The following is a 56,629-nucleotide window of genomic DNA, read 5'->3' as shown; positions in this document are numbered from 1 at the left end:
TTTTCAAAATTAATAAGTAACTCAACAAAGTTTTTTGGGTTACTGTTTATCAAACTTGGAATTTCTCTCCAAAGTAAAGGATGTTTTTCGAAGATAGGTAATAGCAAAGTAGCCAAGTATCTTTCTTTTTTTCTATCATAACGTTCCAAAGTGATATTAGAGTTTATATTAAACGGTTCAACTTCAGATATACAGGTTGTCAGATAAGATTTGTATCGCAATGAATTTTGCAAATCACCAATACTTTGATGATACTCGCTCATCTTGTTTAAAAAGAATAAAGATGATACCTCGCAAATTGTTTCTTCAAACCATTTCATGATAAGTGATTTATCGCTCTCAATAAAGTAGTGACAAAGTTCATGAGATGCTTGGTAAACAAATTGTGTGTCGTTCCAGACACTAGGTTCGACAGCTAAAAAGATAACTTGAGATTCTTTAAAATACACAGGTCCAGTTTTTGTCGGATTAACAATAGATAATGTATCTTTTGAAACTACGGACATATGATTATTAAAAATGGGGTAAAAATTAGAGAACAAATGAAAAAAATGAACAAATTCAGATTGGCTATTAGTATCAAAATATAATTCGGTATTCAAAAAAGAGTAGCTTAACATGATAAACCTCCTGAAGATACTTTTTTTCATTATACCAAATAAAAAAGAAAATATTATGAAGTTTACTAACGGAAGAAATAGCGGAATAGGGGGATATTGATGAGTAAACATCATATTAGGACACAACACGAAAGTCTGGATATTTATATAGCAAACGCCGCTTTAGGAGCTATCTCAAAAATGATAGATGAATTGAAAGATATTGCAGCATGCGGTCAAACTCCATTAGTGAGAAATTTAGCTTCGGAGAATCTTGATAAAATCGCAAAATTAATGCGAGATGGGGTGAACTGATGGCTAAAAAAAAGAAAACGTTGTTCTGTGATTACTATGACGAATGGATTGAAACGTATAAAGTTGGGGCTATTGCAAAAGTAACCTTAGAAAAGTATTACAACAGTGCTAAACATCTAAGGAGCATCTGCCCAACGTTGACAATGGACGAACTAAATGACCGTAGAGAATATCAACGTATCATCAATGTCTTTTCGCAAACGCACGAAAAACAAACAACTGTTGACTTTCATCATCAGATTAAAGGGTGCATATTAGACGCTTTCCACGATGGACTTTTACAGAAAGACCCGACTTACCGGACAGTGATCAAAGGTAAAGAGCCACGAGAGAAAAAACAAAAATTCTTACAAAAAGAAGAGTTGTCCAAATTGTTGAAATCCCTAGATCTGCATCATGGCTTAAATCGCGATTGGTTCATTTTGTTATCGGCTAAGACCGGAATGCGATTTGCGGAAACGTTAGCACTAACGCCAGCTGATTTTAACTGGCAAACGAACGAATTAACTATAAACAAGACATGGGATTATAGGTATGGCAAAGGTTTCATGAAAACCAAAACACCTAGCAGCATAAGAACGATTGCGATCGATTGGCAAATAGTCGGTCAATTTAAGCCATTGATTGAACACTTGGATTCAAATGAACCAATTTTTATTGAAAAGCTTGAAAACGGCCAGTATAAAAGGCAGTTTAATTCGACGTATAACAACCTTCTGGCAGCTAAGTGTAAATCCTTGGGTATAACAGAAATAAGCCTACACGCGCTGCGGCACACACACGCAAGCGTTTTGCTGGCAGAAGGCGTATCAATCAATACTATTTCAGCGAGATTAGGGCATGCAGATGTCGGTGTTACACAAGACACCTACTCCCATATTTTAGATGAATTGAAAAAGAAAGATGATGAAAAGATGATGTCTGTACTAATGCAGATCGCATAACGAGGTGATTCTGAATGGCTGAAAAATGGACGGAAGATGATGATATCTATTTGGAGTACTTTGCCTACGATGGTGATGCGCCGATTAAAGACGCAGCCGAATTTCTAAATCGCACAAAAGCAGCTACGGTTTATAGGTTGGTTAACCTGAGAAGAAAGAATAAAGATGTGCCGTACATTAAAAAGAAGTGGACCCAGAAAGAAGATGAATTTCTAAAAAATAATTACCTGGTTATGAATAATCTTCAGCTAGCAGAAAGATTGAACCGAACGCCAGCAGCTGTAAGTCTTAGAAAATCGATGTTAGGTTTGAAAACCATAAAACCGATTGCGGCTCATAGAGCAAGGATTATTGAGATGGCCAGGCTGGGATATTATCGACCAGAAATAGCAAAAGAGCTAAACATCAATGTCGATTCGTTGAGGAAATTTTTGATTGATAATGAGATTGATTGTGATCCGGTGCCGTATGATTTGAGGAAAAAGAAGTTTAAAAATCACAGTTTATGAGAAACTGTATCGGTCAATAATCGACAGATATTACCAACTAGGAGGGATTAATGATGAATGAAGAAATAATCTATGTAGCGGTCAAAGAAGATAATGGAATTGAAAAAATTCAAGCGACTGGATCGAAGGAAACGGCTTCTAAGTGGCTTGATGACTGGGTAAAGTCTAAACGAAGTGATGGTTTTGATGCAGAGGTCAATCATGAATATCTAGATTATGGACTAAAGGCGGTAGTGATGGAGGCAGAAAGTGAAGATGAAGATACTTTCTGTGTTTATAAATTAGGTGTTGAATAGTCAGTAATCCACCAAAATAAACAACTAAGGAGTGAAGCTAGTGCTTCAAATTTTAGAACTTTTCGGAGGTATTGGCAGCCCTCGAATTGCATTGAGAAATTTAGGGATCCCGACTAAGTCAATTGATTATGTGGAGATTGATCAGAAAGCCGTTGATAGTTACAACGCTATATTTGCAAACGAGCTACCTTTTAAAACTCAATCAGTCGTCAATTGGAATCTTAAAGCGGATATTTTGATCCACGGCTCGCCTTGCCAGGATATATCCATTGCTGGTCGCCAAAAGGGCGCTGATGAAGGATCAGAAACTAAGTCTAGCTTAATGTGGGAAACAATTAAAATCATACGTGATATGGGCATATGGAAGCCAAAAATTGTGATTTGGGAAAATGTAAAAGGCGTGACATACAAACCTATGCGAAAAAATTTCAATCGTTATCTTGATGAAATGGAAAACCTAGGTTATTCGAATTCATTTGAAGTGCTTGATGCACGTGATTTTGGACTACCACAAGCACGGCAGCGTGTGTTCACGATTTCGATTCTTAACCAAGAACCTTTTAACTTCAAGATCTTGAAACAAAAACCTATGAAAGATATCAAGGAGTTTTTGTTGTCCAATGATCAAGTTGATCCAATCTACGATGTAACACAGCCTAGTGTTCTTTCTGTAATCGGAAAGACAGGCATCAAACGAGCAACAGTGATTCAAGAATATGCATACACGATCACAACTCGACAGGATCGGACACCAGCGCAAGTTGTTGACTGTGGAAAAGATCGTTTTAGATATCTTACTGAACTGGAGTGTTGGAGGCTACAAGGCTATTCAGACGATGATTTTTTTTCTGCTGCTTCAACTGTTGAGAGAAACGGAAGATTTCGAATGCCAATGTATAAGCAAGCTGGGAATAGTATTCCGGTTGGTATCTTTGAAAGTCTGTTTGAAGCACTAATTTAGTTAGCTATCCGATTTATTGATCCCTCTTCTTTATAGCATCTAATGCTCCAGTAGGAAGGTTTCCATACATTTCAGAAATACGTTTGGGCTGTGAAATTTGATTATCTACAATAATATTTATTATTGATAGTAATGACTTCGCAATTTCTTTGTCATCTGATAGATCTATTTCTCCAGGATGAACTGCATTATTTCCTACAACACGGACAATGTCTAACCCTTGTTGAATCTCTGTGAGCATTCCTGAAGCGACAATCAACCTAATTCGGTCATTCAAATTTTTTCCCTCTGGAGTAATTTTACTCGTAAGCATATCTATAGCGAGACGTGACAGAGCTGCAGATGCTCGGGGTGAGTCATTTATTATAGTCGATGCTTCAATAAACACCTTTTTTATGTCAGTCGGCATATCAACATTTGGTTCAACTGAATTTTTGTTGACTTTAGGAAATATTAGGCTCTCCGACTCATTTCTTTTGGGATTTTTAATCCAAATACTGGTGTTTTTACAAGACGGACATACTAAAGAAAAAACATAAGAATAGTCACTTGGCGTAAAATCAGTGTCTTGATCGAATACAATTCGTTTAAATTCTTCTCTTTGAAACTGATCGGGATTTTCTTGACGGAAATAAAACTCACTTGTCCAATTTTGAGCAACAAAAACATTGCAATGTGGGCAGTTCATACCGAGGGTAGTTCCTTGCTGAGAAGGATATTCTCCATATATATCATCATATTGTATGTATTCCAAAACGATCACTCCTATTTTTTTATTTATTATAACAATAGAGAGGGGGAAACTCTATGCGAAAATTCTTTCTTTACAATAAATATGCTGCACGGTTCTTAATAATGAACAGAGCAAAAGTTAAACATGAAATCTTATTTTTCATTTCATTCGTTGTAGCTTCAAGTTGGTTATCCTATACAATAGTGAATCAACAGGAACAAATTGAGCAGCTAGAACAACAGCTGAAACATGAGCAGATGAAGTACAAGATTATTATCAATGATCCGCTAGTGCGAGATGCGATGGAAAGTGGAGGATGATTATGACAGTTGCAGTTTTAGGTTTCACAGGATTCGTAATGATAATGGTCGTTGCAGTAATTGTTGGAAAAAAGATGGACGAGAGGGAAGGTAAATAAAAAAAGCCACTACCTTTTGGGTAAGTGACCTGTGACAAGACTATTTTACCATAAAGGGGTGGCGTTTGTGAGATTTCAATGGCTTAAAAACTACCAAGACTTAGAAGAACAAATACTCTTCATGAAATGGAATCTTAACAAGAGTAGGTTGGAATTAGATCGATGGATCAACGGTGATTTAGCAAACGTGCGCCTTGAAAAGAATTCAAGATCATCATCGTTGGAAGAAAACATCAGGATTATAGAGAATGAACTAGAGCTTCTTGAAAAAGAAAAAGTTGAACTGATGGAATTGATTGATTCGTTCAGCGGTGCGGACAATCAAATTGTTAAATTAAAGTATATTGATGACATGGATGTTTATGATATAGCAGATGAGACGGGTTACAGCGTATCCTATATCAGAAAGCGGCATACAGAGATTCGCAAGACATTATCATTCGTGGATGAGTATGAGGCAAGGCGAGAGGAACGCTTGAAGAAGCAAGAAGAAATGGACTACTATTCAGCGGATCAAGATCAGTTGAGCTTGTTTTGACATTGCCACAAAATGCGACCTCAAAGCCTGTGTATATTTCTTGATTTAAACGGGTTATAGTAATAGCGTAGAAGAAACGGAGAGTCGGTTGTTGGACTACTCACAATAATCCAAATACCGAAAGGAGGCTAATCCCTCGTCGCTTTACTTCTTTGACGGATACGAAAGACAGCACAATTTTTTGAAAGAGGTGGATCATCTCATTTCGAAATTCGCTAGTGCTGTCTTTTAATATTGAAAGATATTCTGTAATAGATGATACTATATATAAAAAAGGTGTTGAGTAAATATATGATAGGGAATATTTTTTATGATGTCCATGGAGATTTCATTTGGTCTAGTGTAGCTGCGATTGTAGCTGCTGTGGGCGCTGTGATATCATTTGTTTTTTCTTTGCTGAGTTTTTTAAATACAAGAAAAATGGGAATAAAGCAAAATATATTAGAACAAAAAAAGATTGATGCCGATATTATTTCTAAATCAAGAATGCATTGGATCGATAGTACAAAAGAAATTGTAACATCATTTCTAAACGCTTCTTTGAAATTATCTAGTTCGTACGTTATGTTCTCAGAGAAAATTAGGCAATACAATGAATACAATATGAGGGCAGCCAATTTTAAAGCTTTAAGTAATGATAAAAAAATATCTCATACAGATCGAAAAAAATACAAAGATATTTATGAACAATGGGAAATACAAGACAAAGTGAATTTTGATTTAGATATGAAAAGTAGAGTCGATGATTTAAATAATACTTTGGAAATTGTAAAAAAAGAATTTATGTTAATAAAATTAAACTTTAGTAACAATGAAGAAAATAACAAAATAGTAAAACTAGCCGAGGAGATACACGAGAACCTTCGTAAATATTCATTGAAAAGTAGTTGGATGCAATTTGATTCTGCTAACGTAGTTGACAGTAATATTCAACAATCTAGGAAAATGAGAGATGATGTAGCAATAGAAGTAAATAAGTTAATTGTCATGTTAAGAGATTACTACAAAAAGGAATGGGAAAAGGTTAAAGCAGGTAAATAAGAGTTGGATATTTTAATAATGTAGTCACTCCGTGCGAGTGGCTTTTTATTTTGTATAAGGAGAGATGGGTATGAAGAAACCACAGGATCACAGAAAGAAACTTATTCCAGAAAAACAAGACGATTTTATCAAGATGCTGACCCAGTTAAGAGAAGAGAAGGACATGGATGCTGTTGCTGATCTTTTCTGGAAAATTATTACGGCATACGGGCTGAAGGTAGATGAACTTGCAGCACTAAATTATTACATGATGAAGCGATCACTTGAGGCACCTGTCAACGCAACGTTTATAAAAGAACATATGAACCTCGATGTTACACAGCTAGGAGTAGATGGAATCTTACAAGTGCAAAGAGCCTTGGTAAATGTTTATGTTGAGCAGTTAGCCAAAGAACAATGATACCTGTTGTTAAAACCAAAGCGGATCGAGCTAGGTTTTATGGATCGACTAAGTGGAGAAATCTAAGGCAGGCAATACTTGAAAGGGATCATTATGAATGCCAGTGGTGTAAAGCAGAAGGCAGACTGACTACACAGTATGATTCGATACTGGAAGTCGATCACATCAAAGAGTTACAAACAAATCCAGAGCTTGCGTTTGATCCGGACAATCTAAGAACGTTATGCAAGGACTGCCACAACAAGCGACACGATCGGATGAACTATCGTGGGCAACCAAAGAAAAGAAAGTGGGACGATGAGTGGTGGTGAGTGACAAACAAAGAAAACAGAATCCCAAAAATGAATATAAAATCAAACCAAAGTGGGGACCAACACACCCCCGGTCGAATTGTTTTGGGGTCAAATCCCAATCTAGGGAACCGGTGGGAGGGGTCAATTCTGGAAATGTAGCACAAATTTTTTACCCCTCCCCCCCTCCTACCCCATCACATTGAAATTAGAAAGAAGGTGATTAGTTTGGATTCTAAGTTAGTTGGATCGAGAATGAAGCAAAAAAGACTTGAAAATAGGATGACACAGGTTGATGTAGCAACTAAAAGTGGAATTTCTAGTAAGTACTATGGAAGCATTGAAAATGGTAAAAATTCACCTAGTATTGAAAAGCTAAGTTCAATAGCGAAAGTGCTTGGATGTAGTTTACATTTCTTACTGAATGATCGCATGGACGATATGGAAAAGCGCGTGACAGAAGAAAAGAATCGTCTTCAACAAATATTCAATAAAATCCCTCGTGACAAACTTAGTTTAGTTGAAGGACTAATTACTCAAGCTGCAAGACTAAGAGTTTTGTTAGATGATAATTGGAAAGATATTATTGAAAACGGAGAATATGAGAAATTCAAGCAAAGCGAAAATCAAATGCCTTATGATAGAAAAAGACCAATTGTCGAAAATTATGACAATAGAGATAAAACATACCAAGCTATTATCAAGCAACTCACCGATTCATTACCGCAAAATATGAAAGTAGACAAAAAAAGTAAGTTACTTGGTAGGAAATAGAAATGCTTACTACCAAGCATGTTGATCAATATATTCGTAAATGGAAATCTGGTGAGTTAGTCCTTAACGAAAAAAGGATACAACTTTTAAAATTAATAGAAAAAGAGATTTTACCTCGTGACGATATTTATTACTTCGATGAGGAACAAATAAATAATTATATTGAGTTTAGTCAAGCTTGGTATTTTGATTTAGATGAATGGGAAAAGTTTATTTCCGCATTCATCTTTTTGTTTTACAAAGAAGATGATGAAGTTGTTTTTGATGAATTTGTTATTAATATGGGTCGTGGCGGTGGTAAGAATGGGTTTATTTCAACGTTAGCAAATTATTTTGTTAGTTCGCTTCATGGAATTGATTACTATGATGTTTCTATTGTGGCCAATAGTGAAAAACAGGCCAAGCGAAGTTTTCAAGAATGTTATCGAGTTATAAATAAAAAAGGCAATGAAGATCTGAAAGAAGAATTTGAAGCCTATAAAAGTAGCTTAACAGGGTTAGAAACTCAGTCCGTTTTTGAATATAAAACAAGTAATGCAAGTTCTCAAGACGGTGGACGAGAAGGTGCAGTAATCTATGACGAGTACCATGAAATGGAAAATACAGATATTGTAGATGTATTTTCTGGTGGCCTTGGAAAAGTGGACCATGGTCGTCAGTTCTTTATTGGGACAAAGGGATTTGTGCGTGAAGGTTACTTTGATATCAAGTATCGGGAATGTGAAGACATTCTGAATGGTCTATCAAAGTTTAAAGGTGTTTTCCCATATATATGTGAGCTAGATGATATTGAAGAGATGGATGATCCTGATTATTGGGCAAAAGCAAATCCGGCGTTACAGCCACCACTGAATAAACGTGGCAAGCGTCTTTTCAACGAAGTGATGAAAAAATATAAAAAGCTAGCTACTGAACCATCTGGTCGTTCAGCATTCGTCACTAAGCGAATGAATTTTCTCGAAGACAATATGGAAAACTCTGTTGCTACCCGAGAAGAAATAATGGCAACAAACCGGCCATTCTTTGAATTAGATACGGTGCCGATCGGATCTCTCGATTTCGGTAGTGTTCGAGATTTTGCTACTTGCGGTTTACTATTTAAAAATCGAAAGAAGTTGGAGTACGCATTTAAGACATTTACTTTTGCGATGAAACATTTTTGCGATGTTCACTACGGTTACTCGCTAAAAGAGCAGTTAGTTGGTAGTGAAAAAAGGGCACCAATAAAGACTTGGGAAAGAATGGGACTGATGAAAATTATTGATGAGCCATCTTTGAACCCTAAGTATATAGTTGATTGGTTTATTAAAGCTAGAGAGGAATATGGTGTGCGAGTTATCGTCATGGATAATTACAAGGCAGATATTTTGGGGCCTATGCTTGAAAAAGAAGGATTTGAAGTAGTTCGATTGAAAAGGCCGGCTAACTTACATCCGTTATTAGCGCCTCGTGTAGAAGATGGATTTGCAAACCATAAATTTATTTTTGGTGATAATCCGTTAATGCGCTGGTTTACCAATAATGTGTATGTGAAGGAAACACAAGCAGGTAAACAATTTCTGAAAAAAGAGGAAGTTAAGCGTAAAACAGATGGTTTTCAAGCGTTTATTCATGCTTTATATAAAGCAGCAGAATTGGATGATCAAGTTGACTACGATGATGCCTTTGATATGTTGGATGATATTGAATTTTAGTTGAATAAATTGTTCTACATTGATAATATTTAATTTATGAAAATCAATGGAGGAGTACTATGGAAATCTGTAATTCATACTATTTAATTCCGAACAATAAAAATCAAATTACCTGTACGAAATGGTTGGAAAATTTCTTTAATCCTGAAGCAGTTAGGGAAAAGGAAAATGCAAAAAAAGAGGGAACTGTGGTTATTGATGTTCCGATAACGATTAAATGGACTGAATTCACAGTGGAATATAAGAAAAAAATGTATAAGGCGTTTTACAAAACATATTATGGGAATGCTAAAAATAGGAAAGACTCTGGTTTCTATTTAGACATAAAAATAGATTATCAGAATAATAAAAGAAAATATGCAGACGTATTATCGGCTATAATTCAAGACTTGAAAAAACATAAAAAAAACGATTTCTATTTAGTCATTCTTAATGATGAATTATCAAGATATTTTGCTGAAATTTCCTATAAAAGTTTGTCTATGTATGAAAGAAAACTGAGACAATTATTATTAGTTATAACCACGCCAACAGAAGGTAAGAATTGGTCTGACAGTTTAGGTGATAATAGTACTCTGAATTCAAAAGAAAAAAACAATATTGAACAGGGGTTAGAAGAACTTGATTTGTCAGAGTTTGAAACGTTGTTTTTCGATAAAGTAGTAAATTTTGATGAATATAATTATGATAGTAAATTTAAAGTAGAAAATATTGATCATCTCGAAAAAGAAGAAATTATTGAAATAATTAAAAGCAACAAACCTGAGAGTTTTTGGGATAGGTACATCCAAAAATATATCCAAATTGACAACATTGCTGTGAGAATGAAGAATATCAGAAAACAAAGAAATAAAATCGCACATAATAAATATTTTTCATCTGAAGATCAAAAAAAATTTATGAGAGATGTGAGATATGTATCCAAAAAGATTGATGAAGCCATTGTTGAAATAATGAGTCATAAAGAAAAATTCAACATTGATTTTATGAATTTTGACTTGAATCAGCTGAAAAAAATTGCAGAAACAACTGAAAAAATTTCGAAACAATACTCGGAAATTTTATCAAAAACCAATCTTGCAAACTATTTAAAAACAATAGAATCGGTGGTATCAAAAATTACCTATACTTCTTTGTTCAATAAGGCTGAAGATGATTTTGAGCTCTAGAAATAGGGCTTTTTATTTTACCTTGAAAGGTGGTGAAAATATGTGAGTTTATTTGATGTCTTTAAGCAGTCCATACGTAATGAAGAACCTTCAGACTGGATTCCTGATCTCGTCTATGGTGATGATGAGTCCGCTCGAGCATATCTGAAAATTATGGCAAAGAATACAGTGCTAGATTTTGTCGCAAGGACCATGTCCACACTGGAAGTAAAGTTCAAAAACAAAGATGGTACTGCTGATTGGGAATACATTTTGAATGTTCGACCCAACAATGATATGTCAGCTGCAACGTTTTGGGAAAAGTTTTTCTACCGACTTATGGACGACAACGAAGTGCTGGTCATTTTTACTGAAGATAACCAATTGCTGATAGCTGATGATTTTTCTCGTACAGAATACGCCGTTTATGATGATGTGTTCACTGGCGTAACAGTAAAGAACTATGTATTTCAAAAAAGCTTCAATATGTCAGATGTGATCTACATTGAATACAACAATGATAAACTTGATCGTTTTACAAAGGGCTTGTTTGAGGACTATTCCGAGTTATTTGGGCGAATCATTGAAATTGCAATGCGAAATAATCAAATTCGTGGATCGGTGTCTATCGATTCGACCGGAAGTATTAACGAAGAAAAAGGAAAAGACGGCAAGACACGAAGTCAAAGATTACAAGAGTATATTGACAAGGTCTACAATGCATTCAAAACAAAATCCGTAGCAATTGTAGCAAAGATCAAAGGATTTGAGTACGAGGAATACACCAACAAACAAGGGGTTTCCAATCAATCACTTGATGAGCTGAACAAAATGAAAACATCGTTGATAGATGATGTAGCCAACGCCATAGGAGTTCCTACGGCGCTTATTTATGGTGAAAAAGCTGACCTTGATTCTAATCTAGATGCTTTTCGTAAACTTTGTATCACACCACTAATGAAGAAGCTTCAGGATGAACTAATGGCGAAAATCATTACAAAAAAAGAATACAAGAACGGCGAGAGAATCAAAGTATCGAAGGTATTACCTAGAAGTATCGTCGAAGATGCAACTCAGATCGACAAGGTGGTATCAAGCGCAAGCTTCTTCCGGGATGAAGTACGTGAAGAATATGACTATGAACCTTTGCCTAATGGAGAAGGTAAAAAGCTAGTAATGACCAAGAACTATGAAGAAACAGCGAAAGGGGGTGAGAACGAAAATGCCGAAAGTTAAAAAAGTACCGTTTCAATTTACCAACGAAATCCAAAATGGTAAGCACATTCTCACCTTAAGTGGCAATGTCCAAAAGAAATATTGGCGTGATGATGATGTTATTAATGCGAAAGATATCCGTGAATCACTGGATACAGTCACAGATGATATCGTGATCAAACTGAATAGTCCTGGCGGCGATGTGTTTGAAGGGATTGAAATTTACAACTACCTAAAAGATCACCCATCAAATGTCACTGTCGAAGTAACTGGTTTGGCAGCCAGTGCTGCAACTTTCATCATTGCTGGCGCTGACGAAGTGATCATGAATGTTGGCACTTCATTGATGATTCACGAAGCTTCAACATTCGCTTGGGGAAACAAACAGGATATCCAAAAAACTTTGAATGCTTTGGAGACCATCGATGATTCAATTCTGGCAATTTATTCTGATAAGACCGGTCAAACTACGGATCAATTACGGGAATGGATGAATGAAGAAAAATGGTTCACAGCAGATGAAGCTGTTAAGTTTGGATTTGCTGATTCTGTAAAACGTGCTGAACCTCAAGAAGAACCGCAGGATATTGCATCAATGATTCAAGATGCAGTTGCTGTTGCTATGTCTAATATAAGCCAACCTGTAACAAATCAAGTGGAACAAGAACCGAAACCAAAATCATTAATCACACGTTTGCGAAAAGGAGAATAAACTATGTTAAAAATTACAGACAAAACTGCAGATGCGAAGAAAATCTTCAACGCTATTTCTGCAAAAGAAGATGCAACACCTGAACAAGTAAACAATGCTTTAGAAGCTTACGTCACAGCCATTGCAGAAGATGCAGGTGCACAAGTACGTGCTGAGTACGAAGAATTAAAGAACGTAACTGACAACCGTGTATTAGAAGCTCGGGGAATCCCAACCTTAACTGCTGAAGAAACGAAATTTTATAATGAAGTCTCAAAAGCTGGCGGATTTGACAAAGATTTAGTATGGCCAGAAACAATCTTTGAAAAAGTATTCGAAGACTTGGAAAAAGATCACCCTTTGTTGCGCTTAATCAACTTCCAATCAACTGTTGGTAAAGTCAAGGTCATTCGTTCTCGCCGTAAAGGTGTAGCTGTGTTTGGACCGTTACACAAAGATTTAGAAGGGCAACTTGATGCGGAATTCGACTCGACAGAATACACTCAACTTGCATTGACTGCTTTTATGCTAATTTCTAATGATACATTAGACTTAGGGCCTCGTTGGATCAATCGGTATGTACAGTTATCTTTACGTGAAGCTGTTTCTGACATCTGGGAAGTGAAGATTGTCACTGGTACAGGCAATAACGAGCCGATTGGTCTTTTGAAAGATTTGGATGGAGCTGTTACTGGAGGTGTCTATCCTGATAAAGCATCGGCTGGTACTTTGACTTTCAAGGATTCTGCTACTATGGTAAAAGAATTTGCTAAGGTACTGAAAACTGCTTCAAAATACACACATCGTGTTGGTGACAACGATACTGACGGCGAGACTAAATATCGTAAGGTTTCAGGCAAAGTGTATTTGATTGTAAACCCTGTTAATTATTACGATATTGTGGCTCGAGTTACAACCCAAAATGCTAACGGCGTTTTTGTTTCGAACTTGCCATTCATTTCGCAAGATCATATCATCGAATCCTTAGATGTTCCTGAAAATAAATTGATTGCATTTATTGACGGCGAATATGATGCCACTCAATCTCGTCCTGAAAAAATTGCAGTTTACAAAGAAACCTTTGCAATGAAACGTGCAACTTTGTATGCGATTGATATGTTGGGTAACGGACAACCAACAAACAACGATGCAGCTCAAGTATATGATATTGCTATCCCTGCAGATGTTGACGGTGGCTCGGGGGAGTAATTTCCCCCACAGGAGTGACGCTGAATAAAACCACTGTCTCTCTTGTTGTCGGGGGAACCGAAACTTTGACTGCTACTGTTGACCCAGAAACGGCTACTGACAAATCAGTGACGTTTACAAGCTCAGATGCTGCAATAGCTACTGTTACGCCAAAACAAGGCAAAGTTACAGCTGTCAGCGCAGGAACTGCTACGATCACAGCAACAACAGCTAACGGATTGACTACGGAGTGTGAAGTGACTGTCACTGCAGAATAAGGAGGTGGCAGTAAATGAATGAGCAGACCTTTATTGATGAATACAAATCTCGCTTTCGTATTTTTCATTCCTCGGAAGACGTAGATATTGGCAAGCAACTGGAAAATGGGTTTGCCGATATTAAATCGATCATTGGAGAGTTCGATCCTACAAAGTATGAAAAGGGCAAAGAATTGGTTTATGAGCGTACACGTTATTTAAGAAACGAAGCACTCGAATACTTTTATGCCAATTTCCAAGTGATGATCATGGATGCTTCGATAGATTTAGTAGGTGATCAAGTTGCCGATTAAAACAAAATATGAAAGACCTGAAATTGTAGCCGGTGATTTGAATACACCGGTTACATTTTTTGAAGTAAAACCAAACGATGGGCCTGAACCGGGTGAACAAGAAAACAAGAAATTGTATTACTGCACTTGCTTAGTCTACAATCCTTCTTCTAAGGATAGGGATATTCTTAGCGGAAAAGGAACAAAGAAAGCTGTCACAATCAAGATTCGGGATCCATTCACAGATTATTTGCCAAACAATGCGCATAAAGTAGTCTTGGATGATTTCCGATACAAAGATGATGTGTGGGATATTGTAGATTTTGCGCCAGATGTTGAGAATAACGATTTTCTTAAAATCATCTTGGGGGTGACTTCATGAGCGTTTCAGTTAAAGGCGTGGATGAGATTCTAAAGAATCTCGAAGCCAAGCTAGGTCCTGCAAGAACAAACCGGATCGTGAATAAGTCGCTTAGAAACTATGGGAAAAAATTGCAACAAGATGTGCAAGAGGCGGTATCCAGTTACATGGATACTGGTGAAACGCATGACACAGTAATTGTTTCCGGAGTGAAAAAAGGACCGCCTAAAACGATCGAAGTTGGTTGGGGTCAAGGTTCAAGATGGCGCTTAGTGCATTTGAGTGAGTTTGGCTATACTCGGTTTGGTAAGTACATTAGCCCTAGAGGGATGGGAAAATTGCAAGGTGTGGTTGATAAAACAGAAGGATCTGCATTTGAGGAGATGCGGTCAGAATTGGAGGAGTTAGCACGATGAAAGATATGATGATGGAAGTCTACAACGTTTTATCTGCTGATCCTACGATTGCAAAAGAGGTTACTGCAAAGAACATTAAATTCTATGAAGTGCCTGAAAGCTTCGATTCGACCAAACCTTTTATTATCATCGATACACCACTTGGACCGCCAACTAGTGCTTACTATGCAGCCAACAAAGAGATGTCACAGACGTTCAGCTATCAAATTAATGTTGAAACTCAATCAAGGATTTTGACGAAAGAAATTGCTAAAGCAGTGAAAGCTGCGATGTGGGGATTTGGTTATGCTCAGTTAAATGGTGGACTTGACGAATATTTCCCTGAAACAAAACGCTTTGTGGATGCAAGGCGATATCGAAAAAATACACAAATTCACGACACTGATTATTAATCGGGTCTATTTTATTAGGAGGAATTAACAATGGCAGAAACATATGGTTTTAGTACATTATCTACACGGGTCTTGAAAACAGATTTAACACCCGATACATCAAAACAAATTAGAGTGCTTGAAGGTAAACAAAAAGAAGGTGGACCTACAGCGTTTGATTTGACTGGTCTATCAAAAGAAATTCAAAAAGTTTTCGCAGGGGATCGGGAGTACTGGATCGCTGCAAAAGGTACGGGAACTGTTGCCGCTAACTTCGGTTTGCTTGATGTTCCAGTTGCTATTGAACAAGAGTTGCTAGGTTTAGTTACATTTGGGGATGATGGCGGTATTGATGGATTCGGTGATAAAACGGAGCCTCCATACGTGGCAACTGTTGCTGAAGCTGAAGATCTATATGGCGAACCAGTCGCATTTGCAATGCTTGCAGGTAAATTCAATCGTGATGGCTATTCATTAGCTACTAAGAATGACGAAGATTTTACGCCTGAAGCCGGTGAATATGTATTTAATGCTATCACTCGTGATATCACAATCGGTGAAAAAACAGAGAAAATGAAAGTGTTGCGTGCATTTGGTGCAGAAAACGTTGCTTCGTTAAAAACTGCTGTTCTCGGTGGTCCAGTTACACCTCCAAGTGGCGGCGGTGAATAATGGTGGTGAATAATGAAGGGAAAGGTTAGTCTTCGGACTAGCCTTTTTATTTTTGATTAATAGGAGGAATTATACATGTCAGAAATTGGAAAAGAAATCAGATTGGATTTAATGATCAATGGAACAAGAAAGACCTTCACACAAAGCCACGTACCGTATTCAAAAGCTTTAGATTACACGGATGGTGAAGCAAAACTTTTCAAGAAGGATGATGAAGGCAATGATATTGCTCCTTCAGCCAGAGCGCTTACTGAATTCCGTGCTGAGTTTGTAGCCGGCTTGTTTGATGATAAAGATTTAACCGGAACTGTCCTTTTAGATGGTATCGATGCATGGGACAGAGATTTGATCTTGGAAATCATCATGTATCGTGTCTTAGGTTACGAAAAAGACGTGGAAGAATCAGATCCAACAGACAAGAAAGGCCCAAAAGGAAAAAAGGACGAAAAATAAGTTCGTCCGATCATCATGAGTTACAGCTAGATGTTGTGAGATCGATATTGAAGATTTATCCCAGTTGGACAATCAATGACGTTCTGAATACAGATACGCTGTACCTTTATGAAATTATGTTTAAACAAACGCCAAAAGGAAAGAAAAACAAGAAACGCAAAGAAATTAAGCCATTGTCTGATTTAGTCAAAGGGAAAGGGGGCGGATGATTTGGCTGGTGCAACTCCTTTAGGAAATATGGTCATAAAGCTAGGGTTGGATGATGCCGATTTTGGGAAAGGCATTGCTAATTCTAAAAAGCAAGTACAATACCTAGCAAAAGAAATGCAAGCAAATATGAAAGTAGCTGATTTGGCAGGGAACAAACTTGGCAAATTAGGCACTCGATACGATGGTTTAACACAGATTATCAAAGCACAAGAAAATCAAGTGACCGCCCTCAAGAAAGCCTATGATGGTTCATTTGTTGATGGTAAAGCTACTGACTCCACGAAACGGCTGGCTAACCAATTACAAGATGCTAACGGTAAACTGGCAAACTATAAACTACAGTTACAAAATACTGCAGGAGCGATTGCTGACTATCAAATCAGAAATGAAGGTTTAACTGGTTCAATCAATAAAGCAAGCGATGTTTTAATAAACAACGGCAAAAGACTAGGGGACATAGGGTCTATTTTGACAAAAGGCTTAACTGTACCTATTGCGGCTGGCGTGACTGCTGTGACTGCCGCTGCTATTAGTTGGGAATCAGCATTTGCTGGTGTAAAGAAAACATCAGACGAAGTGGTGGATAGCAATGGTAATGTTGTTTATTCATACGATGATCTTGAAGCGAGTTTAAGAAATCTTGCAAATGAACTACCGTCAACCCATAGTGAAATAGCTGCTGTTGCCGAAGCTGCAGGGCAGCTGGGGATCCAAACAGACAATGTTTCTGCATTTACTAAAGTAATGATCGATCTAGGCGAGTCAACAAACATGAGCGCTGAAACAGCTGCTACTGAGTTGGCTCGTTTTGCTAATATTACTCAAATGTCGCAAGATAAATTTAGCAACTTAGGTTCTGCATTGGTTGACTTAGGTAATAACTTTGCAACAACAGAATCTGAAATATCGGCGATGGCATTACGGTTAGCAGGTGCAGGTGCTCAAATTGGTATGTCCGAAGGCGACATTTTGGGATTTGCAGCAGCATTAAGTTCTGTTGGTATTGAAGCGGAAGCTGGTGGGTCTGCCTTCTCTAAAGTGATGGTTAATATGCAATTAGCTGTTGAAAAAGGAGCGGGCTCATTTGACGAGTTGAAAGCACATGCCGAGGATCAAGGTGTTTCTTGGGAAAGATTAGTAACAGCGGTGCGAAATGGTGGCAAAGAACTAACTGGTGTTTCCAAAGAAATGGGATTTACATCTGCAGAACTTAAAAAGATGTATAAAGAAGCTGACAATTCGAAAACTAGCTTGGAACAGTTTGCTGATGTTGCCGGAATGACTGGTGACAAATTTGCTGAAATGTTCAAATCTAATCCATCTGCAGCAATTATGAAATTTGTCGAAGGATTAGGGAAAGCCGAAGAACAAGGTTCGTCTGCAATTAGTGTGTTGGATGACATGGGTATAACTGAAGTTCGGTTAAGAGACAGTTTGCTGCGTGCAGCTAATGCCAGCGGAGTATTTGCTGGGGCGGTAGAAATGGGTAACAAAGCATTCGGAGAAAATACTGCACTTGCTGAAGAAGCTGGCAAGCGTTACGAAACAACGGAATCCAAACTAAAAATGCTTAGAAATGAGGCAGTGAATGCTGCTATTGATTTGGGAGGTCCTTTTGTTGATGCATTAAGAGATGGATTAGAATCGAGCAAACCTCTAATCAAACAAATCGGTAATCTAGCTGAGGCGTTTAGCAATGCAGATCCTAAAACCCAACAGATGATCGTAAAATTGATAGCTGCTACTGCGGCCGCTGGCCCTTTGTTATCGATTACCGGAAAATTAAGCGGCACAATTGGAGGGTTAGGAAAATCCTTTATTGATCTAAGTGCAAACATGGCCAAAAAAAAAGCTATCGATGAGGTTAAAAAATCATTTATTGATGGAGATATTTCCGCCAATGACTTTCTAAAAACTTTAGCAAGTGGGTCAGGCACCATGACACAATTTGGAGCTGCAGCCAGTGGGGCGGCAGGATCTGGAGGCATAGGAGCCATGTCGGCTGCGCTCGGTCCATTAGGTCCGCTTATTCTTGGTATCGTTGGTGTTGGTGGTGCGCTTGCAGTCGGGTATGGTGCATGGAAATTATTCGGTGAAGAAGCTTGGAATTCTAGTCAACGTGTTCAACGATGGGGAACTGATGTTGGAGAAGCAGTTGATGGTACCTTAACAAAAGTGCAGGATAATACGCAAAAAGCATCAGGGCAATTCGGTTTAATGGCAGATGGATTTGCCACTAACTCTGACTCTATGATCTCAAATTTTGAGAAAATAGGTCAGACCATTGAAGACAGCCTTGTGAAGAAAGTCGAGGGCTTGGATAAATTAATAAAAGAACTTCCTGAATCTGTTAATTCTTCTGTCAGTGAAATGGTAGAAGACGAAAAAGTTAAGGCGGAATCTGCATTACAAACAGTTCAAGAGAATACCGCAAGAATCACAGAGATAAAGAAAGCAGCTAGTAATAGCAATCGAGAGATTAGTGTATCTGAAGCAAAAATTATTCAAGATCTGGCGAAAAATACAACTCAAGCATATGTTGAAACTTTAGATGTTTCTGCAAACGAGAAGAAAAAAATACTTGCAGCCATGAACGCAGATGTAGCAAATGCAACAGAGGAAGAAGCGAAATTGTGGTTGCAATCTTTAGGTAAGCAAAGGCAGATAGCCCAGCAAAATGCAACTTTAAGTAGACAAGAAAAAGAAAAGTACCTACAAGATTTGGGATACAACTTAGATGGTGAGTTCGCTAAGAAATTTCTGGCGGCTTGGGATGAGATAAATTCAACGACTGTAAAAGGTTTTGATTCTCAAATGGAAACGATTCTTAAAAAATATCCTGAATTACAAAATGAGGTCTCTCTTGCAAACGGTCAACTAATTTCAAGTATGGGTGATTATGCTGATAGTGCAATTGCAGAAAACGAAAAAATCCTAAAGAGCGCTTCTGACTTATCAAGAGAATTGGCATCAAATGCAGAAAAGAATGCGGAAAAAATCTCTTGGACTGCATCAGAATCAAGTAAGGCTGGAAAGAAAGCAGCTCAAACTTGGAATGATTTAGTTTTTGATGAAAAGACTGGAGAAGTTAAATCCAATGTTGCAGAGGTCGTTACAGAAGCTACTAAAGATTCTATAACGTGGAATAATTTGAAGCTAGTAGTCCATGATGCCGACTTAGATAGTAATGCAAAAGACGTTATCGGTGAAGCTGCAATTGCTAATGGTTGGTGGGGCGGTATGGCTTGGTCTGATAAAAAAGCCATACTACAGGACGAATTTTCGATAACAATGTACAAAGCATTAGAAGACTCGGGAAAATGGGCAGAGATGTCATTTGATGAGAAAAAAGCATTCCTTTACTCTAATACTCCTGAAGTCATGGCAGAAACAATGCTTAATTTGGGGATGTGGGAGCAATTTCAACCCAAGATTAAAAATTTGAATGCTGAAAATTATGATCTCTTAAATGCATTAAGCTTTTCGAAAACCTCATTAAACGAGTATAACGCACTAGATCCAGAAGTTAAAAGATTGATAGCAGAAGATCCAGCAACCTTAACGGTTAGTCAATCTAAGAAAATGCTAGAAACATATAACAGTGTTTCTCCAGAGCTGAAAAGATTATTGGGAGACAATACAAATGTAAATAGCATATTGGCAAACTCTAAGAGCAAAATCAATGATTACAATGCTACTGGCGTTGGTGCGAAACATTTACATGCAACAGCAGATTATTCTGAAGTACTAAGAGCGAAGAGTGAAATTGCTCAAGTATATAGCAAAAATGTGGTAATCGATGTTGAGTATCGTGGGAGAAGAACAGGACAAACAGCTATTCCAAATGCCAAAGGAACAAATTACCACCCGGGTGGAGATATGATCGTAAATGATCAATCAGGACCATTATACAAAGAGTTGGTTCAGTTTCCTGGTCAGGCTCCATTTATACCTCAAGGTCGAAATGTGTATATTCCCAATGCTCCTGCAGGAACGAAAGTTGCTCGAGCTAGTATCACCAAATCGATCATGCGGCGCTTGGGCATTCCAAAGTATGCTGACGGCGTGGGTATTCCGGAAGATTCCTCATTGGTTCGGAACTTGAGAAGTATGAGTCCATCTGTAGAGCCAACATCAACTACGATTGTTAATACGCAAGACTATTCGGACAAACTTGATCAATTGATTGCCATAATGTCTTCCTTTGGAAAGGATCTCCGAAACGTGAAATTTGAACTGAATCGTAGAGTTTTAGGCGATGTGATTATAGAGGAGTCTAATCGAAGAGAACGAACACAAAGCAGAGGAAGGGGGATAAGAGGTTGATATCAGATGTAACTATAATCTATAGTGGATCAAATTTAACAGAAAAAATGGACTTAGATGAAGCTCCTGATTGGGGCATACTTCCGGACGTTGAGAATGTCTATGAGGATCAAACCAAAAATGATGGTAAAAAATTTAAGTACAAACGAAATCAAGGGAAATCTATCCCTCTTAGCTTCCTGATGGCTTCCGAAGATTATATTGCTGATCGTGATGCTCTATCCCTGATTCTGAATCAGGAAACACCCCAACAGTTGCAAATTTCAATTTTTAAAGATCGTTATTGGAATGCTATTATTGATGGCTCATCATCGTTTGTCAGAGAAATGGATGATAAGAATCAAGCAAGGATTAGTCTTTCATTTTATGTGCCAGAAGGAATCGCACATGCTACAAAGACTGATATCTATACCACTCAATCAGATACATTCACCGTCAATAATAAAGGGACATACAAATCATATCCAATCTTAGAAGCAACGATGCCAGGAGACAATGGCGTGGTTGCTTTTATCAACAATAGAGGTAAAATCTTGCAATTTGGTAATCCCGATGAAGCTGATGGAGTTGGTTACACTGAATCAGATCGTGTCATTTGGGATACGGTCATGATTGCTTCTGCTGAAGCAAGCCGGGGATGGAAAACAAATGGATACCAGTTTGACGGTTTGTGGAATGGAACGGAAAAACTAAATGCTAACGGCACTAGGAAGTTTGGATCAGATGGCGGCTACGGATTTGTAACGCCGGATTCTTACGGAACTGGCACACAAGGCTTCAAAGGGATCACGTATGGTCGTAAGGTGTCGCCTGATTCACAAGGACATGTCGGGGCAAAAGATTTTGAGTCTCGCCATGGTGTGTGGTTTGAAACTGGAAATATTCGGCAAACAGGTATCTACATTGTGGAACTGCGTGATGCTTCAGGAAAAGCGATCTGCTCAGTCGTATTTTACAAACTTTCTTCTTCAAATAATAATGCGAAAATCCGAATCAATGTAAAAGGCAATTGGAAAGAATGGTCCTTTCAACCGACTGCATGGAATTTCTATACAAAGAAAGGCAGAGAGTTTTCGATTGTAAAAGAAGGGAACTTATTGAGATTTCATGTTGGGGGAGTCGCCAACGGCGGCTTTATCCATTCCATTCGATTAGATGAATTGAAGGACGTTGAAGTGACTGATGTTGTTTATTATATGGGAGTTCCTGTAAATGGCACACCGTTATCACATATGAAACTCACTCATTCCACATTTCGAAAAGATAAAGTTGAGAAGGTTCGAGATGTGAAGAATCTTTTTGGGGAAGCTGATGTTCTGCGAGCAGATTGTAGTACGGGAATTGTCACACTAAACGGAATCGAGCAAAAAGGCTTGGGCAGTTTAGGGAATGACTGGGAAGAATTCTTTTTAGAACCTGGGATCAATCAAATCGAGTGTATTTATTCCTCTTGGGCACAAGCGCCAAGTTTTAAACTTTACAATCAGGAGGCTTACTTATGATTATCTTTTTTTTCGATCGTTTCTGGAACCCTCTTGGAAAAGCTTCAGCAAAACTGCCTAAAGGAGTTACTTACTATGATGATCACGAAGTCGAAGATGTCGAAACTGGCACTTCGACTTTTGAAGTCTATGTGGGATTTGACGAAGAAAATCGAAATATTGTGCGAGCATATGGTCAGGAAGCAACGTATTTTGTCACTACTGATCAAGAAGGCCATGGAAGACTATGGTCTGTCATTGATGATGAATCAGATGAAGAAGCAATGTTCCACTACTTTTACGGTGAAGATGCGGGTATGGATCTAATTAATGAGATGCTCCCAGCGTGGGGATCGCCAGGTAGTGCTAAACCGATCGTTTATTATATCGAACGAGCAGCAGCAGATTCGGGCTTTGAAATCGGAATTAATGAGATTCCTAATCTGACTCGAACATTGGAGTGGGATGGAGAAGCGACCGGGTTAAATAGACTGCAGTCTATTTTTACGCAATTTGACAACGCAGAATTACAATTTCGCTTTGATATTGATGAAAACACACTTGAGTTAAAACACAAGTATATTGATATCCTAAAGAAACGAGGAAATGATACAGGTATTGAGCTTCGGATGAATCGTGAAGTGAAAAATATCCGGATGAAGCGCAGTCGAGCAAACATGTTTAACGCTTATCGATGTTACGGTGCAACACCTGAGGGAAAAGAAAATCCAATAACTTTAAACGGCTACTCTCTGACCACCGCACAAAAAGAAATTAATCCTGAGACCGGCAAAGCAAGATTTGTTCTGAGTGGAAATATTTTGAAAGATACCGAATCAAATGCTAAGTACAGCCGCTATCTTAATCCCTACGAACAAGGCGAAGACGAGGGATACTACACAGGTATCTATAACAGCGAAGCAACAACACAGAATGCTTTGGCCAACGAAACCATTCTTCAGTTAAAGAAGACAGGCTATCCAGAGGTAAATTATGAGGTCGATGTTATTGATGCTCCACGTACCTTAAAAGCTGGTGATTATGTTTCGATCGTCAACGATAAAGATGAACTTTACCTAGAAGGACGTATTCTTAAAACGGATCGTAGTAGGAGTAACGACACTTTTGAAATTACTTTAGGAGATTATCTGATTCGTGATAGTGGAATCGCTGAACAAATTCAAGCAATGGCAGACAAGCTTAAAGGAAAAGATGGAGTAAGCAACTTCATCTTCTATGCTTATGCAGATGATGAAAAAGGGACTGGTTTTAGTCTGAATCCTCAAGGGAAGAAATATACTGGTTTAACGGTTAGTTTAGTGAATCAGCAGCCGAGTGATCCAAGTGTTTACACATGGAGTCTGTCAAAAGGTGATGATGGAGAAGATGGACAAGATGGAAAGGACGGAGAAGACGGTCAGGACGGACAAGATGGATTGACGTATTTTCCCCATCGTGCTTGGATGATGGCGAACGGTACCTTTACTAAGGAATATCCGAATGAAAATTTGTTAAACGGTAGCTCAAATTGGACAGAACTAGATATGCCATCAAGTTCATATTTCACTCAATTTGGCACTGAAGTAGAGATGGTTCCGGGTAAAACATATACTTTCTCAATTGAAGTTAAAAAGTTAGTTGAAGATAGCGTTCCGATCAACTTGCATATTGGATTGGGGGAAAATAAAAATTATACATGGGATTTTCCTACTTGGAGGCAAAATAATATCCCTATGAACTCAAGAGTGGTTTTAACGTATACGATTAAAACCACGGATATTGTAAATCTGCGGAAATATTTTGCTTGGAGATTGAGAAATGAACAGAGAGCTACGAAAATTGCGTATAGAATTGTCAAACTAGAAGAAAGTGATACCGCAACTATCTTCACAACACCGCCTTCAGTAGACTATGAAAATGCCTATCCAAAATACGAGGGATTCTATTCAGATACGAATCAAATTGGGTCTGATAATCCTGACGATTACAAACCATGGACACCATTCATGGGACCACAAGGGCCTACCGGTGGAATTGGTCCAACGGGTCCTCCCGGAGCAAATGCACAAGAAGTGTTTTCCGGTTATTTGACTAACGAAGCAATTGTATTACCAGCAAACTCAGCAGGGACAGTCACAGATTTTAGTGCTGCAAATGGCACATTTATCACATTCTTGGGTCAAACCCAACAGACCACAGGTGTTGCTTATTCACTTGTTTCCCAATCGGGTATAACGGCGAACATAAATGCATCGACAGGTGTGTATACAGTCACTGCGGCGAGTGCAGATATGGGGATGGCGATTTTTCGAGCAGTTAGAAACGGTGTCACCATCCAGAAGCAAATCATTGTGACCAAATCTAAGCAAGGCTCTGCTGGTAAGGGGGTTATCTCAACTGACATTACTTATCAAGTAGGATCGAGTGGTACAACAACCCCTACGGGAAATTGGCTCTCAGCTATCCCAACAGTTCCTGCGGGTCAGTTTCTATGGACAAGAACTATCTGGACGTTTTCAGATAGCACTTCCAAAACCGGATATTCAGTGAGCAAATCGGGAGAAACTGGTGCAACAGGGAATGGTATTTCAGCTACCTCTATCAATTATGTTGCCTCAACATCCAGTACAACTGTTCCTACATCTGGTTGGACAGCAGCTATTCCCGCAGTGCCAGAAGGTCAGTATTTATGGACTAGGACAAGGCTAACGTACACTAATGGTAATACTAATGAGAGCTATACGGTATCTAAGCAAGGGCAGAAAGGTGACCCGACCGGTCTTGTCGCTCAGAGTACTGTCCCTACATCGCCATATGTTGGTATGCTTTGGAGAAACACCGGAACAAATAATGGCTACTTACTTAATGGGACTTACCGTTGGAACGGATCTGCTTGGGAGATCTATGTATTTATTGCTGCAAATATTTCCGTTGAAAATTTGGCGGCCATTGTTTCTCGTATAGGTGAAATTTACAACGATTATTCTCGAACGTATAACGATAATACAACCGCTATAGGTACCTTATCAATAAAAGATGCGGAGATCAATAACTCTGGCGTTATAAGAAATTCGTCAGGAGTTGTGACACAATCCTACGAACAGATTCTTAGTCATCAATTATTATCAATGGCTAGGTATAGCGGGTCAGCTGCAGGAGATCAAAATGAGTTGATCGCATCTGCTTCACTTTCTTTTGATACGTTGACTTTAAATGATAGAGCAAATGGCTTTTCTGGAATGATACATGCGAGACAACTAACTGATACACCATGGATTAACTTGTCTTATGCGGCTGGTTTCAGGACTTCTGAAAATAATCCCTGCCAGTATCAGATCTCATATAACATGAAGGGAAAGAGAACAATTACCTTCAGAGGGCAGGTTGAGCGAACAAGTGGTGCTATGACAGGGACAACCTATCCTTTTGGGATAGGCACCGTTCCAGCTTCTATAAGGCCGACCGGAAACACATTTAAGCTAGCTGCAGGAGACGCAACAGAATTGCAAACAGTTCGTGTCGCTATGTTGGGGACAGCGCAGCCAAGTATCGGGAATTCTATACAAATTAAGGTTGTTGGAAATTCTCAATACGTTGATATATCTGCTTTAACATACGACATACCATAGAAACGGAGGAATATTCATGCGATGGACAAGCATTACACCCGAGTATGATCAAGACGGGAAGATTACTAAGTATTATGTTTCAGTTGATAGTCAAAATAAGAATAACGAATCAATTACGGGACAATTAATTATTTCAGCAGATACACTTGATTTAAGTGAAGTTTTAGTAGTTGCAGAAAATAAGATTGTTAATATGTTGACGAAAGAGCAGCCAGAATAGGTTGCTCTTTTATTTTAGTAGAAAGCAGGTGGCATATGTTCAGTTGGGGGAAATTAAAATGAAAGAGTTTTTGGAAATCAATAGTTTTTGGGCAGCCGCTTTTGGAAGTGGTTTATTGGCTACTCTGTGGAGGGTGGGAACATGGGTCACTAAGTTAGTTAAAGCCAAAAGGGCTGAGAACGATCTTAGGGAACAAACAATCACCGCCTTAGAAACGGCAAATACGGAACAAGATAAACGCCTTAAAAATGTAGAGGATTATCAGGAGATGGCTGAAGTCAGAAGCCAGAAAATCGTTAAAGCCGAGAAGGCATCACTTCACAATCAAATATGGAACAAAGCAGATGAGTACATTAAGCGTGGGTATATCACTGTTGGGGAGCTGAACAACTTTGATTATTTGTTTGAAGCATACAAGAATCTCGGTGGAAATGGAACTGGCGATACATTACGTGCCAAGGTATCTAATTTAAGTGTACGTGATGAAGGGATTTTACAACAAAAAGAAATCGATGAACATTAGGAGGAAATATCATGAAGTTAACAAATAAACAGTACGATTTAGCAAAAAAAGTTTTAACCGTTGGGGTGCCAGGTATCACGGCGTTTATCGTAACTCTAGGTGGTTTATATGGATTCTCGACAGAAATTATTGTTGGAACGATTACGGCTGCTGCAACATTAGCTGGTGTGTTCTTAAATATCGCTAGCAGCCAGTATCAAGATGAACAGAAACCTGATTATGGGGACGGACAAGAGTTTACCGACAAGAAGGAGTAGCTGTTAGCTACTCTTTTTAATTTGAAAGGATGATCAACATGAACATTGAACAAATGATTAAATGGATGACTGATCGTGAAGGCAAAGTAACCTACTCAATGACAAGTCGCTTAGGACCCAAAAGCTACGACTGTTCTTCTGCAGTATTCTTTTCCATGATCGCTGGTGGATTTCTGCCTAGTGGATCGATGGGTAACACTGAAACATTGTTTGCAATGTCAGGTACTAAACTGAAAAAAATCAGTCGATCAGAAGTGAAACGTGGAGATATTTTTGTTGCTGGTACTCCTGGTCAATCCAACGGATCAGGGGGACATACAGGTATTTTCCTAAGCAATAAGAGTTTCATTCATTGTTCGTATTATTGGAATGGAATCCATACAGATAGTCATGATTCATACATGAGTACCCGGTTAACGCATCATTTTTATCGAATTGTTGCATCTGGTGATGTTAAACCTACCGAAAACAATCCACAGATGATTCAATTAGCAATCGATGGGCAATTCGGCAATGCTACGGCGAGACGCTTGCAAGAATACTTTGATACTGCGGGTAAAGATGGCATTATAAGCCACCAATACAAGCAAAAATTTAATCAGAACATTTATGCTGCTGAATTCGATAATTCTTTGATTGGATCAAATGTTGTTGTGGCATTGCAAAAGTATTTGGGCGTAACAGTAGATGGTCTAATGGGACAAGCGACAATCAAAGCATTTCAAAAACGATTGGGTACTACGCCAGACGGTATTATTAGTCCTGTTTCGAGCATGGTATCTGCCTTGCAAAAAGCATTGAATACCAACAAATTACCTTAAAACTATTTCGTAAATAATTGAAAACCATTGATAGGAGTTGTCAGAATGACTAATGAAACCAGAGCACACATTCGCAGTATACTATGGCAATATAAAAAGATCGAAAAAACGTTTAAAGAGTTCTCAGACATTATTGCAACAGATAGAAATCCTTATATGGAATACCCATTAGGTGAAGAAAATCCAAGTTGGACAATGAATCAAATTTTGTTTTATAAATCCTTTTTAAGAGTGGTCAATGGTGTTCTAGAAGATTCAACACTTGATGTTAGAGATATATTTTTCGTGAAGTATTACAACGGCCATTCTAAGAAATGTATAGCGGTTGTATCTGCGGAAACTTTTCTAAGCGAATCTACTATAAAGAGAAGAGATGCTGAATTTATTAATGAAATCGCAAAAAGATTAGGATGGTTATCGGTTTGACCTCTTTCAATACCTATCATGGTTTATTCTTTAATTAAGGACGTACGTTCACCATGGACGCATGGTTAAAAAGAGAGGGAAATTAAAAATGGCTAGTATTGAAAATATGATCAAATGGTTTAAGGATCGAGAAGGTAAAGTAACTTATTCAATGAATTCACGTTTAGGACCAAATAGTTATGACTGTAGTTCGGCTGTGTATTTCTCATTGATTGCAGGAGGTTTCTTACCTTCGGGTACAGGGATTGGAAATACAGATTCACTTTTTGCGCTAGAAGGCAAATTGCTTACTTCGATTACTCGTTCTGAAGTGAAACGGGGGGATATTTTTGTTGCAGGGTACAAGGGAAACTCTGGCGGTTCGGATGGACACACTGGGGTTTTTGTTGATAGTACAAATATTATTCATTGTACCTTAGGAGGCGGGAAAAATGGAATCGTAACGACGCCAGCTACAAATTGGATGGGAGATTATAGTGGATTGCCAGTATACTTTTACCGATTAAAGGGCGCTAATCCTCCATTTAAGTACAAAGTAGATGACGTTGTTTATATCAAAAACAATGCTACTCATTACTTTAATGGTGACTTAATTAGTGATAACGACAAGAAACTTGCTGGAAAAGTAACGGGTGTTAAGTATGACGACACCGGTCGAAATGGTGAGCATAACTTAGTATTTGTAAAACAAGTTCAAACACCTACAATTATTAATCACTGGACCTTAGAACGTGATCTGGAGAAGTGGTCTCCAACAACTACCTATATTTCTAATGGTGAAATTGTTAAATTTAAAGCAGCAGCACAGAGAACAGTAGAGGGAACGCTATTGACATCTGCTCAGAAATCAAAAAGTGTAAAAAAAGTCGATACAATCGATATTGCACCAGTGAATGTTGGTACAGGTACTAGTTATCGCAAGTATAAGCTTGAGGGGATTTCTGGATGGATCTAATGAAACTGATGTTCAAAAATGACGTTTCAAGTTAATCGTTTATTATATCCAAATCACAAAAATGCCACTCCGTAATGGGAGTGGTTTTTTTAAATTAATAGCCCGCTTCGGCGGGCTTATACATAAGATAGTTAGGGAGGTATTTTATATGTTCAAATGGGCAAAACAGATATTAAGATTTATCTTTTTTATAATTCTATACCTTTTTATATTTTGGATTGGGCTTTATATAGTGAGATCATTGTAATGACAAATCATTATCCTCTGCAGTTCTTTTTATTTTGTTTCTTAAATCTTCAAAATTGTCTTTGTTTTTTATTTGATAATATTCTGATACCAATAGGTTGTATTCGGATTCCGATATAACAGGTTTTATAATTTCTATATTATTTCTTTCTTTTGATACCCGTTCATATTGTGAACTTATCGGGACACTGTAAAGGATAAATCCTAGACCTATTAAAAAATAAAAACTGAGAGCAAAATACACCCAGAAATCTCTAAATTTACTTTTTAAAAGACTCACTATAATATTTGATAAACTACCTATTATTGCTGCTCCAATGGCGGAACCATACCGCACAAAGAACGGCAATTCGTTAACTCGTACTGCATAAGAATATGGATAGTTTGAAAAAAATAATCCTATAGATGTAAAAATTGAATCAAATCCACCTTCCATATTTGTTGCGGTGTATATGTAATTACCGATCCACGATAGAACAAGACCACCAAAGAGTCCAGTTAAACTTAAGATCCATTTTTTGCTTTTCTCTTCCATAATAACGCTCCTCTCAATGAGTGCTGTAATGCTGACAATAAGAGTATAATATTTTACGCATACGAACAGAAAGAGAACGCTAGTTACGTTTATAAAACTATAGTGCTTCTTCTGTTTACCAAGACTTATTCTTATGATAACCTTTTCAAAAAGGAGGTTTTTTATGTCTTACAAATGTCCAATTTGTTCGGATGGTTTTTTTGAGATTTCTAAAACAAGAAATGGTCAACCAGGATTTAGAATGACAGACTATGACTTGGATTCTCAAACCTGTCATTGCGATGTATATCCGAGTGAAGTAAATCTTATGGCAATAGAAAGTTATAAAGAAAAAGGCTACGATACTAATTGTGACTTGTGTAATAAAGAGGTTGCTGTTATCGAGTATGATTATTATGATAAAGACGATAATGATAATTATCAATACAAAGAGACAATGATATGTGCTAAATGTTTTGGAAATGTAGCAAAAAAAGATCCTAGCGAAAGCTAAGGTCTTTTTTCATTGCTTCAAATTCAATCATAATCTTCGTCTTACCAATCACCGAATAATTCCGGACTATGATATGAATTGATTTCTACCATTATACTCACCAGCAACCACAATTTGCATTCCCTCATCCACATCGGCTAGAAAGTTTAAACTATGCGCTGCAATTAAACAGTTCACTCCATCAAGCGAGAACCGCACCAAAGGGGTCTTGCTCATCTTCAACACTCGTATCTTCGAAACTACACCTTTCAATGATTTCACATTGATCGCCTCCGTATTTTTGCACATAATAATGACAATCAGTTTTGACTAATGTGACGGCAACATAAAACTCTACACAGCGAGTTCCAAATAAGCACTCCTGAGATTCAGAAATCGAGTTCGGAAATTCATTAATAAACTCAGAAAGAGATAAATAGCCCTGCTCATATTGACTGATTACATTCATATCAGTTGCCGCCGGGCTTATATTTTATGCTAGGATCGTATTTTCGTAGAATCTTGTCTTGTGTCCTAACATGATCAAAGAGATAGTTGTCGCCGTCTTTCTTAAATACATAAGCTAATTCTTTAGGATATCCACTATAGCTTGATGGCACGGTAAAGTAGGGTTTGCCGAAGTTCTCCATGGTTCTAACAAATTGATCGTACAATAATTGAGCTGGACCCATGCGTTCGACGAATTCATAATAGTAACGCTCAAAGGCATATGTCCGCTGGTGCGCTAATGGTATTTGCATATCAATCACTCCTTGCAAGAATTATAAGAACAAACGTTCGTTTTGTAAAGCGAACAGAAAAAATTATTAAAGTAAAAAAGCCTAACACAGACTTTGAAAACTATGTATGTTGTTTCGTTTCATGCTGGCGGATTGACTACCCCTTGACTACCCCGAAAAGAAATCAAGAGAAATTATAGAGTATATGACAATACTAAAAAAACTGAATTTAAGCTAATTGAGAAATACTAGACCTTATTAATAAATTCAAAGATATGAAATACGGGTCTCAAAGACACAAACGCTGCAGAATAAGACAAATAACTGCAAATGTTGTTTCGGCAACATTTCTGAGGTTTCCCTTTTACGAGGGAAACCTTTTTTTATTTTTATAGGTAATAGACACTCAACTGCTAAAATGAAAGAAACCATTCAGAATCTGTTACAAGTAAAGTAAGAGGACTCAATAGATCAGTAAGACAAGAATGTGGAAATTAGCACTATAACGAATCCTATCTAAAAATTTTCTTAAATGAAGCAGTGATCAAGAGTGATTTGATTTAACCTTCGATTGTTATTGAATATTCAAGCTTCAATTGACTTTTAGCTTAAATAAAATTATCATTAAATTAATAATATCCCTATATAAGTTTCTTATTTTGACTTATTTCGCCGAAATCAAACGATTTTTTGAGAAAAGTAGATTTTTCCTCTCTTAAGAACCAGTTTTATTCTACATAATTAAAGACCACTTACTAGCTAAGCTTTAACTAATCACATCCAAAACAATCAAGAAAGGAAGAGACATGTTTTCATTTAAGAAAAAGAAGGAAGTTATTAATTTACCAGAACTAAGCAACTTTAATGAACGTACATACCCGAAAAAATTGAAAAAGATTGTGGCTCAATTAGAAACCTGTAAATCGGAGGATTTGAATTATATTGCTGAATGTATTTTACAAAAGATGGGATATACCGTCCAAAACATCGATGGTTACAAAGATGGTGGTATTGATGTGTATGCTTTTTCTAATAATAAAAAGGCAATAGCGGTCCAATGTAAAGCTTGGAATCCGCAAAAGACAACGGAGCGGATCAGTAAGCCACTTGTTGCCGCATTTAAAGGGATTTTTCCAGACAAAGGGTTTCCCAATGGGCTTTTCATCACTACACATTTTTTTACAGATCAAGCATTAGAAATAGCCGGTGAGAATCTACTGTTGGTTGACAGAAAAAAGCTGATTGAGCTGCTTGCGCATTTTTATCCAGAAATGATCAGTGAGTTATTTTATTATAAAACCTTGACTGAATTAGAAGAATGCAAGAGTTGTAAAAATGGGAAGAAGTTGAAACTTTACAATAAGAAGAAACGCAACTATTACTATATCTGTGAAACATGTGGAGAGTATAGCTCGTTTAATTATTCATCATGAAAAAAGAACAAGAGAAAAGCGTAATGAATGAACGGATATCCGTTATTCATTACGCTTTTTTCGCGACTTATGTCACAGTCATTTTTTTTCTCAAATTAATTTTAACAAATATGTCCTATACGTCGGGTGTAATGACTAAAACAGCCCCGGTTGTTTCGGTAGGTTCGTAGCCAGCTTCCCGTGTTTTTGACGACTTAAAGTGTATTTGAATAGAAGAAAACGTAAGATATGGCAATCAAGCAAACCAACAATAAACCAGAGAGTGACAGAAAAAGCAGCATGATTCGTTTCTTCTTCAATCCAAGTACAAGTATCACTACATTCAATAGAAAGAAAACAAGTAAAATCGCTAAATATTCCATAACTGGTCCTCTTTTACGTTTTTATTTATCTTACCAGAGATTGGCGGCTTTTCCTAGCCAGTTTTTGTCTTTAAAACAATAATTATTTACTGCATAAGACAGGTGTAGTTATGCAATCAAAAAAGCGAAGCAATTTCACAACTATTGGAAAGTAAAAAAAGAGCATCACCCATAAAGTGACGCTCTTTTCCCGCAAGATGCTTAATAAGGGAGAGGCTTATGAACCCGTTGAAATATAATTCTTCAAACCTACTCGCCAAAAGAAGAAGGCGGGAAAGGCAAAGAGTAGACAAACCAAGGGTGATAAGATCCACCAAGGATTAGTTACGCGACCAATGACATACAAAAACGGATAATACTGAAACCAAGCCATCGGCACGACGTAGGTCAACAAACGCAAGACGTGTTTTCCGTAGATACTAAATGGGTAGCGACCAAACTCGCGGGCACCATCGGTAAAAATATTCATAAATTCAAGTCCTTGGATCGTAAAGAAGGAAATGGCAGCATACACTAAGAACAATAGGGCGAAAAAGAGGGCGCCGCAGACGATCATTAGAAAAAGAGTCAGGACATTTCCAAAATGCCAAGCAATTCCACTATTGGGAATCGCATACGCAAACAACAGCAAGGCTTGAATAAAACGACCGAGACGCGAGAACTCCATTTTGGAAGCTAAGACTTGAAAGATCAAGGAGCGGGGACGCACGAGTGCCCGATCGAACTCGCCATTACTGATCATTTGTGGAAAAAGATCGAACCCGCGAAAGAAGCATTCCGCAATCGAAAAGGCAAACAAAACCGTCGCAAAGGAAAGCAGGACTTCCTCAAAGGTAAAGCCATCCACTTGATGAAACCGCGTAAACATAAACCAAATGCCTAAAAAAGCAGTAAAGGAACCTAGAAATTGTCCCAAAGCAGTTAACATAAAGGAAACTTTATACTGCATCTGACTTTTGATATGAATACAAAAATAATGCCAATAAACCATATTCCTTAACCTCCTTGCACAACGACACGCTTGAGTGCCTGCTGCAGCCAAATTTTTCCGATCACGATCAAAAGTACGAGCCAAAAGGCTTGTAAGAGCAATGCGGAAACCAGCGCAAAGCCAGTCAGATCCCCATTGTAAATTCGCAGCGGGACGTTTTGCATGGAAGCAAAAGGCAATAGTTCCACGAATTGGCGAAAAGGCTGCGGAAAGAAAGGCAGAGGAATGACCCCGCCAGCTAAAAATTCACCGATGGAGCTGATGACGATCCGCACCCCGATGGAGGATAATGTATAAAAAGTTGAGATGTAGACCAGCTGCGACATAGCGATCACTACACCTAAACTCAGCACCATCGACAAAAGAAACAAGAACAGGGCAGCGACGTTTGTTGGCAGAATCAAGCGATAAGGGGCTGGTAGTAAAAAGGCAATCACAAAAATTGGTCCGCAACGCAAGAGGGCTTTTGCTAAGCGATTGGCAGCCGATTGGCAAAACCAGCGATTGTATAGATCCATCGGCCGCACAAGTTCGTAGGCGATCGACCCTTTGGTGATGGTATCGAAAATTTCTGCCTCAAAGAACCACAACATAAACAAGGATAAGAAGGCTTGCTGGAGCCAAACATAGGAGACGGTTTGTTGAAAGGTCATGGGAAAGGTACTAGGATCTGCTTGGTAAAAGGCGTGGAATGCCAGAATCTCCATCAAGCCCCAAGCTAGTTGTGTAGCCATCCCGGCAATCGCCGCCGAGCGGTATTGCAAGGTATTGATAAAGCGAATGCGGAAAAATGCCTGATACTTCCTCATATTTGATACTCCTGATACAGCTTGGCGACCATTTCTTCGGCGGTGATACTGGCAACGGCCAAATCGGTGATCTCGACTTGATTGCTGAGCAGACTGAGCAGCTGAGCGACTGACACTTCTTTGGGATTAAGCTTCAGAACCAGGCGACCAACGTCTTTTTGAAGCAGCTGGACATTTTCTGGCAGATGGGGCTCCTTCCCTTGATAGTCGATCTCCAGCGTTTTGACATCAGAAAAACGATGCTTTAGTTCATCAAGGCGACCATCCAGCAAAATTTGCCCTTTGCCGATCAACAGAATTCGTTGTGTCAGCGCCTCGATGTCTTGCATATCGTGGGTCGTCAGGATAACTGTGGTGCCTTTTTCTTGGTTTCTTTTTTTGATGAACTGACGCACAGCAATTTTTGATACAGCATCTAAACCGATGGTGGGTTCATCAAGAAATAAGATTTTGGGGTCATGGAGTAAGGAGGCGGCGATCTCACAGCGCATACGCTGACCGAGACTCAAGGAACGAGCCGGGGTTTTTAAGATCTCACCTAAATCTAGTAAGGTGACTAATTCTTCTAGGTTGCGCTGATAACTAGCAGCGTCGACTTTGTAGATATCACGGATCAAATCAAAGCTGTCATTGACGGGGACATCCCACCAGAGTTGACTGCGCTGACCGAAGACGACGCCGATGTCTTTGACATGTTGGATACGTTCTTGCCAAGGGGTACGACCATTGATGTGACAAACGCCTTGATCAGGGGTCAAAATCCCACACATGATTTTGATGGTGGTACTTTTTCCAGCACCATTAGGCCCGATATAGCCAACCATTTCGCCCTCATTGATGGTAAAGCTGATGTCTTGCAATGCATGGACGGTGGTGGTTTCACGAGAAAGAAAGGCTTTGGCTGCTTGGCGAAAGCCGCTTTTTCGCTTGGATACTTGGAAGGTCTTGCTGAGGTGTTCTACTTGGATCATTTGGATTCACTCACTTTCTTTTGACAAACGCGACAAAAAGAGCATTCGAAATCGAATACTCGCAACGAGTTGGTCCAAACGAACATGGTTGGGGCAGCGGTTCGTCAGCCAAACAAAAGTAGGATCAGTGTAGCATAAGAGAGCGCTTTTTTCAAACATTACTTATATTTTTTTGAGAGCTGCAAAAGAAAAAACGTGGTTTATTGGATAAAATACGCAAAATAACTGTTTTTATTTTTTATTTGTTGTAAATACTGAAGAAACTCAGTATCATTAGAAACAAGCCGATAGCGGCTTGTTTCTGGATATATGGGGAACCAAGTGATGAGCTGTGTCATGATTTGTCGTAACCCAATCCTGCAAAATGCAATGAGAAAAAAGGAGGAGAGCATGAAAGCAGTAAAGAACTTATTTATTTTGATTGGCTTATTCTTACTTAGTCAAGTAGGGATGACCGTATTCAGTGTGGTAAAAATCTATTATTTGGAAGCCGGAGAGCCGAGGATTCCTGCGATGATGAGCTACGGATTGATTGCCTTGCTTTTGGCAAACATTGGCCTGATGATGTATTTGGCTCGGAAGCTAGGGCTTGCCACCTTTGACTTTGGCTGGTCAACGAAGAAAAATTGGCTATGGATCGTCGGAGGGTTTGTTTTAGGTCGAGTCGTTGCAGTTGGCGGAACGCTCTATCTGCAGCATATATCCGATCAAGAGGCGACCGCCAATGATGCATTGTTAGGGGAACTGTTTACAGGCGAAAATCCGCTTTTGATCTTTTTATTGATCGCTGTTGCTGCGCCAATTATGGAAGAGATCGTTTTTCGTGGTGGGTTTATTGGCCTTTTATTCGAGAAATACCCAATAGTCGGGATCATTTCAAGTGTAGCAGTTTTTAGTATCATCCATTCCGTCACCAATCTGGTCGAATTTTTGATTTATGGTGCTATGGGACTGATCATGGCGTTGATTTATGTAAAAACTAAGCGTCTAGAAACAGCCATCGCCATGCATTTTCTCAACAACGCCTTGGCGGCGATCGCAATGATCTTGCTAGGATAAGAAAGTCAGCAAAAAACCACCAAATCAAAACGATTCGGTGGTTTTTGTTTACTCTGGCAGCTGTTTGAAATCCTACGCTGTTGGTTTTGCTAAAAAAACAGTTGATGAAAAGAAAAGCGTCTAAAGTATTGCTGTACCAAGGATAATACCAAATTGCGCCTTTTTTAAATAGCACCAGAGTTCTAAGTTTTTCTTCATTTCAGACCCTAGACGTAGGCTTTGCAAGAAAACCTATAGTACAATAACAGCAGTAAGAGGGAAAAATCCCTGAAAAAGAGATCAACACTTGGAGGATATAGTGATGAAAAAACAGACTCGAAAACCAGCGATGATTTTAGCGACTCTCTTGGTATCTAGCCAAGTTTTATTAGCAGCACCACAAGTTTTTGCTGACGAAACCAATTCAACGACCAGCAGTTCCACTGCAACAAGCAGTTCTACCGCAACGACAGCCACTACCGACAGTCAAACAAGTACTTCTGACAGCAGTTCAGATCGTTTGCAAGTCAATGCCGTGGCGATCGGAAATGCCTTGACGAAAGCACAAGAAGACTACACACTTGAGCGCTTAGGCATCCAAGGCGAGACACCGATTTATACGACAAACGGTAATGACTTGATGAAATACATTCCCGATGGCGGCTTTACTGCAGATTGGGCGGTCTATAGCTCGGTCAGAATGCAGACGCTAGAAAGCGGGGCAGGAATCACTGTCGATATCGCGACACCAGATAACATTACCCGCATCACTGCAGCCCAGTACCAAAATGCAGCGCTGACGGCAGGGATCACTGATGCGAAGCTAACGGTCGCTTCTGCCGTACCGATCGACGGTTCCGGAGCTTTAGCTGGGGTATACAAAATCGTTGAAGAATCAGGCGGTGTCATCAATCAGAATCGAGTAGCCGTAGCTCAAGATGAGATGGATGTACTGTCTACGATCACCGAAGAGAATAAAGACAAAGAAGGCTATTCCGATGAAGCTTTGAATGCAGCGCAAGAACAAGCGAAAACCGATTTGGCTGCTCAAACCGCAGATGGTACGGAATTAACCCAAGCCGATATTCAAGAGACAGTAGAAAAAGCCTTGAAAGACAACGGACTGGAAGGAATCGTTACGGAAAATCAAATTTCTGAATTGACCTCTTTGATGAGCGACATGCGAGACAACAATATCTTCGATGACTTCATCAAAGAATTGGATCTGTCAGAAGCCCGCAAGCAAATCGAAGAAACCTCTAAGGGACTTTGGGAAAATATCAAGAGCTTCTTTAGTGGCATCTGGTCTTCGATCACCGGTGTCTTCGGCAATGACTCAAATGAGTCCAACAATAGCAGCGAATCAACCGTTGATTCTGGGCAATAAGCATTTTACAAAATAACACATTTTGCTTGTATTAAGAAAAAAGAGAAGCGCGCAGGGGAAGGAGCACCAGACGATAGCGCACGTCTGAGTGCTTTCGATGTCCTCTGCTTTCTTTGCTAAAACAGGAGCAGTCTTTATTAAAAAAAGAAGGAGGGTAATCAGATGAATTTTTTAGGCAACGTGATTTGGTTTGTCTTTGGCGGCTTGATCGGTGCGGTCTCATGGTTTTTGGCTGGGTGTTTATGGTGTATCACCATCATCGGCATTCCCATTGGTCTACAATGTTTTAAGTTTGCGACGTTGTCACTCGCACCATTTGGGAAAGACATCGTTTACCGTGGCGGTGGCGTGTCCGTGATTCTAAATATTTTATGGTTGATTTTTTCTGGTATACCACTGGCTTTAGGCCATTTAGCTAGTGCAGTCATTCTAGCCATCACGATCATCGGCATTCCATTTGCGGCGCAATCATTGAAAATGGCGCGCTTAGCGTTGATGCCCTTTGGAGCAGAGATTGTGTCTAGTCGTTATTGATTTACCTAAAAAAGATAGTCTTAAAAAACCACATTACAGAGCGGATAGCTTTGTGATGTGGTTTTTTGCGAACATTAGCAAGAGTAAAGGACAAGATTTTTGGCAGGCTCAGCGCATTTGAGATTCAGAACTGAAAAAGTTGATAAGAAACCAACGAAGAGTACAGAAAAAGCGCACAAGTTTTTTTGCATATCAACTGTGATTCACAAAAGAATTAGCGAAACGCAGAAAAATGTAAGTTTTTTCTTCCCTTCTCAGGGTTCTTTGATTTTTGAAATGGAGCGTCGAATTTTGGCAATCGATTGTTGCGCTTTGTCTCGATTAATAAACATTAAGATGACATAGAGGGAATCCATGATGCTCAGTTGAGCGATTCTGGATGCCAATGCCTCTGAGCGAAACTCAGTTTCTTCGGAAATAGAGATGAAAACCACGTCGCCGAGTTTGGCTAAAGGGGAAGCAGCATGGCTAGTAATGACGATAATTTTGGCACCATTGTTTTTGGCAACTTGAGCTAGTTCAATGGTTTCTCTTGATTTTCCAGTATGAGAGATAAAAATGCCGCAATCATCTGGCGTCAACAATGAAGCCTCCATCAGTTGGATGTGATAATCACTGCTGTGAAAAACAGTGATCGGCGAGCGCAAAAATTTGTGATAGGCATCGGTTGCCACGATCTCTGAGCCACCAACGCCGAAGAAAAAAAGTCGTTTAGATTGATTGATCATTGCAGCAGCAAGCTTTAAATCTTCTTCTTTCAAAAGATTTTTGGTATCAGTCAATGTGGTCATATTGGAATCAAATACTTTTTGAGCCATAGTCAATTCATTATCAGACTTCTGGATATTTTCATGGATCGAAATGGCAGAAAAATCATTTTCCTGCATCAGCATTGCCATTTTGAAGTCTTTAAATCCGTTGTAACCGAGTTTTTTTGTGAATTGAAAAAAGGTCGAATCAGCGATGCCTAATTCATTGGATAAATCACTGATTGAACTGTGGCTGACTTTACTAGGATTTTCCAAAATGTAGTCGGCAATCGCTTGTTCTTTGAGACTTAAGTCTTTATAAAGCGTTTTTATTTGCAGGCGAATCGAAACAGTCAAAGACGGTTACCTCCTTTATATGAACATTATTATCTTTGTATTGTTACGTTACCTCTTTTAAAGAAAAAAAGCAAATAAAAATTATTTTTATTTTTTATGTTTACAAAAAAATATTTTTTTGTATAATGAAAGTATGAAATGGAGGCGCTGTCATGGAGATAGGAATTATCGGACTTGGAAAAATGGGATTGAACTTGGCCCTCAATTTAAAAGATCAAGGTTATCAAGTAAAAGGGCTGGATCTTTCGATACATGCGCAGAAAACAGCGCAAGAAGCTGGAATTACACTCTATCAAACGCTAGCTAATTTGACGAATTCTTTTAGCGGCCGACGGGTTTTATGGTTGATGCTTCCTGCGGGAACTGTGACTGAGGGGATTCTTGAAGAACTATGGCCCCTTGTATCAGCGAAAGACATCGTGATTGAAGGCGGAAATTCTAATTACAAAGATTCGATTCGCCGAGCAGCCTGGTTTAAAGAAAAAGAGGTGCATTACTTTGATTGTGGGACTTCTGGTGGGGTTTCCGGAGCTAGAAAAGATGCATGTTTGATGATTGGCGGGAATGAAATCGCTTTTTCAGAGGTGGAATCTTTGTTTGCAGATGTGGCTGTTTTAGGAGGCTACCTTTATGCAGGGGAATCAGGAAGCGGTCATTTTCTAAAGATGGTCCATAACGGTATCGAATACGGAATGATGCAAGCCATCGGTGAAGGCTTTCAATTGATTGAACAAAGTGCCTATGACTTTGATTTGGCTTCCGTCGCAGAGGTATGGAATCATGGATCGGTTATTCGCAGCTGGCTGATGGAAATCGCAGCGGCCCAATTTAATGAGAGCCCTAAGTTGGAGGAATATCGCGGGGTTGTTGCAGCTTCTGGTGAAGCTAGGTGGACAGTGGAAACGGCTTTGGAGATGAATGTTGCTGTACCGACGATCGCTATGAGTTTGTTTATGAGAAATTTGTCCCAAGAAGAAGACAGTTTCTCAGCAAAAGTCGTCTCTGCGCTAAGGAATGGTTTTGGTGGTCACGAGATTGTTGCAAAAGAGTAAGGAGGAAGAATATGGAACAGTTTAAGATCGCTATAGTGAATTCCAGCAGCTTTGGAAAAATCTTTCCGCAGCATATCGAGCGGTTGAAAGCAATCGGAACTGTCAGTCATTTCACGTTCGATAGCGAAATCAATGGGAAAGAATTAGCAGAAAAGCTTAAGGGATACAACATCATTATAGCAAGTGTTACCCCATTTTTTACCAAAGAGTTTTTTGAGTATAAAGATGAATTGCTACTGATCACACGCCACGGGATCGGCTATAACAATATTGATTTAGAAGCAGCGAAGGACCACCAAACGATTGTTTCGATCATTCCAGCTTTGGTCGAGCGAGATGCAGTAGCAGAAAATAATGTGACCAATCTATTGGCGCTTCTGCGCTGTACAGTTGAATCGAATACAAAGGTCCGCGAAGATCAATGGGAAAAACGAGCGAACTTTGTCGGACGCGCATTATTTAACAAGACGGTAGGGGTGATCGGTGTCGGCAATACTGGAAGTTGTGTAGTAGAAATATTGAGAAATGGTTTCCGCTGCGAGGTTTTGGCATACGATCCATATAAGTCCGCTTTGCATATTCAAAGCTATGGCGGAAAAAAAGTCGAGCTAGACGAGCTGCTAGCAAAATCAGATATTATTTGTCTATGTGCTAACTTGACGGAGGAAAATTATCATATGATTTCCTTTGAAGAAATTTCAAAAATGAAAGATCAAGTATATCTCTCCAATAGTGCCCGTGGTGCACTTTTGAATGAAGAGGCAATTGTAAGCGGATTAAAAAGCGGGAAAATCGCTGGTCTTGCCACCGATGTCTTAGAGGAAGAGCCTGGTCATAAAGATCATCCGTATTTAGCTTTTGAAAATGTAGTTATGACACCGCATACATCGGCTTATACTATGGAATGCTTAGAAGAGATGGGAAACAAATGTGTAACGGATATTGAACGAATCGTTAAGGGGCTGCTGCCAGACCGTGCTGTTCAAGCGGAAAGTCGGTTTTTGGCTGTATAAAGGAGAGTGAAACTCGTGCTAACGGATTTAAAAGTAAAGGTTGGACCGCAAGTTTATCGTTACCATGAAGGCGCGATCGACTATGTGCCGGAAGTATTAAAAGAGTACAAAGTAAAACGACTGCTGCTCGTACATGGAACGGTTTCATGGGAAAAAGCAAAACCAAAATTACTCTTTTTAGAAGATGCGCATTTGGAAATTTTTTATCATCGCTACACGGGAGAATGCAGCTATTATGGCGCTGGGCTGATTGCTGATCTTGTTGAAGAACTGGCGATCGATTTTATTCTGGGGGTTGGCGGCGGGAAGTTAGCCGACTTAGTGGGATATGCAGCACATGTAGTCAACCGCCCCTTTGGACTGATCCCAACATTGGCCAGTAATTGTGCACCATGGACACCCTTGTCTGTCATGTATAAAGAGTCGGGAGAATCTGAAGGAAAGTCGGAACACTATTTAAGACAGGCTGCTTTTTTGATTACCGATCCGACGTTAGTGATCGATGCACCAGTCTCCTACTTCATCGCCGGTTTAGCAGATACGTTGGCAAAGTGGATTGAATCGGAAGCCATCTTAGCCCAACCACATTTGAAAAATGAGCCCTTCTTGCAAATGGCAGGCTATACAGCAAAATTATGCGAAACAGCTATTTTGACACAATCGAAACAAGCGATTGAAGATATGAAGCGGCAGAAAGTGACAGACGCCTTTTGTCACTTGTCGGAGATCGTTATTGCAGTTGCTGGAATGGTAGGCGGGCTAGGCGATAAATATGCCCGCAATGCAGCAGCGCATGCGATGCATGATGCCATCAGTAAATATATGCCTGAAAGTCATCGTTTTCTTCACGGGGAAAAGGTTGCCTATGGGATGTTTTATCAATTAGCCCTTGAAGAAAAATGGACGGTCATCGATCAGTTGATCCCCTTTTATCAAGAATTGCACTTACCAATGAGTTTATATCAAATGGGTATTTTTCCTGAAGATGCACAAGTCATCGATCAGTTGGTGCAGTTCATAGATTCGAAAGAAAAAGTACACTTGATTCCAGTCTTAATCACCAAAGAACGCTTGAAAGAAGCTGTTCTTGATTTAGAAAACTATTTGAAAGAAGTTTAGGAGGAGGAAAAATGGATACATTAAGTGTTACACAAAGTTTACTGATTGCGCTATGGGTTGCAGCAGTCATGTCTCGTTGGCTCGGCGGAGGCGCCACACTGACTTTACGTTTTTCACCATTGATGACGGGATTAGTTGTCGGACTGGTGATGGGAAATGTGGCTCAAGCCATGATCGTTACTGCCGCTTTACAAATGATTTACATGGGGGTATTTTCTCCTGGCGGATCCATGCCAGCGGAACCTTCGATTGCTGCGGCGATTGCCGTACCGGTAGCTTTACTAGGAAATCTGCAACCAGAAGCAGCGATTGCTGTTGCGGTTCCTGTTGGGTTGCTAGGGAGTTATTTGTATCAGTTCCGTTTCTTTATCAATACCTTCTTAGGAAAGTATACGGATAAAGCAGTAGAAGATCTTAATGCCAAGGCAATGACGCGTTCAATTATTTTATACCCAACGCTGGCTTCATTTATTTTATTTGTTCCGCTGGTATTTATTGCACTTTATTTAGGCGCTCCACTGATTGCTGATGTCATCAATGCTCTTGAGGGGACAGTCGTTATTCATATTTTAGAAGTAGTCGGCGGAGGATTGGCAGCGATCGGGATTGCAACTACCGTCTATGTGATCGGTCGAAAAGATTATATGGTCTTTTTCTTCTTGGCCTATTTCATGAGTGTAGTTTTCAGTTCGCTGGAAATTACCATGGTCACCTATGCGATTTTTGGCATTTTGATCGCGTTGATTTTTGTTCAGTCACAAAAAGGAAAATTGGTCCCAGCCCCAGAAACGAATACAGCATCACCATCCTTTGATGATGACGATGACTATGATGACGGGTTCTAATCGATAAGGAGGAGCAGTAATGACCGAAACAATTCAAAAAGCGCAAGGCGCACCAGAAGAAATCACGAAGAAAGATGTCACAAAAGCATACCTAAGATGGCATTTCGCCAATGAGATCCCGCATTCATTTGAACGGTATTTATCACCCTCACTTTTATACGCCATGATGCCGATTTTGCGCAAACTTTACAAAGACGATGAGGCACTGAAAGCTGCCTACAAACGCCAACTGCTGTTTTTCAATACCCAGCTGAGTTGGGGTGGCGGAGTCATCACTGGGCTGATGTCATCAATGGAACAACAGCGGGCCGAGGAAGAGCATGAGAAAAAAGAGATTTTGATGCAAGATGATCTAATGTACAACACGAAAGCTGGTTTGATGGGTGCTTTAGCAGGAATCGGAGATGCCATCGACTCAGGAACCGTTCAATATATCTTTATTGCGATTGCTGTTCCTTGGGCACAGCAAGGAAGTCCACTAGGTGCGTTGTTCCCATTCATTTGCTTTGCACTGTATCAAGTTTCTCTAGGAATGTTTTTCGCCCGTCAAGCATTTTCGATGGGGCGCAATGCAACTGGTTTGATGCAGAGTACAGGCGTCCAAACCGCAATTGAAACACTGTCGGTTCTCGGTTTGTTTATGATGGGGGTTCTGGCTGGAAACTATGTCAAAGTCAGTTCTTCGCTGCAGTTTGATATTTCTGGACGAGAATTTATTATCCAAGATATCCTTGATCAGATTGTACCAGGGATCTTGCCGTTAGCAGTTGTAATGGGCGTCTACTGGTTCTATACAAAGAAAGGATTAAAAGTCACGCAAGCATTACTATGGCTGACCTTGATTCTGATTATTTTAGCCGGTGTCGGTATTTTATAAGAAAAGGAAGTGGAAAAAATGGGTGTAGTAAATTTAGCACGAGTAGATGAACGATTGATCCATGGGCAGGTCATGATGACCTTGTCACAAAAAAGCGGAGTCAACTCGATTTTTGTAGTGGATGAGGTAGTAGCTAAGGATAAGTTCATGCGAGAATTATACAAAAATGCCGGTAGCCGCACAGGGCAAAAAACGATCGTCGTTACACCAGAAAAAGCCAAATTTTACTGGGATGAATACAACTTCAAAGATTACAACTGTATTTTGATCGCTAAAACCGTCAGTGTGATGTACGACTTAGTCAAACACGGCGTGCCAATGAAAGAATTGAACATAGGCGGTATCGCCCAAAAAGATCCCGAGAAAGATCTCTTGGTAACGAAATCTGTTTATTTAAATCAAGCTGATGCGCAAAAACTCAAAGAAATGAACGAAGCGTACGGTGTGGAATCAATCTATTTTCAAGCAACACCTTCTGCACCGAAATCAACGCTTAAAGATGTGTTGAAGCAGTTCAATTTGTAATCAATGAGCGCGTTCGTCATCTGTTGAAGAGGAAGGCGGAGGATCTTATAAAAATAGAGTTCCTCCTTCCTTGTCAGTAATTTGTGAATAGGAGAATTCGCCATGAATCAAACAGAAACATTTCGTGATTGGCTTTTTCGTTATCGGTATGTCTACCGATCGCGTTCCACGGATAAAAGCAAACAAAGATTTTTGAAGGCACTCATCGCAGATATCATTCCGTTTCGCAAAGATCTTCAGGTGATCGAGTATGATCACACGAAAAAAAACGCCTCACGCAATTTGTATGTTGGCGATCTGACCAAAGCAAAACGGATCATCTGCACATATTATGATACACCGCCACAGCATTTTGGCGATTACCATTTTTTTGATCGGCAGGAGCAAGGGCGCAAAACAAATCAATTTATTCTGACTGCTTCAGCAGTGATGATTCTTTTTGGGTTGTTGGGTACCTGGCTTTATATCCACTTTGTCTCAGGGAGATTTCCCTTGTTGTCATGGCAAACAGCGCTTTTTGCTTTAGGAGTCGGTATTTATTTTCTGTTATTAAATCGCGTAAGCCGCGGGGCAGGATTTGAGCAAAATCTGACCCGCAATACGTCCTCTATCTTAGCGCTGCTGTCACTGATCAGTCAAAACAGTCAAACAGCGACTGCTTTTGCGTTTCTTGATGAAGGAAGTTTTGGAGAACGCGGGTTGGAAGTGTTACGTGATTCAGTAAGGCCGAATGCGAAGATTTATTATTTAGATTCTATCGGCGCCGATGCTCCGATTCGAGCTATCGGCAAGCAATTCAATGAAGGGCAACTGCAGCATCTGGCGATCGAACACAGTAGTGAAACGATGGGCAGCATCAACTATCTGTTTTGTGCAGAAAAGCAGCAGGATCAGACGTATGTGTTGCCTAGAAAACAATTAAAGCAAAAAGAGCTGAATAGTAGGAATATGCAAAAAGTCCTTGCGTTATTTGGTTAGGAAGCGAAAAAGGAGGAACAACATTTGTTAGGAATCGTATTGGCAACTCACGGACAGCTGAGTACTGGTTTTAAAGATGCTGCAGAGGTGATCATGGGCAGTGTCGAAAATATTGCAGTCGTTAATTTGAACCACGGAGAGGATATTCAACTTCTGGGAAACAAAATCCATGAAGCAATCCACGAAACAGATCAAGGGGACGGTGTAGTGGTGTTTGCTGATCTATTGAGTGCGAGTCCCTATAATCAGTCGGTTGTAACGATCAATCAATTAGAAGAACCTCTTCAGGAAAAGACGTATGTGATCGGCGGAGTGAATCTGCCGATGGTATTAGAAGCGATCAATCACCAATTTTTGGCAACACCGATTGAACAGGCGGTGGCAGCAGTGATCCAGCAAGGAGAAAACAGTGTAGCGCTTTGGCACAATTCTTCAGCAGGTGATAGTAGCGAAGAAACTGATGAGGACGATGATTTTTAAAAACGAAAGGATGATAGCAAATGCAATGGGGGTTTCGATGGTACGGGGAAGGGGATACGATCCCGTTAACGAATATTCGACAAATTCCAGGAATGCACGGCATTGTAGGAACACTTCTGAATAAAATGCCCGGAGATGTCTGGGAGATTTCCGAAATCAACGCACTAAAAGCATCAATTGAAAAAGAGCATCTTTCGCTATTAGGGATTGAGAGTGTGGCGATCCACGATGCGATCAAAGCTGGAACAGAGGAACGGGATCACTACATCGATCAATATATTCAAACAATTCGGAATTTAGCAGCTTGTGATGTACATATGATCTGCTATAGCTTCAAACCAATCTTCGGCTGGGCCAAAACAAATCTATTTTACCAAAACGAGGATGACAGCTTCTCCTTGCTCTATGATCAAGCCGTTGTGGATGATATGGAACCTAGTGAGATGTATACGCTGATCCATAGCCAATCAAAAGGCTTTAAATTGCCAGGTTGGGAAGAAGAACGACTGAAAAAGTTCCAGCGTTTGATGGCAATTTATGAAGGGGTCACTCAAGAGATCCTCTTTGATAACTTAAGCTATTTCTTAAAGCGGATCATTCCTGTGTGTGAAGAAGTAGATGTGAAAATGGCGATCCATCCCGACGATCCACCTTGGGAAATTTTTGGCTTGCCACGAATCACCAAAAATTTAGAGGACTTGAAAAAAATCATGGCCATCGTGGATTCGCCTTATAACGGGGTAACGTTGTGCACCGGTTCGTTAGGTGCCGATCCAGAAAACGACATGGTGGAGATCGTTCATGCCTTAAAAGGACGCATCAACTTTGTTCATTTCCGCAATGTGTTGTTTATGGGGGAACGTAAATTTAAAGAATCCGCCCATCTGTCCACCGAAGGATCATTAGATATGTATGCCATCATGAAAGCCTTGGTTGAGGTCGGGTTTGATGGCGTCATCCGTCCAGATCACGGGCGGACGATCTGGGGGGAAGTGGCGATGCCAGGCTATGGTCTGTATGATCGCGCGATTGGGATCAGTTATCTTCAAGGGCTTCATGAAGCCGTCTTGAAAGAACAAATGCAATCGAAGGAAACGAAGGGAGGAAAGAGTGTATGACACTCTATGAACAATTGGCAAAAACAAGGGTATTGCCTCTTTACACTGCAACGGATCTTACCTATTTGCCAGTAGTAGAATCACTGTTGATCGAACATGAACTATCCTTTATTGAAGTGACCTTCCGCAGTGACCTTGCTTTAGCAGCGATGGAAAAACTCTCTCAATCAGGCAAATTGATCGTCGGTGCAGGCACAGTGCGCACCTTAGAACAAGCGAAAGCAGCAGTTGAGAAAGGGGCGCGCTTTATTGTTTCCCCTGCTCTTGTACCTGATGTGGTGGAATTTTGTCTTGCCGAAAACATTCCAGTGTTTCCAGGAACAGCTACCCCAAATGACATTCAACGAGCAGCGGCTTATGGCTTATCAGTTGTGAAATTTTTCCCCGCGGATATCTACGGGGGCTTGCCGGCGATCAAAGCCCTCAGCGGTCCATTTTATGATATTCGATTTGTCCCAACTGGCGGAATCAACCTCGAAAATATGCAAGACTATTTATCTGATCCGCAGGTGCTAGCAGTTGGCGGCTCCTTCATTCTTTCAGAATCACTAGTAAAAGAAGGTCGGGAAAAGGCTGACAGCCATTTGGCGCATGTAAAATCATTGCTAAGTTGAGCAGTCAGCTGTAAATAAACAAGGTGAAGCAATGGGTGCCAAAGGATTTTGGTACCATTGCTTTTTTATTCGCAGAAAAGTAAAGGAGGCTATAGGATGAAAAAGATAAAACTGGTGATTTTTGATATGGACGGTTTGATGTTTGAAACAGGTCGTCTAGCTTACCGCGCTTATTTAAGAGCCGCGGAGGAATATGATTTTGAAGTTTGCCAAGAAGTTTATTATTACCTGACTGGCAGAACGGAAGCAGATATTCGTATAGGGATGCAGGAACTTTATGGCAATCAAGTACCAACGGATCGGTGGCGAGAAGCGATGAATCGTCAGAAAGAAGTGATTTTAGCTGAAGAAAAACGGGTGTTCAAAAAGCCCGGCCTTCTTGACCTGTTGGAAGCATTAAAAAAACAAGATTGCTTGATAGCCGTAGCATCCTCTTCATCGAAAGAAAAAATCAAGGCGTACTTTGAAATGGAACAGATGCCAGATTGGTTTGATACGGTGGTTTCTGGGGATCAAGTGCGAAAGGGCAAACCTGATCCAGAAATCTTTCTAACAGCTTGCCAACAATTAGGCGTAAAGCCTGAAGCAGCCTTGGTATTAGAAGATTCTCTAGCTGGCATAAAAGCCGCAAAACAAGCCGAGATCCCAGCTTTTCTGATTGCGGATGATTTGAGTGCTTTGCCAGTCAAGAAAAATGGGAAGTATCCTTTGCTTAAACAGCCAAAACTTGAGCAAGAAGTCGCTGCACAGGTGAAAACTTTTTCTGATCTGACGAAAGTCAAAGACTGGCTCGTCGTGAATCATTTTTCTTGGGATTGATCGATATTCCAAGAAGTATCAACAAAGCAAAAGGGTATGAAGCTAAAAAGTACGGTGTTTTAAAACAGGCATAGTTTTGTGGAATCAGTAAAACAACAAAGGTTCATTTTTGCAATTGGTTTTTTCCTGCTCATTTCTCTATGAAGAAGGGGAAGTTAGTGCGTTTTTCACTAGTTTCTAGGAATGAGGCAAAAGGCTGACTAGAAAAACGAGTAAGATTGTAGCAGCTCACTTTACAGCTAAGTGAAGCTGCTTTTTTACGCTATTCCTTCAGCAACGAAAAATGAGCATTGTGTTTTAAACGGTATTCTTTTGGCGTCAGTGAGGTCAATGCTTTGAAATTTCGATTGAAGGTTCGCACATTTTGAAAGCCTGCTTGTTCTGCTACTTCCGTAATCGGCAAGAGACTATGGGTCAGCAAAAAAGAGGCATGGCGTATTCTTGCTTGATTCAAAAGCCGAGGAAAGGTGCTTTTCAATTTATCGGTGATCATTCTGGAAACGTAGACGCTGCTATAGCCGATACTGCTGCTTAGTTTTTCGAGCGTCAGTTCTTCTTTGAAGTGGGATTCGATGTAAACAAGTAGCTGGATCAGGATATCCTCTTGATTTTTGGCTGGTAATAAAGTCGTTTGGTGTTCAAAAAGGTAAAGGACTTGATACAGTGCCGATTTTCGTAAATAGAGGGAATCCGTTTCAAATAAAGGATAGTAGAGCTGCTTGGCAACAGATGAATCAATGGTGATCACCGGATCTGACAAAGCGAAATCTTTCGTTTTGGCGTAAAAATCTGGAATATACTCAGGTGAAAACACAAGAATATGCAATTGTGATTCCTTAGGGGTTTCAATGGCATGAGTCTGATAAGGCATGACTAATAACACTTGGCCTGTCGTAAGGACATAGGGACTTTCTTCGATTTTGACAACCGCTTCGCCATCACTACAAAAAAGCAATTCAAAGGAACGATGAAAATGTTCCATGTAATTAAGCGAGTAGGGATGGTAACTGGAAACGCCGAGGTATTCGCCGAAATGGTATTCTTCTAAAATGGTCACGCGATCTATCCTCCATTTTTTGTCTATCGATGTGTGGAAATCGTCCTGTGAATGACAGCGATTTCATTCTATAATTATGACAGTTCAGCTGAAGAAAGTAAATAGAACAATGATTAGTGAATATTTTTAAAATGAGCTGCAGCAGTAAGTTTCTTTTTTTTGTTAGGTATATTAGTAAAGAAAACTTACTAACTGAATGAAGCTCATTCCTACTGACACTCAGTTGAATCACAAAATGCCAAAAAGGGAAAGAGGAGGAAATTTTTTTGATTACCAATCCGATACTAACAGGCTTTCATCCAGACCCGAGTATTTGTCGTGCAGGTGAAGATTATTACATTGCTACGTCGACCTTTGAATGGTTTCCAGGTGTGCGCATCTTCCATTCGAAGGATTTGAGGAACTGGCGCTTGATCAGTACACCAGTCAATCGTGTCAGTCAGTTGAATATGCTAGGAAACCCAGATTCTGGGGGCGTTTGGGCGCCAAACTTAAGTTACAGTGATGGTCGTTTTTGGTTGATTTATTCAGATGTCAAAACACAATCTAATAGTTGGAAAGATGTGAACAATTATTTGATCACCTGTGAAACCATTGATGGGGATTGGTCAGAACCAATTTATATGAATTCTTCTGGTTTCGATCCCTCGTTATTTCATGACGACGACGGCAAAAAATATTTTCTGAACATGGTTTGGGATTATCGCCTGACAAACCATTCCTTTTATGGGATCGCTCTCCAAGAGTTTGATTGGCAAGCCAAGAAATTGGTGGGGCAGCCCAAAATAATCTTCAAAGGAACAGAGCGCAAATTGACGGAAGCACCGGTTATGTATAAAGTGAACGGCTATTATTATTTATTGACGGCAGAAGGCGGCACTAAGTTTGAACATGCAAGTACCATCGCTCGTGGGACGCACATCGAAGGGCCTTATGAAGTTCATCCTCAAAACCCTCTGATCAGTTCCTGGGGACAGCCAGAGATCCTGCTACAAAAAGCTGGCCATGGTTCATTTGTGAAAACTCAGACCGATGAATGGTATTTTGTTCACTTAACAGGGCGAGCGCTGAAGTATCCAGAAACGCCCCTCTTAGAAAATCGCGGTTATTGCCCGCTCGGACGAGAAACAGCGATCCAGTCTGTTTATTGGGAAAATGATTGGCCGTATATCACAGGCGGAAACTTTCCAAAAGAGGAAGTCCCACAGCCACAGCTGCCTGAACATCCGTGGGAAATAGAATCAGGCTTTGATGATTTTGAAGAGGCGTCGTTGGCACCAGTGTTTCAAACCTTGCGGATTCCTTTTTCTGAGGAAATCGGTAGTTTGACCGCACGACCAGGGTACTTGCGCTTGTATGGGCGAGAGTCGTTCAATTCCTTGTTCCATCAAGCACTGGTGGCAAGAAGATGGAGCGATTTTCGTTTCGAAGCAACGACTGCCGTCGAATTTTCACCGACCTCGTTTCTACAGTTGGCAGGCATGACGAATTACTACAATACACAAAACTGGTCGGCGATCTACATCACTCATGATGAGACGAAAGGCAGAATCATCACTGTATTGGCAAGCGAAAAGGGCCAACTGAAGAGTCAAAAAGCACCAGAAGTTGTGATACCAGCCGATGTACAAACAGTCTACTTCAAAACGATCGTTAATTATGCCCACTATCAATACGCGTACTCGTTTGATCAAAAAGAGTGGCAGGTCATCGATCATCTATTTGACAGCTTGCAATTGTCTGACGACTATGTAGCAGAACATTACGGTGGATTCTTTACAGGGGCTTTTGTAGGGATGTTTGCGATCGATACGACCGGCAATCGTTTGGCGGCTGATTTTGATTCATTTGACTATCAAAAAATCGAGGAGGAAGAAAGATGAAAAATTGGAAACGGGTCTTACAAACAGCGTCAGTAGCGGGCTTAGCAGCTTTTATGCTTAGTGGCTGCGGGAATGGTTCTGGAAACAGCAGCTCAGATAATAGCGCAACGGGAAGTAGTGGCAAGGATGAACTCGTGGTTTGGACCTTTACTTCAGAATTATCAACAATGATCAATGATTACTATTTGCCGGCGCATGACGACTTGGCCTATGACATTCGGATCGTGGAGATTCCTTCTGACCAATTCGAGACCAAGCTCGATCCGATTCTCGGTTCCAAAGATGCACCAGATGTGATTGCTTTAGAATCTGCCTTTGTCAAAAAATATGTGGAATCAGGCATGATGGCAGACCTTGGTTCACTGGGGCTTGATGAAGCCGCGGCAGATACGTATCAATATGTCAAAGACGTAGGGACTTCAAAAGACGGGGTTCTTCATGCCTTGGCTTGGCAAGCTGCTCCTGGCGGTTTTTATTACCGGGCATCGATGGCAGAAGAGCTGCTAGGGATCGATGATCCAGCGGCTGCGCAAGCGGCATTGTCAGACTACGACAAGTTCTATGAGCAAGCCAAAGCAGTCAAAGAAAAAAGTGGTGGAACCACCTATATGATCTCTAGTGTCCAAGATTTGGCAAAGCCTTTTTATGGTCAACGTGAACATGGCTGGGTTGAAGACGGCAAATTAGTGATCGACGACAGTTTGTATGACTTGTTGGATGTATCACGCAAATTTGTAGAAGAAGGCCTGACACAAGATACAGAAGGACAATCAGAAGCTTGGTTTGCTGGAATGAATGGCGACAATGTATTCGGTTATAGTTTGCCGACATGGGGGCTGCACTATTGGTTAAAACCAAATGCGACAGCTGCCGATAACTCTAGCTCAACAGAAGGGGACTGGCGCATGATCCAAGGACCTTCGTCGTGGTTCTGGGGCGGCACATGGATCGGTGCTACGGCAAATTCTGAGATGCAAGAAGAAGCTGCGCAATTGGTGGCTTACTTGACCACAGATCAAGCATTTTTAAAACAATGGGCCGAAGATACCGGTGATTTTGTATCAAATGAACGAGTCGTTGAAGAAATTAAAGGCGAATATGAAGAGGAATTTTTAGGCGGTCAAAACCACTATGCAGAATTTGCCGATATGGTTCAAGACATCAACGCGAAAATTCTGACCGAGTATGATCAGACGATTGAAACCCTCTTTACGGATAGTTGTTTGACACCATATTCAAAAGGTGAAGTGGATCAGGAAACGGCGATCCAAAACTTTAAAGATGCGGTCGTCAATGCTTATCCAGATGTTCAAGTAGATTAGGTGTTGGAGAAACCGGCACCGAAGACGGGGTCGGTTTCAACCTTTTCTAGGTACTATGCGCTGCTTAAATGGCTTGTCTTTACAGGCAGAAGTTGGCAGTAGAAGAAAAAATATCAGGGGGATTACGATGCAGAATAAGAGAAGATTTGAACAGTATCATCGCTATGGGCTATTATTTATCGCACCATTTTTTCTAGCATTCTTGGTTTTTCAGCTTTATCCAATTCTCTATACGATTTACCTAAGCTTTACGGATCTAAAAGGGTGGAATCCAGCTGCCAATCTTGTCGGACTGGATAACTATTTTGCGATTTTTCGCAACCCGTTATTTTTAAAATCCATCAGCAATACCTTTATTTTGTGGGGCGTAAACTTTGTCCCTCAAATTGGCTTGGCTCTGTTGCTGGCGGCATGGTTTACCAATATCAAGTTGCGCTTGCGGGGGAAAGGCTTTTTCAAAGTCGTTTTTTACTTACCCAACATCATTACTGCCGCTTCAGTAGCAATCTTATTTTTCGTTTTGTTCAGTTTTCCGTTAGGTCCGATCAACCTAGTCTTGCAGCATTTCGGTGTTTTGGACCAGCCCTATGACTTTTTCCGTAGTGAAACGGGCACTCGGCTGATCGTTTCCTTTATCCAATTTTGGATGTGGTATGGACAGACAACGATCGTTTTAGTTTCGGGCATTTTGAGCATTGATGATGCTCTTTTTGAATCAGCAATGGTCGATGGAGCCAATGATGGTCAAATTTTCCGCAAGATCACGCTGCCTTTGTTAAAACCAATCTTGCTTTATACATTAGTGACATCCTTGATTGGCGGCTTGCAAATGTTCGACATTCCTTTTTTGCTGACAAACGGCAATCCCAACAATAGTGTCTTAACGATCACAATGTTTATCTACAACCAAGCCTTTACCGGGAGTCGGAATTTCAACGTTGCCGCAACCGCGTCGGTGCTATTATTGGTACTTTCGATCGTATTAAGCACGTTATTGTTTCAATTTTTCAAAGAAAACAGCAAAGTGGGGCGAAAATAAATGGAAAATAGCTATCGAGCAAAACGATTGTTGATCTATGTCTTTTTGGTGTTGCTGACCATCTTAAGTATTCTGCCCTTTTGGGTCGTCTTAGTCAATGCGACCCGTTCAGCAGAACAGATCCAGCAAGGGCTGTCTTTGTGGCCTGGCGGTAATCTCCAATACAACTGGTCCGTCTTAATGGGCAGAGGCTTCAATGTTTTCAATGGATTTAAAAATAGTTTCTTGATTGCGGCTGGCGCTACCGTTCTCAATGTATATTTTTCGGCATTGACAGCTTATGGCGTGATCGCCTATGAGTTTCGTGGCAAGAAAGTCCTGTTTGCTGTCATTCTTGGGCTGATCATGATTCCTCAGCAAATTAGCATGATCGGTTTTTATCAATTTATGAATCGCTTAGGGCTCTTAAATAATTTTCTGCCATTGATTTTACCAGCGATCGCATCACCTGCTACCGTTTTTTTCTTAAAGCAATACTTAGAAACGATCTATCATCCTGATTTGGCAGATTCTGCTCGTTTGGACGGAGCCGGCGAAATCAAAATTTTCCATCGCATCATGTTGCCCTTGATGAAACCGGGCTTAGCCACCATGGCGATTTTCTCGTTCGTGACCTCGTGGAATAATTTCTTGATGCCCTTGATCTTGATCAACGATACGGAAAAGTATACGTTGCCGATGCTGGTCCAATTGCTGAAAACGGATGTTTACCGTACTGAATTTGGCAGTATGTATCTAGGGATCTCATTAAGTATTATTCCTTTGCTACTGATTTACCTGTTTCTATCGAAATACATCGTGGGCGGTGTAACGGCTGGCGGAATCAAAGGATAGCGAGACCTTTTTACCAAAAGAAAACGCTGGACTGAGTCTTCAGTCCAGCATTCATTTAATGGATCACACGGGAGAGATCAAGTGCTGCAAAGCGCAAATCGTTGATATTCAAGAAATGTTTCGCCACTAAAACGTTACCGCCAAACAGCGGGGCTTGATCGCCTAATCGACTGTTTTTGATCTTCGTGTTTTTGGTGAACTGGCTGGTCAATTTTTGTTGCAGCGCCAGTAATAAATCAGGAATTTTGCGATAGACCGAGCTGTTGATATAGACTTCTTCGGGATCAGAAAAAGTGATGACATTGTTTAGCCCAATACTAAGAAACTCAACATTTTGTTGCGCCAATTCGACTGCTGATTTTTCTCCGGCATGATAGGCTTGTGCAAAGGTATCCGAATTAACGAACGCAGTTTTTGTATAGTGACTGTAGGTGTCAAACAAGACTTTGTTCGACGCATATTGCTCTAAGCAGCCTCGATTGCCGCAAGGGCACAAGTTGCCGTGAGGAAAGAGCGTAGAATGGCCAACTTCCCCCGCCATGCCGTGAGTACCGGTTTGTAGCTGCCCAGCAACGATGATTCCGACACCGATCCCACTATGGACGCTGACGCTCAGTAAATTCGTGGAATCAGAAGAAAAACAGTACTCGCCTAAAGCCGTCAGATTGGCTTCGTTTTCTATATAGACCGCCGTATTGTATTTTTGGCTCAAAGGGGCGATCAAATCAAAGTGTTCCAAGTCGTAGTAGGGGGCAAAGGTGACCGTCTGATTATGAACGATGCCGTGGATCGCCAAACAGATTCCTACTAATCCATGAGTGGTTTGCGGCATTTGCGGCCAAAACTCTTTCATCATGGAATCGATCGTCGCTAGTACATTTTCTTTGGTGATCAATTCATGGGAATGGTCGGCAGAGGCGATCATCTCGCCATTGATATAAGAGAGCATCCCTCGAACATAGTTATAGCCGATGTCAAAGGTAACAGCTAAGCTGCTACGGTGAT

64 protein-coding genes and 1 pseudogene (2 of these 65 cut by a window edge) are annotated in these 56,629 nt (G+C 40.0%); 53 read left to right on the top strand and 12 right to left on the bottom strand.

Annotated features, from left to right (window positions below):
- Window positions 1–620, bottom strand: the 5' portion of a protein-coding gene (locus ACI3E5_RS06195; RefSeq protein WP_498821094.1) for a hypothetical protein. It extends 61 nt beyond the left edge of the window; the window shows 620 of its 681 coding nt (coding positions 1–620); its start codon is at window positions 618–620; its stop codon lies beyond the left edge, outside the window.
- A 99-nt stretch (window positions 621–719) separates the two neighbouring features.
- Here ACI3E5_RS06195 and ACI3E5_RS06190 point away from each other — a divergent pair, with 99 nt between their 5' ends.
- The 5 genes from ACI3E5_RS06190 to dcm are packed head-to-tail and all read left to right on the top strand — an operon-like array spanning window position 720 to window position 3,624.
- Window positions 720–914: a hypothetical protein gene (locus tag ACI3E5_RS06190; protein WP_498821092.1), complete on the top strand. Its 195-nt coding sequence runs from the start codon at window positions 720–722 to the stop codon at window positions 912–914.
- Entirely contained in the window at window positions 914–1,858 is a 945-nt protein-coding gene (locus tag ACI3E5_RS06185) for a site-specific integrase (RefSeq protein WP_498821090.1), read from the top strand. The genes ACI3E5_RS06190 and ACI3E5_RS06185 overlap by 1 nt, the downstream gene beginning before the upstream one ends.
- Window positions 1,859–1,872: 14 nt before the next feature.
- Window positions 1,873–2,367: a hypothetical protein gene (locus ACI3E5_RS06180; RefSeq protein ID WP_498821088.1), complete on the top strand. Its 495-nt coding sequence runs from the start codon at window positions 1,873–1,875 to the stop codon at window positions 2,365–2,367.
- Between the two features lie 53 nt (window positions 2,368–2,420).
- On the top strand, window positions 2,421–2,663 hold the full coding sequence (locus ACI3E5_RS06175; RefSeq protein ID WP_498855856.1) for a hypothetical protein: 243 nt from the start codon (window positions 2,421–2,423) through the stop codon (window positions 2,661–2,663).
- Between the two features lie 40 nt (window positions 2,664–2,703).
- Window positions 2,704–3,624 (top strand): DNA (cytosine-5-)-methyltransferase, encoded by a 921-nt coding sequence (gene dcm, locus ACI3E5_RS06170; RefSeq protein ID WP_375360054.1) that lies wholly within the window; start codon window positions 2,704–2,706, stop codon window positions 3,622–3,624.
- A gap of 13 nt (window positions 3,625–3,637) precedes the next feature.
- On the opposite strand, the gene ACI3E5_RS06165 is transcribed toward dcm, so the two are convergent.
- Complete coding sequence (locus ACI3E5_RS06165) at window positions 3,638–4,378, bottom strand: DUF4145 domain-containing protein (protein WP_375360053.1); 741 nt, start codon at window positions 4,376–4,378, stop codon at window positions 3,638–3,640.
- 101 nt (window positions 4,379–4,479) lie between these two features.
- Here ACI3E5_RS06165 and ACI3E5_RS06160 point away from each other — a divergent pair, with 101 nt between their 5' ends.
- The 27 genes from ACI3E5_RS06160 to ACI3E5_RS06030 all read left to right on the top strand — a co-directional run bounded on the left by ACI3E5_RS06160 (window position 4,480) and on the right by ACI3E5_RS06030 (window position 29,425).
- Window positions 4,480–4,677: a hypothetical protein gene (locus ACI3E5_RS06160; protein ID WP_375360090.1), complete on the top strand. Its 198-nt coding sequence runs from the start codon at window positions 4,480–4,482 to the stop codon at window positions 4,675–4,677.
- 165 nt (window positions 4,678–4,842) lie between these two features.
- Window positions 4,843–5,313: a hypothetical protein gene (locus tag ACI3E5_RS06155; RefSeq protein ID WP_375360052.1), complete on the top strand. Its 471-nt coding sequence runs from the start codon at window positions 4,843–4,845 to the stop codon at window positions 5,311–5,313.
- Between the two features lie 291 nt (window positions 5,314–5,604).
- The gene (locus ACI3E5_RS06150) at window positions 5,605–6,354 is read left to right on the top strand and encodes a hypothetical protein (RefSeq protein WP_375360051.1); all 750 of its coding nucleotides are present in this window, start codon (window positions 5,605–5,607) and stop codon (window positions 6,352–6,354) included.
- Between the two features lie 70 nt (window positions 6,355–6,424).
- Window positions 6,425–6,754, top strand: coding sequence for a hypothetical protein (locus ACI3E5_RS06145; protein ID WP_498821082.1), 330 nt, complete (start codon window positions 6,425–6,427; stop codon window positions 6,752–6,754).
- Window positions 6,751–7,065: an HNH endonuclease gene (locus ACI3E5_RS06140; RefSeq protein WP_375360049.1), complete on the top strand. Its 315-nt coding sequence runs from the start codon at window positions 6,751–6,753 to the stop codon at window positions 7,063–7,065. Before ACI3E5_RS06145 ends, ACI3E5_RS06140 begins: the two co-directional genes overlap by 4 nt.
- Window positions 7,066–7,263: 198 nt before the next feature.
- Window positions 7,264–7,818: a helix-turn-helix domain-containing protein gene (locus ACI3E5_RS06135; RefSeq protein ID WP_498855855.1), complete on the top strand. Its 555-nt coding sequence runs from the start codon at window positions 7,264–7,266 to the stop codon at window positions 7,816–7,818.
- 2 nt (window positions 7,819–7,820) lie between these two features.
- Window positions 7,821–9,512 (top strand): terminase large subunit domain-containing protein, encoded by a 1,692-nt coding sequence (locus ACI3E5_RS06130; RefSeq protein WP_498821077.1) that lies wholly within the window; start codon window positions 7,821–7,823, stop codon window positions 9,510–9,512.
- A 59-nt stretch (window positions 9,513–9,571) separates the two neighbouring features.
- Complete coding sequence (locus ACI3E5_RS06125) at window positions 9,572–10,681, top strand: hypothetical protein (protein WP_498821075.1); 1,110 nt, start codon at window positions 9,572–9,574, stop codon at window positions 10,679–10,681.
- A 42-nt stretch (window positions 10,682–10,723) separates the two neighbouring features.
- A complete protein-coding gene (locus ACI3E5_RS06120; protein WP_498821073.1) occupies window positions 10,724–11,896 on the top strand; it encodes a phage portal protein in 1,173 nt (390 codons plus the stop codon).
- Window positions 11,883–12,587, top strand: a complete 705-nt coding sequence (locus ACI3E5_RS06115) for a head maturation protease, ClpP-related (protein WP_498821071.1) — start codon at window positions 11,883–11,885, stop codon at window positions 12,585–12,587. The genes ACI3E5_RS06120 and ACI3E5_RS06115 overlap by 14 nt, the downstream gene beginning before the upstream one ends.
- Before the next feature lie 3 nt (window positions 12,588–12,590).
- Window positions 12,591–13,775 (top strand): phage major capsid protein, encoded by a 1,185-nt coding sequence (locus tag ACI3E5_RS06110; RefSeq protein ID WP_498821069.1) that lies wholly within the window; start codon window positions 12,591–12,593, stop codon window positions 13,773–13,775.
- Window positions 13,776–13,795: 20 nt separating this feature from the next.
- Window positions 13,796–14,032 (top strand): Ig-like domain-containing protein, encoded by a 237-nt coding sequence (locus ACI3E5_RS06105; protein ID WP_275626239.1) that lies wholly within the window; start codon window positions 13,796–13,798, stop codon window positions 14,030–14,032.
- A gap of 14 nt (window positions 14,033–14,046) precedes the next feature.
- Window positions 14,047–14,325 carry a hypothetical protein gene (locus tag ACI3E5_RS06100; protein ID WP_498821067.1) on the top strand — a complete coding sequence of 93 codons (279 nt, stop codon included), beginning with the start codon at window positions 14,047–14,049 and terminating at the stop codon, window positions 14,323–14,325.
- The gene (locus ACI3E5_RS06095) at window positions 14,315–14,686 is read left to right on the top strand and encodes a phage head-tail adapter protein (protein WP_194185611.1); all 372 of its coding nucleotides are present in this window, start codon (window positions 14,315–14,317) and stop codon (window positions 14,684–14,686) included. The genes ACI3E5_RS06100 and ACI3E5_RS06095 overlap by 11 nt, the downstream gene beginning before the upstream one ends.
- Entirely contained in the window at window positions 14,683–15,081 is a 399-nt protein-coding gene (locus tag ACI3E5_RS06090) for an HK97 gp10 family phage protein (protein ID WP_156232543.1), read from the top strand. The genes ACI3E5_RS06095 and ACI3E5_RS06090 overlap by 4 nt, the downstream gene beginning before the upstream one ends.
- Window positions 15,078–15,473, top strand: a complete 396-nt coding sequence (locus tag ACI3E5_RS06085; protein WP_498821066.1) for a hypothetical protein — start codon at window positions 15,078–15,080, stop codon at window positions 15,471–15,473. The genes ACI3E5_RS06090 and ACI3E5_RS06085 overlap by 4 nt, the downstream gene beginning before the upstream one ends.
- A gap of 30 nt (window positions 15,474–15,503) precedes the next feature.
- Window positions 15,504–16,124 (top strand): phage tail protein, encoded by a 621-nt coding sequence (locus ACI3E5_RS06080; RefSeq protein ID WP_113850022.1) that lies wholly within the window; start codon window positions 15,504–15,506, stop codon window positions 16,122–16,124.
- A gap of 75 nt (window positions 16,125–16,199) precedes the next feature.
- A complete protein-coding gene (gpG, locus tag ACI3E5_RS06075; RefSeq protein WP_270289924.1) occupies window positions 16,200–16,577 on the top strand; it encodes a phage tail assembly chaperone G in 378 nt (125 codons plus the stop codon).
- Window positions 16,578–16,787: 210 nt separating this feature from the next.
- A complete protein-coding gene (locus tag ACI3E5_RS06070; protein ID WP_498821063.1) occupies window positions 16,788–21,113 on the top strand; it encodes a phage tail tape measure protein in 4,326 nt (1,441 codons plus the stop codon).
- Window positions 21,110–22,615 carry a phage tail family protein gene (locus ACI3E5_RS06065; protein ID WP_498821061.1) on the top strand — a complete coding sequence of 502 codons (1,506 nt, stop codon included), beginning with the start codon at window positions 21,110–21,112 and terminating at the stop codon, window positions 22,613–22,615. The genes ACI3E5_RS06070 and ACI3E5_RS06065 overlap by 4 nt, the downstream gene beginning before the upstream one ends.
- Window positions 22,612–26,223, top strand: coding sequence for a hypothetical protein (locus ACI3E5_RS06060; protein WP_498821060.1), 3,612 nt, complete (start codon window positions 22,612–22,614; stop codon window positions 26,221–26,223). The genes ACI3E5_RS06065 and ACI3E5_RS06060 overlap by 4 nt, the downstream gene beginning before the upstream one ends.
- A 16-nt stretch (window positions 26,224–26,239) precedes the next feature.
- Complete coding sequence (locus ACI3E5_RS06055) at window positions 26,240–26,443, top strand: hypothetical protein (protein ID WP_074536831.1); 204 nt, start codon at window positions 26,240–26,242, stop codon at window positions 26,441–26,443.
- Window positions 26,444–26,501: 58 nt separating this feature from the next.
- Complete coding sequence (locus ACI3E5_RS06050) at window positions 26,502–26,966, top strand: hypothetical protein (protein WP_498821058.1); 465 nt, start codon at window positions 26,502–26,504, stop codon at window positions 26,964–26,966.
- Window positions 26,967–26,977: 11 nt separating this feature from the next.
- Window positions 26,978–27,223 carry a phage holin gene (locus tag ACI3E5_RS06045; RefSeq protein ID WP_086332173.1) on the top strand — a complete coding sequence of 82 codons (246 nt, stop codon included), beginning with the start codon at window positions 26,978–26,980 and terminating at the stop codon, window positions 27,221–27,223.
- Between the two features lie 38 nt (window positions 27,224–27,261).
- Window positions 27,262–28,044 carry a C40 family peptidase gene (locus tag ACI3E5_RS06040; protein ID WP_498821056.1) on the top strand — a complete coding sequence of 261 codons (783 nt, stop codon included), beginning with the start codon at window positions 27,262–27,264 and terminating at the stop codon, window positions 28,042–28,044.
- A gap of 45 nt (window positions 28,045–28,089) precedes the next feature.
- Window positions 28,090–28,470, top strand: coding sequence for a transcriptional regulator (locus ACI3E5_RS06035; RefSeq protein ID WP_434244667.1), 381 nt, complete (start codon window positions 28,090–28,092; stop codon window positions 28,468–28,470).
- Between the two features lie 88 nt (window positions 28,471–28,558).
- The gene (locus ACI3E5_RS06030; protein ID WP_498821053.1) at window positions 28,559–29,425 is read left to right on the top strand and encodes a peptidoglycan amidohydrolase family protein; all 867 of its coding nucleotides are present in this window, start codon (window positions 28,559–28,561) and stop codon (window positions 29,423–29,425) included.
- A gap of 238 nt (window positions 29,426–29,663) precedes the next feature.
- Here ACI3E5_RS06030 and ACI3E5_RS06025 read toward each other — a convergent pair whose 3' ends face one another.
- Window positions 29,664–30,206: a hypothetical protein gene (locus tag ACI3E5_RS06025; RefSeq protein ID WP_498821051.1), complete on the bottom strand. Its 543-nt coding sequence runs from the start codon at window positions 30,204–30,206 to the stop codon at window positions 29,664–29,666.
- A 163-nt stretch (window positions 30,207–30,369) separates the two neighbouring features.
- On the opposite strand from ACI3E5_RS06025, the gene ACI3E5_RS06020 reads away from it, so the two are divergent.
- The gene (locus ACI3E5_RS06020; RefSeq protein ID WP_498821049.1) at window positions 30,370–30,699 is read left to right on the top strand and encodes a hypothetical protein; all 330 of its coding nucleotides are present in this window, start codon (window positions 30,370–30,372) and stop codon (window positions 30,697–30,699) included.
- Here ACI3E5_RS06020 and ACI3E5_RS06015 read toward each other — a convergent pair.
- From ACI3E5_RS06015 to ACI3E5_RS06005, 3 genes and pseudogenes are all read right to left on the bottom strand, one after another.
- A pseudogene (locus ACI3E5_RS06015) lies at window positions 30,686–30,987 on the bottom strand (hypothetical protein). The gene ACI3E5_RS06020 and the pseudogene ACI3E5_RS06015 sit on opposite strands and share 14 nt — an antisense overlap.
- The gene (locus ACI3E5_RS06010) at window positions 30,881–31,147 is read right to left on the bottom strand and encodes a hypothetical protein (protein ID WP_498821047.1); all 267 of its coding nucleotides are present in this window, start codon (window positions 31,145–31,147) and stop codon (window positions 30,881–30,883) included. The pseudogene ACI3E5_RS06015 and the gene ACI3E5_RS06010 overlap by 107 nt, the downstream one beginning before the upstream one ends.
- A 1-nt stretch (window position 31,148) precedes the next feature.
- On the bottom strand, window positions 31,149–31,439 hold the full coding sequence (locus ACI3E5_RS06005; RefSeq protein WP_498821045.1) for a DUF5960 family protein: 291 nt from the start codon (window positions 31,437–31,439) through the stop codon (window positions 31,149–31,151).
- 785 nt (window positions 31,440–32,224) lie between these two features.
- On the opposite strand from ACI3E5_RS06005, the gene ACI3E5_RS06000 reads away from it, so the two are divergent.
- Window positions 32,225–32,851 carry a restriction endonuclease gene (locus ACI3E5_RS06000; protein WP_016608429.1) on the top strand — a complete coding sequence of 209 codons (627 nt, stop codon included), beginning with the start codon at window positions 32,225–32,227 and terminating at the stop codon, window positions 32,849–32,851.
- Window positions 32,852–33,079: 228 nt separating this feature from the next.
- On the top strand, window positions 33,080–33,295 hold the full coding sequence (locus ACI3E5_RS05995; protein WP_325816010.1) for a hypothetical protein: 216 nt from the start codon (window positions 33,080–33,082) through the stop codon (window positions 33,293–33,295).
- 135 nt (window positions 33,296–33,430) lie between these two features.
- On the opposite strand, the gene ACI3E5_RS05990 is transcribed toward ACI3E5_RS05995, so the two are convergent.
- From ACI3E5_RS05990 to ACI3E5_RS05980, 3 genes are read right to left on the bottom strand one after another with little or no spacing between them, the layout of a single operon-like run.
- Window positions 33,431–34,204: an ABC transporter permease gene (locus tag ACI3E5_RS05990; RefSeq protein ID WP_086291731.1), complete on the bottom strand. Its 774-nt coding sequence runs from the start codon at window positions 34,202–34,204 to the stop codon at window positions 33,431–33,433.
- A gap of 5 nt (window positions 34,205–34,209) precedes the next feature.
- Window positions 34,210–35,013: an ABC transporter permease gene (locus ACI3E5_RS05985; protein WP_395997500.1), complete on the bottom strand. Its 804-nt coding sequence runs from the start codon at window positions 35,011–35,013 to the stop codon at window positions 34,210–34,212.
- Window positions 35,010–35,984 carry an ABC transporter ATP-binding protein gene (locus ACI3E5_RS05980; protein WP_140965290.1) on the bottom strand — a complete coding sequence of 325 codons (975 nt, stop codon included), beginning with the start codon at window positions 35,982–35,984 and terminating at the stop codon, window positions 35,010–35,012. The genes ACI3E5_RS05985 and ACI3E5_RS05980 overlap by 4 nt, the downstream gene beginning before the upstream one ends.
- A 390-nt stretch (window positions 35,985–36,374) precedes the next feature.
- On the opposite strand from ACI3E5_RS05980, the gene ACI3E5_RS05975 reads away from it, so the two are divergent.
- The 3 genes from ACI3E5_RS05975 (at window position 36,375) to ACI3E5_RS05965 (ending at window position 38,943) form a co-directional block, all read left to right on the top strand.
- Window positions 36,375–37,043 (top strand): CPBP family intramembrane glutamic endopeptidase, encoded by a 669-nt coding sequence (locus ACI3E5_RS05975; protein WP_395997499.1) that lies wholly within the window; start codon window positions 36,375–36,377, stop codon window positions 37,041–37,043.
- A gap of 301 nt (window positions 37,044–37,344) precedes the next feature.
- Window positions 37,345–38,409 carry a DUF1002 domain-containing protein gene (locus tag ACI3E5_RS05970; RefSeq protein ID WP_008380562.1) on the top strand — a complete coding sequence of 355 codons (1,065 nt, stop codon included), beginning with the start codon at window positions 37,345–37,347 and terminating at the stop codon, window positions 38,407–38,409.
- Window positions 38,410–38,571: 162 nt separating this feature from the next.
- A complete protein-coding gene (locus tag ACI3E5_RS05965; protein ID WP_413132340.1) occupies window positions 38,572–38,943 on the top strand; it encodes a YccF domain-containing protein in 372 nt (123 codons plus the stop codon).
- A 254-nt stretch (window positions 38,944–39,197) separates the two neighbouring features.
- Here the strand turns inward: ACI3E5_RS05965 and ACI3E5_RS05960 are convergent, their stop codons facing one another.
- The gene (locus ACI3E5_RS05960) at window positions 39,198–40,049 is read right to left on the bottom strand and encodes a MurR/RpiR family transcriptional regulator (RefSeq protein WP_005228428.1); all 852 of its coding nucleotides are present in this window, start codon (window positions 40,047–40,049) and stop codon (window positions 39,198–39,200) included.
- Between the two features lie 152 nt (window positions 40,050–40,201).
- Between ACI3E5_RS05960 and gnd the strand changes: the two genes are divergently transcribed.
- The 11 genes from gnd (at window position 40,202) to ACI3E5_RS05905 (ending at window position 49,489) form a co-directional block, all read left to right on the top strand.
- Window positions 40,202–41,101 (top strand): phosphogluconate dehydrogenase (NAD(+)-dependent, decarboxylating), encoded by a 900-nt coding sequence (gene gnd / locus ACI3E5_RS05955; RefSeq protein ID WP_074933192.1) that lies wholly within the window; start codon window positions 40,202–40,204, stop codon window positions 41,099–41,101.
- A gap of 11 nt (window positions 41,102–41,112) precedes the next feature.
- Complete coding sequence (locus tag ACI3E5_RS05950; protein WP_010749950.1) at window positions 41,113–42,114, top strand: D-isomer specific 2-hydroxyacid dehydrogenase family protein; 1,002 nt, start codon at window positions 41,113–41,115, stop codon at window positions 42,112–42,114.
- 15 nt (window positions 42,115–42,129) lie between these two features.
- Window positions 42,130–43,233, top strand: a complete 1,104-nt coding sequence (locus tag ACI3E5_RS05945; RefSeq protein ID WP_498821040.1) for an iron-containing alcohol dehydrogenase family protein — start codon at window positions 42,130–42,132, stop codon at window positions 43,231–43,233.
- A gap of 11 nt (window positions 43,234–43,244) precedes the next feature.
- Window positions 43,245–44,078, top strand: coding sequence for a PTS mannose/fructose/sorbose/N-acetylgalactosamine transporter subunit IIC (locus ACI3E5_RS05940; protein WP_005228432.1), 834 nt, complete (start codon window positions 43,245–43,247; stop codon window positions 44,076–44,078).
- A gap of 19 nt (window positions 44,079–44,097) precedes the next feature.
- Window positions 44,098–44,955: a PTS system mannose/fructose/sorbose family transporter subunit IID gene (locus tag ACI3E5_RS05935; protein WP_074535421.1), complete on the top strand. Its 858-nt coding sequence runs from the start codon at window positions 44,098–44,100 to the stop codon at window positions 44,953–44,955.
- A gap of 18 nt (window positions 44,956–44,973) precedes the next feature.
- Window positions 44,974–45,480 carry a PTS sugar transporter subunit IIB gene (locus ACI3E5_RS05930; protein WP_005228434.1) on the top strand — a complete coding sequence of 169 codons (507 nt, stop codon included), beginning with the start codon at window positions 44,974–44,976 and terminating at the stop codon, window positions 45,478–45,480.
- Window positions 45,481–45,582: 102 nt separating this feature from the next.
- The gene (locus tag ACI3E5_RS05925) at window positions 45,583–46,458 is read left to right on the top strand and encodes a hypothetical protein (RefSeq protein WP_498821037.1); all 876 of its coding nucleotides are present in this window, start codon (window positions 45,583–45,585) and stop codon (window positions 46,456–46,458) included.
- 24 nt (window positions 46,459–46,482) lie between these two features.
- Complete coding sequence (locus tag ACI3E5_RS05920; RefSeq protein ID WP_005228436.1) at window positions 46,483–46,938, top strand: PTS sugar transporter subunit IIA; 456 nt, start codon at window positions 46,483–46,485, stop codon at window positions 46,936–46,938.
- 20 nt (window positions 46,939–46,958) lie between these two features.
- Window positions 46,959–48,056 carry a mannonate dehydratase gene (uxuA, locus tag ACI3E5_RS05915; RefSeq protein ID WP_395997496.1) on the top strand — a complete coding sequence of 366 codons (1,098 nt, stop codon included), beginning with the start codon at window positions 46,959–46,961 and terminating at the stop codon, window positions 48,054–48,056.
- Complete coding sequence (locus ACI3E5_RS05910; RefSeq protein WP_395997495.1) at window positions 48,053–48,670, top strand: bifunctional 4-hydroxy-2-oxoglutarate aldolase/2-dehydro-3-deoxy-phosphogluconate aldolase; 618 nt, start codon at window positions 48,053–48,055, stop codon at window positions 48,668–48,670. The genes uxuA and ACI3E5_RS05910 overlap by 4 nt, the downstream gene beginning before the upstream one ends.
- A 96-nt stretch (window positions 48,671–48,766) precedes the next feature.
- On the top strand, window positions 48,767–49,489 hold the full coding sequence (locus ACI3E5_RS05905) for an HAD family hydrolase (RefSeq protein WP_395997494.1): 723 nt from the start codon (window positions 48,767–48,769) through the stop codon (window positions 49,487–49,489).
- Window positions 49,490–49,751: 262 nt separating this feature from the next.
- Here ACI3E5_RS05905 and ACI3E5_RS05900 read toward each other — a convergent pair whose 3' ends face one another.
- Complete coding sequence (locus tag ACI3E5_RS05900; protein ID WP_005228440.1) at window positions 49,752–50,546, bottom strand: helix-turn-helix transcriptional regulator; 795 nt, start codon at window positions 50,544–50,546, stop codon at window positions 49,752–49,754.
- A gap of 266 nt (window positions 50,547–50,812) precedes the next feature.
- Between ACI3E5_RS05900 and ACI3E5_RS05895 the strand changes: the two genes are divergently transcribed.
- The 4 genes from ACI3E5_RS05895 (at window position 50,813) to ACI3E5_RS05880 (ending at window position 55,624) form a co-directional block, all read left to right on the top strand.
- Window positions 50,813–52,429 carry a glycoside hydrolase family 43 protein gene (locus ACI3E5_RS05895; RefSeq protein WP_498821033.1) on the top strand — a complete coding sequence of 539 codons (1,617 nt, stop codon included), beginning with the start codon at window positions 50,813–50,815 and terminating at the stop codon, window positions 52,427–52,429.
- A complete protein-coding gene (locus ACI3E5_RS05890; protein ID WP_005228442.1) occupies window positions 52,426–53,751 on the top strand; it encodes an ABC transporter substrate-binding protein in 1,326 nt (441 codons plus the stop codon). The genes ACI3E5_RS05895 and ACI3E5_RS05890 overlap by 4 nt, the downstream gene beginning before the upstream one ends.
- A 127-nt stretch (window positions 53,752–53,878) precedes the next feature.
- Complete coding sequence (locus ACI3E5_RS05885) at window positions 53,879–54,790, top strand: carbohydrate ABC transporter permease (protein WP_034858631.1); 912 nt, start codon at window positions 53,879–53,881, stop codon at window positions 54,788–54,790.
- Complete coding sequence (locus ACI3E5_RS05880) at window positions 54,791–55,624, top strand: carbohydrate ABC transporter permease (protein ID WP_005228444.1); 834 nt, start codon at window positions 54,791–54,793, stop codon at window positions 55,622–55,624.
- Between the two features lie 55 nt (window positions 55,625–55,679).
- On the opposite strand, the gene ACI3E5_RS05875 is transcribed toward ACI3E5_RS05880, so the two are convergent.
- On the bottom strand, window positions 55,680–56,629 hold the 3' portion of the coding sequence (locus tag ACI3E5_RS05875) for an ROK family protein (protein WP_498821030.1). It continues 229 nt past the right edge of the window; 950 of the gene's 1,179 nt are visible here — the last part of the coding sequence; its start codon lies off the right edge, out of view — the gene reads right to left on this strand; its stop codon occupies window positions 55,680–55,682.

The sequence above is a fragment of the Candidatus Enterococcus avicola genome (assembly GCF_047470845.1).
Lineage (GTDB): Bacteria > Bacillota > Bacilli > Lactobacillales > Enterococcaceae > Enterococcus_D > Enterococcus_D casseliflavus.
Note: the sequence above shows the minus strand (reverse complement) of the source record. Positions and strands in the feature narration are given on the sequence as shown.

Excerpts from the sequence above, each read along its gene's own strand:
- ACI3E5_RS06025 (WP_498821051.1), bottom strand. The coding sequence starts at position 30,206 with ATGGAAGAGAAAAGCAAAAAATGGATCTTAAGTTTAACTGGACTCTTT.
- ACI3E5_RS05880 (WP_005228444.1), top strand. The coding sequence starts at position 54,791 with ATGGAAAATAGCTATCGAGCAAAACGATTGTTGATCTATGTCTTTTTG.
- ACI3E5_RS05890 (WP_005228442.1), top strand. The coding sequence starts at position 52,426 with ATGAAAAATTGGAAACGGGTCTTACAAACAGCGTCAGTAGCGGGCTTA.
- ACI3E5_RS06160 (WP_375360090.1), top strand. The coding sequence starts at position 4,480 with ATGAACAGAGCAAAAGTTAAACATGAAATCTTATTTTTCATTTCATTC.
- ACI3E5_RS05925 (WP_498821037.1), top strand. The coding sequence starts at position 45,583 with ATGAATCAAACAGAAACATTTCGTGATTGGCTTTTTCGTTATCGGTAT.
- ACI3E5_RS06085 (WP_498821066.1), top strand. The coding sequence starts at position 15,078 with ATGAAAGATATGATGATGGAAGTCTACAACGTTTTATCTGCTGATCCT.
- ACI3E5_RS06185 (WP_498821090.1), top strand. The coding sequence starts at position 914 with ATGGCTAAAAAAAAGAAAACGTTGTTCTGTGATTACTATGACGAATGG.
- ACI3E5_RS05950 (WP_010749950.1), top strand. The coding sequence starts at position 41,113 with ATGGAACAGTTTAAGATCGCTATAGTGAATTCCAGCAGCTTTGGAAAA.
- ACI3E5_RS06100 (WP_498821067.1), top strand. The coding sequence starts at position 14,047 with ATGAATGAGCAGACCTTTATTGATGAATACAAATCTCGCTTTCGTATT.
- ACI3E5_RS06080 (WP_113850022.1), top strand. The coding sequence starts at position 15,504 with ATGGCAGAAACATATGGTTTTAGTACATTATCTACACGGGTCTTGAAA.
- ACI3E5_RS05930 (WP_005228434.1), top strand. The coding sequence starts at position 44,974 with ATGGGTGTAGTAAATTTAGCACGAGTAGATGAACGATTGATCCATGGG.
- ACI3E5_RS06130 (WP_498821077.1), top strand. The coding sequence starts at position 7,821 with ATGCTTACTACCAAGCATGTTGATCAATATATTCGTAAATGGAAATCT.
- uxuA (WP_395997496.1), top strand. The coding sequence starts at position 46,959 with ATGCAATGGGGGTTTCGATGGTACGGGGAAGGGGATACGATCCCGTTA.
- ACI3E5_RS06000 (WP_016608429.1), top strand. The coding sequence starts at position 32,225 with ATGTTTTCATTTAAGAAAAAGAAGGAAGTTATTAATTTACCAGAACTA.
- ACI3E5_RS06005 (WP_498821045.1), bottom strand. The coding sequence starts at position 31,439 with ATGCAAATACCATTAGCGCACCAGCGGACATATGCCTTTGAGCGTTAC.
- ACI3E5_RS05905 (WP_395997494.1), top strand. The coding sequence starts at position 48,767 with ATGAAAAAGATAAAACTGGTGATTTTTGATATGGACGGTTTGATGTTT.
- ACI3E5_RS05885 (WP_034858631.1), top strand. The coding sequence starts at position 53,879 with ATGCAGAATAAGAGAAGATTTGAACAGTATCATCGCTATGGGCTATTA.
- ACI3E5_RS05940 (WP_005228432.1), top strand. The coding sequence starts at position 43,245 with ATGGATACATTAAGTGTTACACAAAGTTTACTGATTGCGCTATGGGTT.
- ACI3E5_RS06175 (WP_498855856.1), top strand. The coding sequence starts at position 2,421 with ATGAATGAAGAAATAATCTATGTAGCGGTCAAAGAAGATAATGGAATT.
- ACI3E5_RS06020 (WP_498821049.1), top strand. The coding sequence starts at position 30,370 with ATGTCTTACAAATGTCCAATTTGTTCGGATGGTTTTTTTGAGATTTCT.
- ACI3E5_RS06110 (WP_498821069.1), top strand. The coding sequence starts at position 12,591 with ATGTTAAAAATTACAGACAAAACTGCAGATGCGAAGAAAATCTTCAAC.
- ACI3E5_RS06150 (WP_375360051.1), top strand. The coding sequence starts at position 5,605 with ATGATAGGGAATATTTTTTATGATGTCCATGGAGATTTCATTTGGTCT.
- ACI3E5_RS05970 (WP_008380562.1), top strand. The coding sequence starts at position 37,345 with ATGAAAAAACAGACTCGAAAACCAGCGATGATTTTAGCGACTCTCTTG.
- ACI3E5_RS06115 (WP_498821071.1), top strand. The coding sequence starts at position 11,883 with ATGCCGAAAGTTAAAAAAGTACCGTTTCAATTTACCAACGAAATCCAA.
- ACI3E5_RS06055 (WP_074536831.1), top strand. The coding sequence starts at position 26,240 with ATGCGATGGACAAGCATTACACCCGAGTATGATCAAGACGGGAAGATT.
- ACI3E5_RS05975 (WP_395997499.1), top strand. The coding sequence starts at position 36,375 with ATGAAAGCAGTAAAGAACTTATTTATTTTGATTGGCTTATTCTTACTT.
- ACI3E5_RS05910 (WP_395997495.1), top strand. The coding sequence starts at position 48,053 with ATGACACTCTATGAACAATTGGCAAAAACAAGGGTATTGCCTCTTTAC.
- ACI3E5_RS06140 (WP_375360049.1), top strand. The coding sequence starts at position 6,751 with ATGATACCTGTTGTTAAAACCAAAGCGGATCGAGCTAGGTTTTATGGA.
- ACI3E5_RS06090 (WP_156232543.1), top strand. The coding sequence starts at position 14,683 with ATGAGCGTTTCAGTTAAAGGCGTGGATGAGATTCTAAAGAATCTCGAA.
- ACI3E5_RS06125 (WP_498821075.1), top strand. The coding sequence starts at position 9,572 with ATGGAAATCTGTAATTCATACTATTTAATTCCGAACAATAAAAATCAA.
- ACI3E5_RS06045 (WP_086332173.1), top strand. The coding sequence starts at position 26,978 with ATGAAGTTAACAAATAAACAGTACGATTTAGCAAAAAAAGTTTTAACC.
- ACI3E5_RS05980 (WP_140965290.1), bottom strand. The coding sequence starts at position 35,984 with ATGATCCAAGTAGAACACCTCAGCAAGACCTTCCAAGTATCCAAGCGA.
- ACI3E5_RS05965 (WP_413132340.1), top strand. The coding sequence starts at position 38,572 with ATGAATTTTTTAGGCAACGTGATTTGGTTTGTCTTTGGCGGCTTGATC.
- ACI3E5_RS06035 (WP_434244667.1), top strand. The coding sequence starts at position 28,090 with ATGACTAATGAAACCAGAGCACACATTCGCAGTATACTATGGCAATAT.
- ACI3E5_RS06030 (WP_498821053.1), top strand. The coding sequence starts at position 28,559 with ATGGCTAGTATTGAAAATATGATCAAATGGTTTAAGGATCGAGAAGGT.
- ACI3E5_RS06040 (WP_498821056.1), top strand. The coding sequence starts at position 27,262 with ATGAACATTGAACAAATGATTAAATGGATGACTGATCGTGAAGGCAAA.
- ACI3E5_RS06180 (WP_498821088.1), top strand. The coding sequence starts at position 1,873 with ATGGCTGAAAAATGGACGGAAGATGATGATATCTATTTGGAGTACTTT.
- gpG (WP_270289924.1), top strand. The coding sequence starts at position 16,200 with ATGTCAGAAATTGGAAAAGAAATCAGATTGGATTTAATGATCAATGGA.
- ACI3E5_RS05935 (WP_074535421.1), top strand. The coding sequence starts at position 44,098 with ATGACCGAAACAATTCAAAAAGCGCAAGGCGCACCAGAAGAAATCACG.
- ACI3E5_RS05995 (WP_325816010.1), top strand. The coding sequence starts at position 33,080 with ATGGCAATCAAGCAAACCAACAATAAACCAGAGAGTGACAGAAAAAGC.
- gnd (WP_074933192.1), top strand. The coding sequence starts at position 40,202 with ATGGAGATAGGAATTATCGGACTTGGAAAAATGGGATTGAACTTGGCC.
- ACI3E5_RS06010 (WP_498821047.1), bottom strand. The coding sequence starts at position 31,147 with ATGAATGTAATCAGTCAATATGAGCAGGGCTATTTATCTCTTTCTGAG.
- ACI3E5_RS05985 (WP_395997500.1), bottom strand. The coding sequence starts at position 35,013 with ATGAGGAAGTATCAGGCATTTTTCCGCATTCGCTTTATCAATACCTTG.
- ACI3E5_RS06060 (WP_498821060.1), top strand. The coding sequence starts at position 22,612 with ATGATTATCTTTTTTTTCGATCGTTTCTGGAACCCTCTTGGAAAAGCT.
- ACI3E5_RS05990 (WP_086291731.1), bottom strand. The coding sequence starts at position 34,204 with ATGGTTTATTGGCATTATTTTTGTATTCATATCAAAAGTCAGATGCAG.
- ACI3E5_RS06145 (WP_498821082.1), top strand. The coding sequence starts at position 6,425 with ATGAAGAAACCACAGGATCACAGAAAGAAACTTATTCCAGAAAAACAA.
- ACI3E5_RS06050 (WP_498821058.1), top strand. The coding sequence starts at position 26,502 with ATGAAAGAGTTTTTGGAAATCAATAGTTTTTGGGCAGCCGCTTTTGGA.
- ACI3E5_RS06190 (WP_498821092.1), top strand. The coding sequence starts at position 720 with ATGAGTAAACATCATATTAGGACACAACACGAAAGTCTGGATATTTAT.